Here is a 51,166-nt window from a genome sequence, read left to right on the forward strand (position 1 = left end):
GGGGTGCTGCTCTCTGCCCCCGTTTTACCCTCATTCGTCGCAGTTTCCTGCGGGTTTTGGGTGATGCTCTCCGATGCCAGGGCAGCAATTACCTCGCGCACCTTGGCCTCATGCTTTTTCGACACCACCCAGCCGCCTTGCTTGGCGTTCCACAAGGGGATGCCCTTGGCGGGCAGGCCGCGCGCAATGATGGCCTTGCTGGCCTCGCTGTTATCCAGCCCGCGCACGATCACGGACTTATCGGTCAGGGGTTCGACCTTGGCGGCGGGCGCGGCGGCCCCGGTGTTGGGGACGGCGCTGCCGTTGGGCAACTGTTCAGGATTGTTTGACGGTTGGGCAATGACTGTGCGCTTGCCAGTCTGGTCGGGCGCAGAGACAATGCTGTCAGCTTCCATGCGCTCAATGAGTTTGGCGGCATCATTGTAGCCCAAGCCCATCTTGCGCTGGATCATCGAGGTTGAGCCGGTTCCAGCCTCGCGCACAAGGTTGACCGCCTGATTATACTGATCGGCGTTCTGCGGAATTTCGACCGGCTTGGTATCGGTCGATCCATCCGCCGTGGTCGCGCTGGGCATTTCCGGCACAACCTTAAGCAGGTCGGCAATCGGCGCGTCCAGCCGGATCGTGCGAACGTCCTCACCCTTGGAGAGCGCACCCATCCACTGGTGATGACCATCCACCACATAGCCATCGCTGGAAGTGAGGATGGCCCGATTCCCGCCCTTATAGTTGCGGGCCTGCTCGACCTTCTGATTGGAAAACTCAGCCTGCGTCGGCTTGAGCGACGAGGCTGGAACCGTCTCTTCCTGATGCTCGATGCCGCGTGCATTCAGGAAATTGACCAGAGCACCACGGTCCTCGGCCTTAACCTGCGGCATTTCAGCGCGCGGCACGCCAAGCGTTCCCGATGTGTCGGAAAAGCGCGACCATTCCCCATCGATCGGATCGCCCACCATGGCGCCGAACGTCGATGTCTGGGGCGAGGAATCGGGAAGGCCGGAATTAGCCGGCGCAATTTCCGGCCTTGCGGCTGAATTTCCGGCCTCAGGCTCGGCCTTCGCGCCACCCTTGCCGATCACGAAATGCCAGTGATCGCCGGTTGCATGCTTACTGCGCCCTGCGCCCACCTCATTCAGGGCTTCGATCAGGGTATAGCCCTTGGCCTCAATGGCGGCTTTAGCCTGGTCGAACGTCATCCCCGGAATGGGGGCCATGTCCACGGCGGCATGGCTCTTGGTGTGCCAGCTATTCGGATTGGCTTGGGACAGTGGGTGTTCAGCGCTGCGATAGCCCGACGTGATGCGGGCCTTATCGCCAAAGATGGATTGCGCCAGCGCCGCGCCATCATCGACGGGGGCCGCCTGATCCTTCTTGCTGCGCGTGGCGGCCGGGCGCGTGTTGACGTTGGCAGCCAAGGCCGGATCGGCAGGTGCATCGGTATGAGGCGTGATTGAAACGCCCGCATCATTCAGCGTGTCAAAGTGCTCGGTAAAGACCGTGCCATTGTCCAGATCGACAGCAATGCCAGATGCGCGCCCGAGGTCGCCCGCATCGGTGTCAAAGGCATCGCGCACAGTGCCCGTGTGCGTGGTGCCGTCGGGCATGACAATCTGCACGCGCTTGCCGGTGGTGGGCATCCCTGCCGCCGAAAGGATGGCATCAGCGCCGCCCTTGGCCGTCGCGTCAGCCACATCGATTTTACCGCGGGCAATCAGGTCATTCGGGATGGGGCTGGAATGATCGTCAGGCGTGAGGACAGAAGCCTCTGCCGCGCTGGTGGCGCGCACGCCGGGGGCAACGGGGCGGAATTTTCCGGCATAGCGGTCGCTCAGGCGCATTACGGCTTTGCCGCTCTCTCCGGTCGCGCGGATCGCGCCACCCATCCCAGCGCCAGCCACAGCGCCAGCAAGCCCTTGGTCCAGCGCTTCACCGGCTGACCAGCCTTTATCCGTACCGATTGCGCCGCCCGTATATTCGGCAACGCTCTGGGCAAATTCGGTGGCCGCTTCACCAGCCGCCGCCTTGCCGATGCCGCTCAGGGCATTCTTGCCGGGGATGGTCGCCGCGATCCGGGGGCCGATGTGCTCCAGATAAGCCGATGCCACAGCAGCGGGAGCCGATACCAGCAGGTCGGAGAATGATGCGTTCTCCTGCCCATTGGCCTGCGCGCGCTGATCTGCGATGTTACCTGCATTGGTCGCAGCATAGGCGGGGATGCCGACATATGGCACTGCGGCCAGTGCCATGCCCGGTGCCGATTCAAGCGAGGCATCGACCACATAGTTGCCGATGTTGTGAAGCGGGTCCTTCTTTACATCTTCCCACTTCGTCTCACCCGCGATCTTGGCCGTGGCGGTCTTGCCGAGGTTGGCGGCCTCGTCGCGCGCCCGTCGGCTGCCGGTGGCCGCGCCCATGGCGCTGAATCCGCCCTGCACCACATTGGCCGTGCCGCGCTCCAACAGGCTGCCCGCCCGGTCAAGAAACCCGTCATTCTTGGCTGCATCTGACTGGAATGCGCCCTTGGCATTCTCGCGCAATTGGTTGGTGCCTGCGCGCACAGCCTCCAATGCCGCCCCGCCAATATCGCCGGTTACAGCCCTCAGGCCAGCGCGCGCGAGCGATGCGGGCGAGGTGGCCAAATCAACAAGCATGTCGCCGGCTTTGGCAATCGCGCTCTTTTCCCGATCCTTCTGGCTCTGTGCATCGCTGATATGAGCGATGATATCCGCATCATTATAGCCAGATTTGCGGGCCGCTGCGATGTTGAACCCCGACTGCGAGGCGAGATGGTCGGCAATTTCCGCATCCGAATAACCGGCGCGGCGCGCGCCCTGCACGTCAAAGGGCATCGATGTTACTTCCTGTCAAAGGAGGAAAGGGGGGGGCGGTTGGCTGGCGCAGCGCCCCCAGCGCCAGCACCGGGGGCGGGAAAACCGGCCGATCCAAAGCCGCTAAACCCGCTCGAACCATTGGTATGATCGGGAACGAACTGGCCCTTCGCGCCCATCTGGCCGAGAACCTTGCCGGTCTTGGAGAACGCGGTAACGGTGCCATCGGCGGCAACCTTGAACTCGCCAACTTCCTGCCCGGCCGCCGCAAGCTGGTTGGCCAGATCCGAAGCAGACTTGGCTTGCTGCTCGTTGATGCTCAACGTGCTGCGCAGCTTCGCCAAAGCCATGTCGTTCTGCGTCTTGGCCTTGTCGATGGTGATCTGCGATGCGGTGTTGCGCTGGGTCGCGCGCGCAGCGTTGCGGTCTTGGAGGTCCGCTCCTTGTGTGGCCTCATCTTTCTTGAGCCCGGATTGCGCCGCATCGCGCTTCATGGCGTTATCATTGCGCAGGTTTTCCAACACAATTTCCCGCCTCATCGCGGCAGTTTCTTTCGCTGCCTCCGCTTCGCGCGCTGCCGTGGCCTGCCCCTGCGCAACAATCCCGGAGCCAATGCCTTGCAGCGCGCCACCGATGATAAAGCCAGCATCGCTCATTGCCCTTCCCCTGCTGCTGCTTCCTTGTCGATACCCGGCAGTACCTTGCCCATGTCGCCTTGGTCGTTGGCCTGCCGAAGCTGATCGAACTCGCCGGCCAATTCCGGCTGCGCCTGCTGCGCGCGGGGGCTGACCTGGCGGTAGATATCGACAGCGCGATAGAAGGCGTGCTCCTGATCCTTTTCGCTCAGGTCAAACAGGCCGAACTCCTTCCCATCGTCGGCAAGGATTTGGGTGATTTCGAGCCCGGCATGGAACACGACGCCCGCATCAATTTCCTTGCCCGACTGCCCGGCCGAGTTTTCCAGCGTCATCACCAAAAGCGCCGCCGTAGCTGCCAAGGCTTCGATGGGAGCCGATGGATTGACCGGAGGCTGAACCTGCTGAAGAAGGCTCTGCACATCGGGCTCAAACTGGCCAGAAAGATGCGCCTTGATTGCAGGAGACATGCCTTGGGCCTCGCCCTTGGGATAGATTACCTCCAGCGCATTGTTGACGAACTGATCGTATTGCGCCTGCTCTTCCGGGGTCGCCTGCTCGCCATTATTGCTCACCCCCTGCTGATCGGGGGAAGGCTGGCTCTGGCCAGCAGGCCCAACCCGTTGGCTGATTCCTGCGGCAACGCCGCTACCGATGCCCATTTGCGCCATGATTATGCAGTCCTCTGAACGATGCGACCGGTAGTGGGGTCATAGGCAAGCGTCGGCCCGCTCACGACGACGGGCTGCGTGCCAACACCCTGGTATCCCGAATAATTGGCACTGCGCCGGGCGGCGGCCTCAAGCTCAGCCTTTCGGTTTTCAGAAGCGGTCAGGCCCGAGCCGATGCCCTGCACAAGGCTGCCTGCCAGCAAGGGGTTGCGGGTGAGAACTCCAATCAGACCGGGGTTTGCCGCTTGAGCAGCCGTCTGGATTGCCGCCTGATTGGCTGCCTGACTGGCTACAGACTGAATGCCCATGTCAGCGAGGCCAAGGCCGCTTGATGCTGCGTTGGTCGCGCCGCTCGCAATACCCGAGCCAATGCCGCCAGCTTGTGCTGCTGCACCGGCAGCAGTTTGCCCGGCGGCCTGACCTGCCACCTGACCAGATGTGGCTGCCGCCTGACCGGCGTTTGCAACGGTGCTGGCGCCGGCGATGGCTGCATTCACCCCGCCAAGGGCGCCACCTACAAGAAGTCCTGTTGTGGCCCCCTTGAGAATGTCTTTGCCCATGACTGCAGAGCCAAGGGCGCCAATTGTTGCACCTTGAGCCGCTGTGGTCAGAATACCTGCCAGCGCCCCCTTAATGCCGATGCCCGCAAGCAAGCCCGTCGATCCGCCCAGCGCAGGCAAGACGCCCAGCGCCGCGCCGCCTGTAAGTACGACTGCGCCGATGGCAATGACCGGGAGGGCAACCTTGGCAACGGCACTGAACACCTTGCCAACAGCCTTGAAAATACCGCTCATGCGACAACCTTTCGATAGATCCCGCCGCAACGATCAAAGCCGAGGCGTTCGTAAACAGCGCCCATGCGATCGCCTTCCGGCAGCGCGTCGGTGTGCGAGAGCATGATTTCGTGGACAGCCGGGTTGGATGAAGCCCATTCGACATAGGCATTGAGAAGCTGGAGGGATGCGCGGGCAGCGCCCGCACCGGGCTGGGCCACAAGGAACATATCCTGCGCGCAGAGCCGCGATCCGATGTGATAAACGCGATCCAGCACGGCGAGCATAAATGCGACGACATTCCCGTCATCATCTTCAATGACGTTGACCAGTGTCGATCCTGCCGTTGTCCCGCCATTGCGCTGAACTGCTTGCGCCATCAGCTTCCGCGCAAAGAGAGCATCGATTGCGCCGGCATGGAGGTAGCGAGAGCGAGAATGCTGCTCGACCAACAGGTCAACCATGGCAAAGGTATCGGTAGTGCGGGCTTGGCGCAGATGCGTTACCACGACAAGGTAGCCCCATAGACCGTTGCCAAGTTCTGCTGTGCCGCTTTGTAGATTGAGGCCAGATCGCTTTGCGCTGCCGAGCGCGTGGCCGATGGAATATCGCTGTTCTGCAGGGTATTGGCGAGGGCGTTCTGATAGTTAGCGGTGGCAGTCGCCATGTTCTGGGCATAGGAACTACGCTCATTGGAGGCAAGCGTCGCAGCGTTGATGTCGCGCGTCCGCGAGTCCTCCATCGAGGCGACATCTTTGTTCAACTGGTTGCTGGCGTCCGCGCTGGCAATGGGCGTAACAGCAGTCAGGCCAGCCTGCACGCCAGCGCCAATTCCCATCGACGAGTTTGTCAGGCCGCGCCGTGCCGCAGCCTTTGTGCCGGATGCAATTGCCCCGCGCATGAGCGCGGAGTCCTGCGACTGCAGTTGGGCGACACGCGATGCAACCGTATCATTGCCGCCATCAGTCCACGTTCCATCGGCATTGTAAGGCATGGCGCTCCACCTGGCTTGCTGTGCTGGGTGGGTTTATCAAAAGTATCGTAATCGGACAATAGAAGGGCGAAAAATCGGATTTGGTATCCGTAACGGATTACGCCTCCTGGACATGCCCACTGAGGGTTCCCGAGGTGGCATATAGCTGGATATGACCTCTCCCGCGCATCCGGTAGATTTTGCCCACGTCGGCACTGGAAATTGATGCAACCGACGCGCCGGAGCTATCCGTCACCGGCCAATCCTGCCAAGTGCCTGGGCTTGTGAGGCGGCGCTGTGGTGTCCATGGCCCGCCCGTCATCGTGTCGAACTCAAATTCGACCTCTTCGAAATCTGAAACGTTGAGGTCTGCGCCATCCCAAGTAACAGGGTTTGGTGCAGGCTTGCGTACGCGGAAAATGCCCGCCAATGCAGCCAACACATTGGCGAGCGTTGCTTCCGTTGCCAAATACTCAAATGCATTGCGAAGCATTATGATCCGTCCTCAATCCATATGGTTAGATCGCCACCGCTGGTATCGAACCACACATACTTACCGTCAGATACAGGAGGCGTATCCTGAATGAAAAGCGGCGCTCTTTTCGACAGGGCTTCCTCAACAGTATCTCCATTTAACGTGGAAACCTGCGATGCACCTTTGTTTGACTTCAGGAGTTTCGTGAAGTCGGTTAGGTCTTTTCTGTTCTTGCCATCATAGCCCATGCGTCAATCCTGATTGAGCTTCTTCCCCCATTCATGCGCCGCCTGCGCATAGGCCCAATCCGCATCGCAGGTCAGCCAGTCGGATCGGGTGATCCAGACACGCTCGATTTCCGCCATGATGGCGTCAGGGGCGGGGTTTTCAGGAATTGCGGGATTGTTGTCCGGGGCACCGGGGCCGCGATTGGCGGGGGCGTTTGGTTGCACCCGGTGGCCAGCAGCATAATCGGCAAAGCGGCCAGTGCCGCCAGAGGCCAGCGTCGTGTGGTTCGCATCTGCATTTTGCGCGTCCTTTCGGGATTGGGCCTCATAGGCCAGTTTGGTGGCCTGCGCGGCCGCGCGTTCGCGGCGAAGCTGGGCCACGACATTGATCGTGCGCTGGCGCCATGTCGCCGCGCTGCGATGCTCGGCATAGGCTACTGCCGCCATCGCCACGGCAAGGATCAGGCAAAGGCGAACGGGGCTGGCAAGCAGCCATTTCAGCCCGGCGCCGATGCGCTGCCAGCCCTGCCAGAGCTTGATGGCGGTCCAGATCCCTGCAAGGGGCATCAGCTTTCCTCCTTTTCAAGGGGGAGCAGCGCCCAATAACCCTCAATCTCTTTCAGCCCTGTTCCGCCGGGAAACGGGTCGTGCAGCACCTCGCCATTGAAGGCCACGGTCGCATGGGTGATAGGCTTCCCAGCCCACTTATGATCGTCAGGATAGAACCTGTGGCCAACGCCGCGCGCAATCGACCATCCTTTGGGTGGAGTAGCGGCCAAGACGTAATCAAGCTCAAGGCCGCGCTCTTCCAGCCATTTTTCCCATGATTCCCAGTAGTGCGGCGTTTTGGGGTGAATGGGCGCGACATCGCGCAGAGGAAGTTCAAGGATCGAGGCGATGCAGGCGTTGAAGCAATTGCCTTCGCCGTCATTGGCGACTGTCATGGTTTGGAAAACAGGGATCATGCCGCATCCCTCAGGCAAATCGCCTGCTCCCTTTTGCGTCGTGCCACGATGCCGGGCACGACGCGCCCGCCCGCCTTGTTGAACCACCTCAGCGCATCGCAGGCCCCGCGGATATTTCCGGCGTTGATCCGGGCGCGCATGGTGCTGATGCAATAGGTCGGCCACCCCACATTGTGGGCCAGCGACAGGGCGGCATAGCGCACATTATCCCGGTGCGGGATGGTCAGCGCGAGGCCCGGCGTGCAGGCCATCACCCGCGCCGCATCCGCCGTCAGGCGCGTGATCAGCATCGATGCGCATTGCTCCTCGGTAAACTCGCGGCCCACCTTGATGCCTTCGCCTGTCAGCCCGTCGCAGGCCGTCGCCACGCCCACCATGTCGAGGTAGACTCGCAGATATTGCTTGCCGCTGATATGGGTGATCGTGGCGGTCCCGGCTTGAGGCGAGACGGCGACCGCCACCTTGCGGCCGCTTTCCTCTTTGGGCACCTCGGTCAACACCAGTTGCGTGGTGGCCGGTCCGATCAGCGCCAGCAGGGCCACGATCAACACGACAACCCCGCCGCGTTTGGGCTGGGCGGTGTCAGGCTGCGTTGCCATCGCTCTTGCTCCCCTGCTGGATCAGCCGCGCGATCGTGGGCGCGGCAAAGACGGCGACCCCTGCCAATGCCGAGGCCAGCGGACGCCAGCGTTCGGGGACATAGGCGACAAGGCCGGTCAGGATCTGGGGCTGGGCCACCAAGGCGCCGGCCACGACGCCCGCCAGCGCGGCCATGCGTACCGACCACCAGCGCCAAGCCTGTCGCGCATCTTCAACCAATGTCATCGGGAGCCTCCTGTTTGCGGGCGCGGGGGTTTTTGATCCAGCCAAGCTCGATCAGTTTTTGCACGGCGGTCAGGCAGACCACGACAAGGCCGCCCAGTTGGATGAGGTGAGGCAACGCCTCCCAGAATTGCGCCAAAGCCATCACCATCAGGGCAAGAATTGTGTCCCACCAGCCGCGCCAATGCGGCGCGGCCAGCGATGCGGTTGCCAGCGGGGGCAGGGGCGGGAGGTCAGCCATCGCAGGACTCAGTAAATCTGGCCCAGCACGGAAAAATTCACCGGCCCGGTAATCTGGCCATCCTGCCACGGCCCAAGCTGGCCCTGAATGGCAAGGCTGACGGTTTTGTCATCGGGCACCCCGTCAAGCCATTGGGCCACAAATTCGCCCGCGACAGTGGGGAAACCGGGGCTTGTGCCGCTGGCGGCGGTGATTTGGTCGCGGGCCTCGGCGGGCGAACCTGAAACGGAAAAAGCAAAGGGCGTGATCGACACGAGAAGTCTCCTTATTGAAGGCGGATGATGGGCTGGATGTAGAGGCGCAAAGTCACATTGACGGCGGTGGCGTTGGGGATGGCCATGCCGACGCAAGGGCGCACATAGTCCGACCCGGAATTGAAATAGCTGGCGCTGAATGTCCGACCGAACAGGCGGAACGTGGCGTCGGGCGTGAAGGCAATGCCGCGCTGCAACAGCCATGTGTCGGCGGAATTGTAACAGGCGGCCTGAAGCACGAACGGCCCGGTCGATCCGTCATAGCCTGCGCTGGCCGTGACGCCGGTAAAGTCGCCCGCCATCACCCGCACACCGACTTGATAAAGCCATTGCGCGCTGGCCACAAAACCCAGCGCCCGCGCGGCTTCAAGGTAGAGCGTCCAGCCGTTTGCGTTGGTCGTGGTGCCTGCCACAACCAGTTCGGCAAAGGGGGCGTATTGATCTTCGCCCACGCGGTTGATCGTGGTCGTCAGCCCGCCCGCCACCGTGCCCAGCGACCAGCCGGTCGGCAAAGTGCCCGCCGCCCCGCCAATCAAGGCGCGGTTGCGCGGGGCCACCGGCCAGCGCTCAAGCATTTTGGCGCGGCCCAGCTTGCCCCGGCCCTTATAGAGGTAAAGCTCGCCCGAAACGAACGTGTCCGCCGTACCGCTGGCCACGTTGTACCCATAGACGCGGACCTGCCATGTCGAGGGGCTGGCATGGGGCGGAATGAGAATGTGATAGGTGCCTTTGGTTGTGTTGCCCGACGCGGGCAGCAAGACGCGCCGCTGAAAACCCAGCGCCGAATTGGCATAGTTGAACAGGTCAATCACAACATGCGTCAGTGAACGGCTTGCTGCCTGTGCCAGCGAAATTTCCAGCACCGCAGGGCCGCCCGCCCCGCCATAGGGATCAACAAAGCCCGCCGACATGCCGCCGATGATTGAGGCATATTCGGACAGGCCATAAGGATCGGCCACGGCAACAGCGCTCGAACCGGAAAGATAGGTAAACAGGTTTGCGCTGGGCCACGAAACGATGGGGGTAATCATCGGGTCGTCAATGAAGGGATGCACCGGCATCCGGTTAATGTCACCCGGCCAAAAGCCCGCATAATCGCGCAAGGTGCCAATCTGGGCCGTGCAGAAACGATCCGGCACCCCGCCCGCGTTTTGCGCGAATTCAAAGTCGCTGGACGCGGACAACATGCTTGTCGTCTTGCCGTTGGGGAACTGGATGAAGTCGGTGTAGGTGCCGCCGGTAAACTGATTGTCGCGGGCCGACCAGTTGACCAGTTCCGAAACGTAGGACTTGATAAAGGGCGCGTTCGGATTGGCGATGGACACCACCTTGTTGCCCACAAAATTGACCCCGCACAATCGCCCGGTGTCAGCCGTGCCGGGGCGGTAGGTGGCGCGGTCTGTGCCGGTCACGCCATCATAGGTCGCCACCAGAATGCGAGGATTGCCCGCGATCTGGCCTTCGTTCCCGAACTTGTTCCAGCCGACCGTGATAGCATAGCCAGAATTACCCAACGAACCGCCGCTGGTGTCAGGCACAAACCAAATATCAGCTTTGGTTTCGATGGCGCCAAGCTGACCGATAAAATCGTTGCGCAGGACATTGACGCTGCCGCCGATCCGATCACCCAGCACGATGTGATAGGTATTCGGACCAAAGCTGCAATCGCAGATCATCACCTCATCGAGCAGACCGCCCCATGCGATGGCGATGGTACTGTAACCCGTCTTACCGGCGAAGAAGCAGTCCTTGACCTTCAGGAACGGGCTGTCCGACGAGTTGTTGCTGATGGCACACTCGGTATACTGATAGAACAGGCACCGGGTGAACTGGACAAGGTTCTGGACGTTGCTGCCGGTGCGGGTGTTCTTATACGCACCCTTGCCGCCGATAAAGATGATGCCGTCGCAAATGAGCGTGTAGGGCGTACCGCTCTGCGTGCAGAAATACTTGCCATCGGGAATGCGGATGACGACGGTCCAGGGGATGCGCGCGGCGATGCGCAGCGACCCGTCGCCCAAGGCAAAATCACCCGCATCATAGATGCCCGGCTCCAGCACGATGCCGTTTTGATATTCGAGCGGGCCAAAGCTGCCGATGGGGGCGCTGGACCGGCTTGCGATCATGGCGGCAATGGTGGCGCTCAAACCGGCCTGATCGGCCGCCGCGCTGCCCCCATTGCCCACCGCGCCGAAATCGACCGTAGGTTTAAGGATTTTGGGTTTCAGCCGGTCGGTGTAGGCCGTGGTCGGCATGGCGCCCAGATTGGTCGAGGCGGCGGCGCTGTCCTTGCGCCACATGGTCATCGTGCCGGTGTCGTCCGACACATAGACCGCGCCCACCGCCAGCGCGCTATCGGCCTGCGCGGCGGCACGGGTGACGCGGTAGGGGAAAGGCAGGGCGGCTGCTACAGCTTGGGTCGAGGCGAGCGTCTCCGCGGTCGCATCGACATAAGGCTGCGCCAGCGGCTCGATCCAAATTCCCGGATCCATCAGAAGGGGCGAGCCATCACCGTCAAAGGTAAAAACCTTATCGCTCCTCACGTCCGCAGCAGGCAGCGGCGATACGGGACCATCAGGCAGCCGGACTGCAGAGGTCAAATCATAAGCGGCGCCATCAGCCGCATCTGCAATTGCACTTACAACGCGTTCAAATCCAACCTCAACTGAGCTAAGTTCGGCTACAACCTTGCGCGCATCAGCAAGTTTGTAGGGAACAATCGTATCTCCACGAGTGTAAAATGGATTTGTCATCGTTTGAACCTTCTCGGTGTCCTGAAAATCGTGTACGATTGAAGAACGTGAGGGTCCTGTTCTTCTTCCGTTGTGCCAGCAAATAGGAATGAGGCGTTGCGTCCGAGGCCGTCGATAGAGCATTCAGCCAACCCATTAGATGCGGCAGACCAAATGAATTCATTCCAATTCGCAGCATTCCAGAGTGCGCCGCCGCCATAGAGGATGAACGGATTGCCAACCGTCATTTCCTTCTCGCCGTCCTCGTAATCGAACAGCGCCCTAATCCCGATTTTGGTGTAAATGGGGGCAATCATTTCAACGATTATTTTGTGATATCTGTACTCTCTGGAAATATCCCCAAAGTGACAGAACGGGGTCATTACAAAATAATCAAAAGCATCTCCATCATATGTATTTCCGACATCAAGGCGATAAACAAATCCATCTTCCGCCCCGGCAAGAAGATACTCTTGTTGGTTAATGTCGGAAGATGTTGTGCAAAATACGCGCATATCTCCCGTTGAAAACGGGATAGCCTCGACATTTTTCTTTGCCATCAATACAGAAATGCCTTGGCCATCAGGCCAAAACAGTCGGTAGTGCGATTTCCGCTTGCTAACGATCGAAGAAACTGGCGCCAGACCTGATCCGATCCGATTGTTCATATAACGATCGAATGCCGATGAAATGGTACCTGCCTTGAAATCACCATATGCCTGCGATGCACTGAGGTCCCGAAGCCCGCGGTTATCGACGTAGATCGTCTTGCCAATGCGCTGTGCAGTCCAAGGGAATGCGCCAGCATCCTCGGTCAATTCGGATAGCTGGAAAGTGTCCTGATCGGTGCCCGAGAACGTGGCAATGCGCCGTTCACCAAAGATAGCGATGGCTGTGTCATTCGCCTGAATGACGTTGGTGATGTTCGTCCCAAACCCAACTTCACCAGCACCCTGAACGGCGTCATAGAGAAGTGGTTCTCCGGGCGTCGAGAACTGCACTGAGCCATGTTCCCACAGAAGAACAAGGTGGTTGGCAATTTCAGCAACGAATTTGGGCGTGTCGATAGCGGAGCTGGTAGCAATCGGGCAAAAGACCCCTCCGCAATATTCGAATGCCGGTCCAACACCATTGGTCACGTACATCGAATAGCTATCGGGCCGACTGTAGAAGTTGTGGCTGATTGCCATGTAGCGGCCACCCGGAGGCAGCATCATGGCAACATCGCCACCATTCGCGGTCGCCACATTTGAGCCGGAAACCTTGATCGCCTCCCCAGCGGTAAACGAGCCTACCTGTGCCGAAAGGATGATGTATCCCGATGCAGTGCTGCCCCAATCGCCAGCATTTTTGACCAGTCGGGCAATGGTCGCAGTTGCGCCGGATGACGCGCCGACGATGGTGTCGCCCTCACTGAATTCAGCGATCCCCAGCGTGAATGCGATCTTACGGCCCAGATTGACTTGCTGCCAACCGCCAGCGGTAGCCTTCCACATCACCCCGGCGGTTTGGCCGGCATTATCCCGCCATGCGAAAATCTCATCATCATGGATCGCCACGCCGCGCACCGGGCCAGAGCCAGGCACCTTCTGAATCAGCGATCGCCTGATATTTTGGGCCGCGCGTAACCATGCTGCGCGCAGTTCAATGGATGGCGCATAGCGCTCGGATAGGGGGTACTGCACTGTCCCGGCAGCGATGCCGCCTATCAGGAAATTCTCACCGGCAGTGAATGTGCCGGTCACGTCCACAACGGCAAATGTCCCTGCAGCATTGCCGCTTGCAAATGCACCGCTGTCGAGGACGGCTTCTGCCACAGCAGTCGCAGAAGCTCCCGACGTTGCACCTATGACGATGCTTCCACCAGAGATCGCAATCGAACCTGCCGTAAATTGAACGGCATAGAAACTGGCGGCCGACGGCGCAGGACGGCCATCGAGGCGTTCATAACCTTCGATGCGCCCATATCCTTCGACAAGCGGCTCATAGTTCATGCCATTCAGCACGGCTCCCGGCTTCATGGCAAAGGCAGGGCTATTCGTGTCAAGGCCGCCAGCAAAGAAATATGCGGAGGTGGCTTGGTTCACAGCGACACCTCTTCGGTATATTCCGAAAGCATCGCGTGCCGCATGGCGTAATAGGTGTTTGCCGAGGCGCTAACCTCGTTGGCCGATTCATCGTCATCGCCAAGCAGCATCAAGGCGCGCCAGACGATGGCCTGATGGTACTGATCATCGATGTAGGGCGTATCGGCATCAGCGGCCATGCTCTGGATCTTGCGCCGGCAGTTGCCAGTGATGGTATAGGCAAGATCCGGCGGATTGCCGATGCACAGCTTCCGGTCATCATCATAGGCAGCCATGATGGGCCGCGTCTGCGATGCAATGCCAATCCCGAATGACCTATCCCATCGGTCATAGGAGACGACGTTAAGCCGCTGCTGGTCCGCCAGCCCATAGCTGGGGTTATAGATGGTGAAGCGGGCGCGGCAGTCGCCAACGCGGAGCCAGCCTCCAAAATCCGCGATGCCCAGATCGGCAGCGCTATAGCGCATCTGCCCCACAATGAGCGATGCGCTAAAGCTTTTGACCAGAAACTTCCAATCGCCTCGCTCGCGCTGAATTAGTTCCCATGCCTGCCGTGTCCACGCCACGATCTTGAGCCAACGTCCGGTAGCAGCCGAGATGGTGCCAAGGCTTTGGCCGCCCATGGTGCCGCTCTCGCGCGCTACGTCGTTGACCAATTGAAGGAAGGTGGACACCGGCCGCGCTCCTTACGCCAGCGACACGCTGTTCATGCGAGCTTCCCATGCCTTGATTTCGGCATCGGAGGGCATGGACGTGATCTGGAACGGATAGGAGTGCTGATCGACCCATTCCTTGATGGGCAGGCCGGTCTGCGGGTTGATTTCGTCGGTATCGCGCGCGACCTGCTCGATGGCGTCGTTCAGCACGAGATAGTGACGATACGGGATTTGTACCTCGCGATCGCGCTTGAGCATGATAACATCGCCCTGGCACGCGACCTGCACGTCTTTGGCGCGCGTCGTATCGGAGGCGGCAGACATGATCTTGATGCCCACCTTCGGGTCATCCCGGAAATGCGTGGACAGTCGTTTGCCGGTGGCAGGCGCGGCAGGCGCGGCAGGCGCGACATTGGCCGCCGCATCAGCCGGTGCTTTGGGCGCTTCGACCTTGGCGCTGATTTCGGTACAATTGGGCTGCGCCTGCAAGATCTTCGCGCGCAGCGTGGAATTGTTGGAGCCCGCGCCCACATCGATGTTCAGGATCGACGAGGCATAGAAGAAAAGCTGCTTCTGGGTGGCCTCTTCCAGCGGGATTTTGACGAGTTCGGACATTGGGGGTGCCTTTCGGTTGCATTCAGGGGGTGGGATTTACGGCGCCGATGGAGCCACCCCCAGCGGGCTCAACATCGGCGCCCACGCATCAGGGCGAGAGAGGATGCGCCCTACTGCGAAGCTTGTTCCTCATTCGTGGTACCTTCGGTGGCAGCCTTTGCCAGCGCGGCAATTTGTTCGGGATGGGCATCGATGGCCTGCTCGATGACAGCCAGCGCCGTGGTGCGGTTCCGGCTGGTTTCCTCGGCAATCAGGAGGGCGCGCAGTTCCGCCAGCGATAGGCCGGGCAGTGCAGCCGTCAGATCAACGACCGTGAGGGCGGCAATACTGGCCGCCTTGGCTTTGGCCGCATCCGCTTCAATGACCACCTCATTGACCACATCGTCAGCACCATGGTTGACGATCGCCACGCACTTGATGGCCAGAGCATAGCCGCTGTGCATAAGCATCTGCGCCACGCAATCCGGCATTACGGTGTCGGTGTTCGGCTTGAGCGCGCCGCGCAGGCCGTTGAAGTTGATCGGGATAGGTGAATCGGCCAGCCCATCGGTGGACCAGTTCACGAGAACACGCTGCTCGTCGGGATACCAGCCCTCGCCAATGACCTCGGAGCAATCGATCTTGGGGAGGCTTTCGATATCGAGTTCAGCCATATCCCTGTTCCTTTGTTAGGGCATGGCGGGAAGCCAGAGCAACCCGCCATGCAGGTGCATCAGTCGGCGTTGCGGGTGGCCTTGTAGTAGAACGTCTTTCCGTTCTCGCTCAGGGCGCTGCCAATGGTGAAGCCCTTGGCCACCGAGGCGCTGCCGGCATAAGCCGAGACGCCGTTGGTGGTGATACGGGTCATGCCCGCATTGCCGGTGGTGGCGTTATCGGTGACGCTGCGCATGTAAAGCGCGTGGCCATCCGTCATGCCAGCGAACCATTCCCAGCGATCATCGCCATCGGTCGCATTGACGACTTCGACGTGATCCGGGGTGAAGCCAAGCGGGATAATGATGGCAGCGCCGGTGCCGGTGTAGCTGCCAACCTTGATCGAACCCTTCGACATGGAAAATTCCTTTGTTCCTGAGAGGGAGCCAGAGGTGGCGGTTGGGATTAACCAGCCGCCACCAGCCGGATCAGAGGGCGGTCACCGCGCATTCGAGGCGGGCCATCCACGTCTCGTTGAGACGCACGGCGTTGAACCACGCCTTCCAGCCCACATAGCCGCGCTGGCCCAGCGGATCGGACTTGTCGCGGGTATCGGGGTTGATGACGGTCGGTGTGATCGCCTGGTTGTTCTTGCCGTCGGGCCCCTTCGACGACTTGAGCGGCGTCAAGCCATAGGCATCCATGCCCAGATAGATGACCGGATACACGTCGGCATTCGTGCCGCTGGTCGACACCATGCCGTTCAGCGTGTTCGAACCGCTGTCGGCCAGCGAGGGAAGGTCGGGCGAGAGGATATAGCGCACGTCTTCCACCGAGCCGATTTCGAACTCGTTGATGGGCTGACGGGTGCCATAGGCGGCCACCGCAACGAAGCCAGCCATGCCGCGGATATCCGCTTCCAGATCGGTATGGCCCACCGCGATGTATGCGGCTTCGATCGGCCGGGTGGCGATGTTGGTCGAAGGCGCAAGGATCTTGGTGAACTTCTTGGCCTTCATAGCCTTCAGGTAGCGCGTGATAGCGCGCTGCTTGGTCAGGCTGATCGGGGTGTTCACCGAGGCGCGCGCCGCGCCGTTGGAATAGAACACCGACGTGCCGCCCTTGACGACGCCCCAGATGACCTGTTCGAAGGTGCGGCCAGAGTTTTCGCCAGCTTCCTCGGTGGCTTCCTTGAGCACCGGATCTTCGGAAACGTCATTCACCTTGTCGGTGATGACCACGACTTCACCCCACTGGAGCAACGTGACCTGCACGTCCTCGAACCGGATGTTGCGCGCGTTCGGGGTGACACCTTCCTGGAGCGGCACGGTCGCGGGGGTGAAAGGGATGCGGCGGCGGAACTTGACCGTTTCGGCCTTGTTGCGCGGGATCGGCTTGGTTTGGCCAAATGCGGCCAGAATGTTCACCGGGCGGGCGTGATCCAGCATATCCACCATCGCATAGGCGGCGGTACGCTGGCTGATATCACCATAGGTATTGACGGACATGGCAAGGCCCCTGAGTCTCGCTCAAGGGCCTTGCCCGAGAGCGAATTACCGGAACTGACCCTTGGCTGCCTGCCGCTCGCGCTGGGCGATGATGGCGTCGATTGCTCCATCAAAATCGTCGGGAACGCCCGACTGAACTGGAGCAGACGACGGCCCCATATCGCGGCCTGCTGCAAGCTGACGCTGGCGTCGTGGGTCGGCGGATGGCTGGGCGGCGCCGGGAATGGCCGGTTGAGGTTTCGGCTGGGGAGGGCTCGCCTGCACACCAATCGATGCCTTGAACTGGCTCAGCAACCACGCAGCTTCTTGACCATCCTCGACGTTGATCGCGCGCTGGGCCGCATCCCTGATGGCTTTGGGCTGCTGCTCAAGCCACTCGGGGTATCGCGCATCTTTCGCATATTGCTCCCAATCCGGGTGTGCAGTAGCGAACTTGGTGAATTCCGATGCCTGTGCCTCGATGGCCCGATCTTGGGCGACCGCTGCGACCGGGGCTTCAAGCTGGGCTATCTTGTCCGCTTGGACCTTCAAGAGCTTCATGACCGGACCGGCAATCTCGCCGTATTCCTCCTGAAACCGCTTGATGTCCTCGTCGTCTTCCAGCGATTGAGGCTGCTGTTGAGCCTGCCCGCCAGATTGCCCACCTTGCGCAGCCGGTTGGTTACCGGATTCCTTGCGCAATCTTGCCAGTTCACGATCCGCTGCGGACAAGCGACCCTGCGTTGAACTCAGGCGATGGTTCCATTGAGCGCGTTCGCGTTCGAGAGCCTCGCGGAGTTCAGGGGGGGCATTGGCCCAAATGTCAGAGGATTGTGTTTGGGCCGGGGGCTGTTGGCCCGCAACCTGGTCAACTTTGCCAGCTTCCACAGCGGCGGGGCCACCTTCGGAACCGGGCTTGCTATTGTCTGCGCCTGCGGGTTCATCAGCCGGGTCGCCGTTGTTGTCGTCCGTGACGTTGGTCAGGGACTCCCCACGGGACGCAGCGATTTCATCCATAGCCGCATCAAAGTCGTCGGTGGCGCCAGCATCGGAGTTGCCAGCGCCACCATTGGTCAGGTTTGTATCGGAATCGGAAACTTGGGTCAAGCTACCCATATGATGGTCCTTTCAGGCTGGGGGTCAGTATTCGCCAACGGCGGAAGTGGGTTTTTCGACGGGCGGCGCCAGTTGGGCGGGCAGGCTGAGAACCTGACGCCAAACGCGGATTTCAGCTTGCAGGAGCGCGATCCTGTCGGGGGTGGCGACCTCAAGCGCATCACGCAGCGCATCGATACGCTCCTTGGCGTGGCGCTCGATGCGCGGCCATGTGACGTTCACGCTCATTGCTGAGGCAGGCTCCCGCCGCTGATGTAGCCGCCAGAGCCTTTGGGCTGCTGGCCGCTGGCATAGGCGGCTTCGGCGTTCTGCTGCTCCAGCGCGGCCTCTGCGGCAAAGATGCGCTCCTTGCTGTCGGTCTTCATCTTTTCGAGGCCGAGGCTTGCCTTGATGCTCTCCATATCCACGCCATCCTTTTGGATGAGCTTGAGGATTTCCGTCTTCTGATTGACCTCTGCGATCTTCATCTGCACTTCCGCATCCTTGGCGCGGCTCTCGGCATTGATCTTGGCAACGGCCAAGGCCGCATCGGCGCGGATCTTCTCAGGCGTCTCCTGATTTTGCTGCGATTCCGCCATGCTCTTGAGGCGGCGCTCGAATTCATCCTCTTCACACAGCACCGTGTTCGGATTGATCGAGAGCGCCTGCAGCGTCATGCGCAGGATATCATAGACCTTGATGGCCGGGCCGATGACCGGGTGCGTGGTCCAGCCCTGCGCGATCATCATGAGTTGCTGGCTCTGCACCTCGCGAACCAGCAGCACCGACGTTCCGCGCGCCACGGCCTGCATGTCACCCTTGATTTCCTCGTTCGGGTTGAACTGCATGTTCCAGTCAAACGCGCGGCGGATCGTCGGCGTCGTCAGGTCATCGTCCCAATTCTTGACCACCTCGCGGAACACGACGTTGGCCGAGTTGAACAGCATGCTCATGCCGTTGGCGGTCTGGGTGACGTGCGCGCCCTGCTCGCCCTGCGCGATGGTGGGCATGGCGATCACATCATCGATGAATTTCAGGGATAGCTCGATGATGCCCGCAAGCTGGGCTTGGTTCATCGGGATGTTGTATGTGGCAAACGGAGGGCTTTCGCGCGATAGATCCTGCGCCTTCTTGTGCCAGATTTTGCGGGGTTTGAGCTTCCAGCTTCCGTCTACCGGCTCAATTTGCGTCTTGTCGATGACGACTTGTGGCCCGACGGACAAGCCCGCATTGTCCATCATCATGCGGACGGATGAGTTGAGCATGGATTGCTCGTGGCGCATGAGCCACGGCACGCCCACCGCGCCCAAGATTGTCGCCTCCGACTTCTCAAAAGGAACAACGGAGTAAAGCGTTTCACCACTGTCGAGAGGGAAATACTCTTCCAGTTTCAACAGCCTGCCTTGGCAGAAATGGCAAATAACCATCTGAGTTTCGAGAGGGTCTGCGTTATCCATGAACATCTTGGCGTCTTCTGCGCGCCCGAGACAGACCAACAGATTGACAATATCGTCAATCTCCATCGGCCCATGATATTCCCAGATTACATAGCGGTTAAGGAAGCCATTCTCTGCCTTGTCATCCAGAAGCCGAAGCTGGGACAGCCATTGGAAATCCGACGACGATGTGGTGACGGGGCCGTCGGCCAAAATCTCTTTCACCGTGCCCGGGTCCCAGCCCATCGTCTTGGCCATGCGGCGCACGCCAGATTTGCTCAGGAGAATGCGCTCGAACGTGCTTTCGCTCTCGCTGATCTCGGTGGCATCGGGATCGGGGAAGAAATGCCAGGGATTCACGCGGCGATACATCGGGCGCGGGTCGCTCTCGGTGATGAGCTTATAGACCTCGGCGCTTCCCTCGGAGCCCTGCTCCTGCGCCACCTTCTGCCAGCGGCGGCGAGGCTTCGATGAGGTGAGGGGGCCTTTCAGCACGCCGACGCCCAGCTTGCACATGTCCTCGATGACGTCGCGCGAGATGCTGGGATACCGGCTCTCGGCAAGCTGATCCTCGATTTCGGTCTGCATCCGCTGCGCGCGCCGGTCGGCCTCGGCGGTCTGCATCCGGTACTCCTTGTCGAAGTTCCGATGCTCCTGCGCGCGGTCGGCGTGCTGCTGAGCCACACCCTGTTGGGCCGCCAGTTGCTCAGGGGGCGCCCCGGCGGCAGCCATGTCGTTATGCTCATCGACGGCTTGCTGCGCCTGTGCCTCGGCCTCCTCTGCTTCGCGCACGGCCTTCTTGGCCTTGTCGGTCAGTTCGGGGACTGGTGTGCGCTCGATGCCCCAATTGCGGTCATCATTGGGGAACAGCATATCACCGAGGCGCGCGCGCCATGCGCGGGTCTTGGGCCGGGTGATGTTGATGAAAATCTTCGACCGGTCAGGATCTTCCTGCAATGCCTTGGCCGTCTCCACGTCATACTGGCCATGATACTGGCGAAGGTCCTGAACCCAGCGCTGCTCGATATGGGAGCGGCGGCGCACGCGGTTGTTTGCCTCGTCCTGCAATTCCGAAATGAAGCCAGCGGCTGCGCCCTGAATTTTCTCCCATTCGGCGCGGCGGCGATCCTCCTGATCGTCAAGCTCGGTTTCACCATTGCCATAGGAGCCGTGGACAGCAGTTTCGTATGCCATGGATCAGTAACCACCCAGCTTATCGGCAACCACGGTCGCCTGGTTTTCAAAAATGACTTTGGGACGGATGATCGCGCGCCTCAGACCGGACATGACCAGGTATCGGGTCGCATCCATGAGGTGGTCCTTCTTCTTGACCACCGCGCCTTTCTCGTCGCGCGAATAGAGCCGGTGCTCGGCAAACCAGTGGAACAGGGTCGAGAACACGCGCAGGCGCCCACTTTCCATGCGGGCCAGCACTTCCTGAATGCCCGTCTCCACGGCATTGTCGGCCAGCGAGATATCAAGCTCTTCCGCGCGGTATTGCTGGATAGTCCTGATGCCGTCGCGCTGGTTCTGGTTGTTTGCAGCCGGATCGCTCACGCCGGGAATCCACGCGCCGCGCGCCTTGATCGATGAGGCGTGGACCGGAACAGTCACCTCGCCGCGATAGTGCTCGGAATAGAGGTAGAGCGTGTCGGTCTGGTCATCGATCGCGCCCCATATGGCGGCGGTGCAGGTCCAGCCAACGTCGAGGCCAAAGCAGCGCCGCCAGTGTGCGGGGATTGCGAAGGGCTCGATCCTGATGAGGTCGGGGTCAACAGGATAGATTGCCCCGGCGCCCATGCTGGCCTCACCCTTGGATCTAGCCTTGCGCAAGTGCGGTGGGGTTGCCGCCAGCATCTTCTCGCGCGTGTCGGCGGGGATGTGAGGAACGTCCTCCCATCCTGCACTGACCACGTATTTTGATGCACTGACCGATGGCATTACTCGCCCCTGCGTTGACAGGTATCCTAATACGACACAAACCGCCTTGCGGGCAAGGATGTGTATCCGTATAGGAAATCATGCTGCGGCGAGAGCGTGGGCTTCCCAGTGGAGTTGACACGGAAGCATCTGGCCAGGGAACAAAGCGCCTGATGATTGCCTGCGATGGCATGAAACCCTCAATGGGTCGCGCGGAGTCCTCCCACCCTGGGAATAACTGAGGACCTAGACTCCACACACGCTCTCGCCGCAGCAACCATCACACCTCGGCAATAGGCTTCGTCGGCGCGATATCCATGTCGGGCATGAAGGATAGCACCACCTCGGAAAGACCAGAGAGCGGAGTGAAGGTGATGAGCATGATCCCGCGCGTGGTCATAAGGCGGATCAGCGCTTCGCCGTAAACGTCGGCGGGCGGCTCTTCGTCAAACCAGATCCAGTGCTTGGCCGTGCCCTGAAATATCTTCCGGCCCTGCTCATAGCTCTTGAGGCCGATGGTGCTCCATCGCCCGGAGATGTGCTTGACCTTCACCACGTCAGCCAGGTTATCGACGCCGCGCTTCCACGAGGCCGGGCCGATGCAATCCTTCGGGATCATCCCGGTGCCGTCGAACGTCTTCTTGCCGTCCTCGCCCCACATTACCTCACCGAACAGTTCCTTCTGGATGATGTCACGTGTCGTTTCGTTGGTGTCGCCCGCCGCCCAGCCATGGGTGGGATGGTTGAACCGCTTGCCCTCCCACCAGTCCTTGTATTGCCCGGTGGTGTGGGCTGTGACCTCGAACGCCCCGGTGACGGTCTTGCCAATGCGGTTGCCTGCCTGAAACAGGCGCTCAAGGAACTCCTTGCCCGCGCGGAAAAACTCCATGTGCTTGGGATAGAGGTGCCGCGCATAGAAGACCGGCACGTCCTTGGCGTCGGGGAAGATCGTCTCATCGGGGAAGTAGAGGTTGTAGCGGCCCACCTTCCAGCGCGCCTCATCCTCGACCTGTTGACGGAAAAGCTCGTCGACCGTCTCTGCATCGAGGCTGGCGGCAAGGAGGTCATAGTCGAGCGTGGCCGGGTCAAAACCGGGCCTTGCAATCAGTTCGGCGGCGATGGCGGCATAGTCGCCCACGGTTCAGATCAGCCTCGCGTGTTATCGGGAATGACGCGCGCCTTCCCTTCGATCACAGCAGGCGCGGCGGTGGCGCTCGCGGCCAGCGCGGCGGCGATGGCCTCGCGCAGCTTCTCCGTCACCATCGACCGCTTGATTTCCGGGGGAACATCACCGTCCACGGTCGCCACAGCCACCGCGCCGGCAAGCTCGCGCTTGTTGGTGAACAGCCCGCCTGTTTCCTTGGCGGCCTGCTCCAGCAGCTTCGACGCCAGCATGAAGTTGCGGCGCGCGAATGCCTGCTCGAACATCGTGTTCAACTGCTGAACCCGAAAGGTGGGCGAGGCGATGGGGATATCGCGCACGCTTTCCTCGAACGCGGCGCGGGCGCGGCGGTGCGTGTCAATCCAGATCGTCTTGCGGCGGGCAGCAATCTCTTCCTCGGTCAAGCCATTGAGGTTGTACTTGATCGCGACGCCCGGTTCCGGTCGAAAGCCAAACTCATCCCTGAACCCGTCAAGCACGCGCTCGGTCTGCCAGAAGCAGGCGTAATGGCACACCAGCCATTCCTTCTGCTCGTTGGTCAGCAGGCGCACGGAGGGGCGCTTGGCGACAGCCTTTGTGCTGCCGCCGCGCTTCTTCTTCGGGGTTTTGTCAGTTTTGTCGGTCACTGGTCAATCAACGCCCGCTCAAGCCGAAGCTGGAGAATGTCAGAATAGGCATCCATCGCGCTAAGCTGCGCCCGCAAAAGCGTCTTATCGACCTCGGGCAACTGTTCGAAAATGGGCGTACCGCCATGGACAAACAGGTGCAGTTTCTGGCGACGATCCACCAGTTCGGCGGATTCACCGGCCATGCGCTGCACATGCGGAGGAATTTCTTTCAGTTCGGTCATGCCACTTTCTTTCGGCGCTTGGGGGCTTTGGTGGAGAGCCGTTTGCGAAGCGCGGCGCGCTCGGCCTCCAAATCGTGCTCGATGATGCCGACGGCGAGGCGCAGCGACACCAGATCGCCGCGGGCCTTTTGCTCGCGGGCGAGGGCATTGTGGCGGGCCAGCGCGGCGCGCGCCTCTTCTCGGGTGGCGTGACGATAGGCGTGGATCTCAACGCCACTGTCGAGAAGGAGTCCGAAGCGCATCAGGCTTTTCCCCTCTCAGCTTTCCAGCGCGCCCATTCCTCGGCGTGTTTGGGGCAAAGGTCTTTGTCTGGGGCCGGTGACGTGGTGCAATGCGAGCAGATCGGCGCATCGCATGTCCCGCTCCTGCGCTTCGGCACCTTCCAGTCGCATTCCAGTGTGGCGGCGCGCCCGCAGGAGCAGCGCTTGCGCCGCCCCGATGTGCAGACAATGGCATAGCCGCCGCCTTCAAGGGGAATGTGGTGGCAGGCCATCAGCCGCGCGCCTCGGGCTTGTCGAACGGATTGACCACACGCCAACCGCATTCAGGCAAATCGTATTCAAGGCCGCAGACATAGACCGCTACACCCATGAATGTCGTGGGCCATGGGCGGCCTAGATCGTGAACGCTGCAGATCGCCGCCCGAATCTCGTGCCGCATTTCGATGCGGAGCATCTGCTCAATCTGCCAAGGAGCAAATCGGGGCGGGATAGGAAGGGGAGCGCCACCGGCAGTATCACGCAATGCCACAGCCATATGCAATTCACGCTTGGCCATCCCGACGGCGCAGGCAATCTCATTGACAACGCTCATGCCTTCCTCCTGACGCAATTCCCGCAGGCCGCATCAATCTGCGCCTGCCCAAAGATCGGCCCCGCGTTGGCAAGCTGCACCATGCGATCGACACTGGACGCGGCGGCGCCGTAGCGCTGCACCACATCGTGGAACTGCTCCACGTCATGCCCGACCAGCCGGAACATGGGCCGTCCATCACGGTCGAAGCGCGGGGCGCCGAAAGTGTCGATGTCCTGCGCGGCGTGGCAAAGCTCATGCTCGATCAGCGCGCAGAAGGCCCAATCATCGGCATAGGCCGCATAGGTCGCGCTGATCGTGATGATGAAATCGAACTCGTCGGTGCCGAACCAATGGCGCAGCAGCCAGCGGGATTGCGCGTTGTTCCACTTCTTCGACGGCGGGCCGGGCTGGCGGCACTCGCCCGCAACAATGCGGTCGCGGGAGGTTTGCTCTGCCGTGGTCCACAGCCATCCGATGCTGGCGTCGGTCAGATGCTCGTGGCGCGGGTTACAGAGCGGGCCGTTGCGCTCGATGAACATGCGCTGCACCCAAGCGCCGAGGCCATCCTGATCCGGGGCAAAGTCGTCTTCCTCGCCCAGCGTGGGCGGCGGGGCCGGGCGCGTGTTGCGGATCAGGCGGGCGAGGGGGATGACCTTACCCACAGTGCGAAACGGCTGCGCGCCGCTCCTCTGCTCGGCTACCAATGACTCGGCCAAGACCATGCGCGCCGACGGACAGCGCAAACGCGCGCGCCACCTCCGCATCGGCAAAGGCCCATGTCGCATCAGCAGACGGGACATAGACCAGCGCTGCCTCGGTGGGCGCGGCCTCGGCGCCGCTGGTGAGGAAGAAGCGGGTATCCCTCATCAGATGTTACGAACCCGCTCGATCTGCGCATTCAAGGCATTCACCGACCTTTGAATGATATCGAGCAGATCCTCCAATGCGCCAATGGTGCCTGCACGCGCAGGGTAATTGGCCTGCACCTCATCGGATGGGGGGACATTGCCATTCACGCGATCAGCAATGCCAGACAGCGTGATGGTCGCGCAGGAAAGATCGCCATTGATGTGCTTCGCGTAGTTGACCAGTTCTTCAAGCCGCGATTCCGTGAGCAGTGTGGGCGGCGTGCCCTTAGCCTTATCCGCGCCAGCCAAAGCGCCGTGGATCACAGCAGCAACAGGAACAGTCTGATAGGTCATAAATCGTCCTTTCGTTTGCATTGGTTCACTTCACTTCGATCAAACTCTCGTGCTCCCGCCGCGCCGCCTCGGCCATGGCCTCCTGCGCGACCTGGCTCTGCTCGATCATGGTCCAGAGCCATGGCGGGCAATCGTGGTCCGTCTTGCCGATGCGGATCAGCACGTCCTGAAGCTCGATGTGCTCGGGCACTTCGGGATCGGTCTGGGTGGCGCGTTGGCGGGGGACGGTATCGAACCATAGCCCGAGGTTAAATTCGCGCTCCTGACCGGCGAGGCGCACGGTGAAGGTGAAGGGGAGGCGGTGGGTCACTGGCCGCCTCCGTCGTGTTTGGCGAGGCAGGCCAGCACTTGCTTGCCCGAATCCTTGTCTTCCGCGCTCCAATTCCCAGCATCGCCGCTGTCTGCGATTTGCTTGAAATCGAACCAGACGCTGCGCAGGGCAGTCAGCGCCTCGGCCAGTTTTTCCTCCAGATCATCGGCGCGGCTCTCTTCGCGGCGGAACGCCTCGACATAGGGCGTCAGCCGCTCAATCTCAGCATGCATGTCACCAACGACCGTGGCCTGCATCGCGTCCAGCGCACAACCGGCATTCAGCAGCCATACTTCACCTTCATCGAGCCATGCCTGGTCGAAGTCGCGCTTGCGCCTCGTAACCTCCAATTCGCCGCGCAGCATGGCTTTGGCGATGTGTGCAATCTGCTGTTCGCGATCACCCATGGCCGCCTCCCGCCATCTTGGCCAAGGCATCAGCCGCAGCCTTTGCTGCCACGGCTTCGATCTCGTCGGCCATCTGGACCAGTTCCTTGCCGATGATGCGCGCCTCTTCCGAGTTGAGGGTGCGGGTAAGCTGGACCGGGCCAGACTTCAGGATCACAATGGCGCTGGCAGGCGTCTCATTGTCGCTCTCGGTTCCGCTGATAATCCACATCCCATCGGCGGGTACGGACACGCCCCGCGCCGAAAAGAACGGCGCGGGCTGAGCAGTATCGGAGTTGATGTTGGGAGTGGGATCGCTCATCGCTCAACCCTCTCCGTGCGTGCAGCCGTCGGGGCAGGAGCCCTTGGGGCGGCGGTTGACCGGGCAGGGCTCTTCGGCCTCACCCTCGACGGCGCTCTCGTCGAACTCGGTTTCCTCCATCGGACCGGACCAATCGCAGGAAGTGCATTCCACACCGCCCTCTGCCCATTCGGCAATGATCCACGCCTTGGCCGCGCGATCCCATTTCGCGTCAGCCTTGGCATAGAGGTGGTCGGCATCGCCGCACTCGGGGCAACGGCGCTCAACGTCGTGATGCGGAGCCTCGCCGCGCCGGAAACCGGTAAAGGTCAGGGTCGCGCCGTTCTCGGTATCCACGGTGGAGTCATTGGGATCTTCGATGGCCGCCTTGATATCGCGGCCCACGGTATTCCAGCACTCGGCTTCAAGATCGCCCTCGATCTTGGCAGTTGCATGGATGATGATGGGGAAGGTATGAATGGTCATGTCTCTCTCCGATTGAGACACCGACGGGTGCCGGATGACCAATCAGTATCCGATTCGGATACCATTTGCAAGTTGACGCAAGTTGATGCGCGTCATTCCTTGTCGCCACTCTCCCCGCAATCCGCCACAATCGCGCGCAGAGCAGCGAATTCCTCTGCCGTGATGCGCTGATCGTCCGGTATCGGTTTCTGATACTCTTGCCTGTGCTTCCACACCAGATGACGCGCGCGGCTCTTGCGCCAGTCGCGCATTGCCTTGTGGGCTTGGGCAGCAGCAAAGACCTCGGCAGGCGTCGGCATGAAGGTCATGGTGCGCAGCAGATCGTCAAACGCCTTGGCCAGATCGCCAATGGTGCAGTCGCGCAGGACGCGCCAGTACAGGTCGAGACGCTCCTTGGCCTCTGCGGGGCTTGCAGCGCGCTCCTTCGTGGCGAGGGAGAGGCGAGACACCATGACATCGATGCGATCCATCGTCGGGTGCTCAGGCTCAGGCCATGGGCCGTCGAGATAGGCTTGCAGGGCCTCAGCCGTCTTCAGGCCAATGATCGGACTGTCTCCCGAGGCCAGCAGCGCGCTCAGCTTGTCGCTCAAGGGTGGCTCGCACGAACGGATTGGTCGGTTCATCGGAGTGACGTTGGTGGTTTGGCTGAGGGCGTTCATTGGTCTTTGCTCCATGGGCATGGGCGAGTTGTTGGGAGATCCAGCTTACGGGCTCGATGGGGGGGCGCTCTCTGCACCGGGCGATGGCATCGATGATCGCGCCGGGGGAATAGGACTTGCACCACTTGCCGATGATGGACCTGGCACTGGCTTCGGTGCGGCCGGAAGCGAGCAGGATGGGCAGGGCGCCATCAAACACGAGCTTCTTCGGGTCGAATGCGGGCGGATTGCTGGCGGCGGGGCGTGCAGTATCCTCGTTAGAGGATACTGAATCTATGGTTCCATGGTTTATTGGTTCTTTAGTTGTCCGGTGGCTGTCCGCTCCTTGTTCGGCTGCCTGTCCGGGTGATGATTTTTCGGCGCGTTTTTTCTCGTTAATTCCGTTATTTACGCTGTCCAATACCTGTCCGGTTGCTTGTCCGGTTTTTGATCGGGTCGCGTTCGGGGGGTAATCATCACCTTCACCCTGTCCGGTGTCGCTCGAAACGTCCTGATATTTGGAATAATTACAGATGGTTATGATGGAGCGACCCTGTCCGGTTTCCCGCTCGATCATCTCTTCAGCCTGCAATCGGGCCATGAAGCGCTCTGCCGCGCTAGGGCTCATCCCCCATGCCTTGGCAAGCTGCGCGCGCGATGCGCAAAGCTGCCCTCGGTCCAGCGTGATGGTCGCGCCGCCGACACTGAATTTGGTCGGCCTCCAGCAGGCCCGCGCGATCAACCACACCCATGCGCCAAATCTTTGCGCATCGTCGCAAAACAGGTGATGCTCAATCGCCTCACGGTGCAGGGTAATGAACCCGCTCATTTCGCCTCAATCCATTCTACGATATCGAAGTCGCTGCCGATCAGCGTCCAGCGGGTGGTGGGCTGGCGCCCGGTATCGACCGGCCAGCTTTGGGCGGGCGCGCGGCCATTGCGCAGGCGCACGAAAACACGGTCGATGCGGTACGCGGCGGAATTGGCCTGCACAGCATCAAGCTCCGCGCATTCCTCGCGCGTTCTCTCGGGCTTTGAACCGATGTTGGGACGCCAGCGGGCGGTCATGGCGCTTGGGCCTCCGCGTAGGCTTGCTGGATACGCTCCACGGCGGTCTGGAAGTGCTTTGGGTTATGCTCGATGCCGGTGAACGTCTTGCCCGCGCGGATGGCGGCCACGCCAGTGGATCCGGTGCCCATGAACGGGTCGCATACCGTCTGCCCAGCCATGTTGCGCATGATCTTGTCCATGACGGGCAGCGGCTTGACCGTGGGGTGGCCGAACGTCTTGCTGGGCATCGAGGGCGCGCTGATATGCCGGTGCATATCGTGATGCTCGCCCACCGGGTGATAGCCCCGGTTCCATGCGTGGATATAGGGCTCGGTATCGGCCAGATAATGCTTGTTGCGGTGGGGCGGCGGGCTGGGCTTGATCCAGACGCACAGGGCAGCCCGGTGGAACTTCGGGCGCAGGCGCACGAACAGATCGGCCACGAGCATCGCGTCATGGTCGGCGCGCTCATCCTCGGCCAGCGCCGGGATAAGCTCGCCAAGCTGATCGTTATGGCAAAACACGACGACTGCCCCGCATTGCGCCGGGTCGATGATGGCCGGGTCAAAGCCCTTATCCAGCCCTTCGGCCACGATCTGATCGCTGGCGCCGCGCGCGGCCCGGTAGGCCCCGCCGCCGCTGTTGTCGAACAGATAGGGCGGGTCCATGCACAGGCCATCGAACCAGCCGAGGCCGGGCAGCGTGGCATAGGCATCGCCAAGGATCAGGCGGTGCGGTCCGATGTGGGTGATCTGCGGCATCACTCGCACACCGCATACTGGCTGGTGCAACGGGCGGGATCGGCGGAAAGTTCGCTATCCTCAATCGCGGCGAACAGATCGAAGTTGCGGCCGCCTCGGCTGGTACGGCTCCACTCAACCGCGCGCCGAATCGATGCGCGGATCATGCCGTGTTTATCGGGGGGCACTTTGTCGGTTGGCAGAAAGCTCGAAATGAGTTCGACCCGCTCCTGCCGCAGCAATGCCGAATAGGCGTGACGCGCAACCCCGCCGACAATGCTTTCCCATTCTTCGATCCGGTCGATCTGATCGGGAAAGCGGCGGGCTATTTCACGCAATTCAGACTTTTTGCACATGATGCAGGGCATGCAGCCCACCCGGCTCATGCCCATGGTGTAGAGAGGATTGGGTTTCAGGCCGTGGCGCCGTGCAATCGCAAAGGTATCTTCGGCGGCCCATGAATGGATGGGGCGATAGAGAATGGACGGCGCACGAACGGCGCAGTAAATCCGCTCGATCTTTGGCTTGGCAGCGCGGGCCGCGCTTTCGGCTGCACGTTCTCCGATCCATTCGACGGTAGGAATGCCATCCATTCTGATGGGATCTTTGATGGCGGCCATCGGCGCCAGTTTGAGTTCGTCCGTACAGAACCGCGTCTTGCTGCCGGGGAAGCGGCCATGCAGCATGGCCATATCCAGAAAGGGATTTCCGGTGGGCTGCATCAAGGCTATCGCGTGCGCCACCATGCTTTCCGGCAGTGCCGGAGTAATCTTGACAGGACAATCGCAGTCATCGCGCACAAGCGCCTTTTCCGCGTAAGCCAAATCCTTGCAGGCGGACAGGCAGGCCGCACTATGCTGTTTGCGGCGCAACTCCTGCACCCAATCGCGCGCCATGGCCTCGCGCCGCGCCGCGAATTTCTCGGTGAAATCCGCACGCACGGTTTCAATGGTAATGCCCAGCGCTTGACCGAGATAATCGACATGCTCGATGGTCAACGGGTGTTCGTTGCCAGTGTCTGCGAAGAGAAATCGCGGCGGATGATTGCCGCTTGAACGCTTTGAAAAGCGCTCAATGGCGAGGCACGCGGTAGCTGTGGAATCCTTGCCGCCGCTGATGCTGATGAAATGCTGTGGCTTCATCATGCCGCCGCCCTTTCCAACCGTTCACACGGTTGATTGGCTGCCACCAGCGCACGCGCCACGGGCGGGCACACGCTGTTGCCAATCGCTGAAATTTGCATGGCCTTGGGCAGCCTGCCGAACAGGCGTTGACCTTGCGGAAACCTCTTGCTGGGCTTCGTGGTGTACCAGCACTCTGGGTCCAGCACGTAATCAGGTGGGAAGCCCTGCGCATTGGCCAATTCGCGTGGCGTGAGCATGCGCAGGCCAATATCGACGATCACATAGGTGGTGGCGTCGATAGTGACGGTGACGACTGCAAACCTGGCCTTGGTTGTGATCGTGTCCAGTTCGCGGTCAACGGCCTGGATCTGCGATGCTTCGTTCTCGCCGCCAGTCCCATAGTATTTAACAAGGAAAGCGGCCGCCATCGTGGCGCGATCCATCATTTCAGGAGGCAGGGCATCGGCCTCGACCATCGTGGTTTGAACGATGCGCTGTTGGCCCCCGGTTGTGGTGACGGTTGACAACGGCTTGCCGGCGGATCGACCGGCAGAGCGCTTGTTGCGAGGGCCGCCATTGGCCTGTTCCATGTGGGCCGCCACGACAGCATGGTGCAGACCCCCAGCACGCACAGTGCCCAATGGTTCGCCTGGCTTACCGCCCCCGCCGATCTTGTCGCTGCCATAGAAGTGCGAGAGGAAAGCCGTCACGGCGGCATGCTTCCCACCACCTGCCGTGATAGTGGTCAAAGGCTTCCCTAGGGAGGGCACCCTAGGCTCTTCGCCGGGCCGCCGCTCTCCATGCCCCAGCATAGCAAGCGATGCAGCTACGATCCCATTGGTGTCTTTCCTCGATGCCGCAATGGTGTGATGCGGCTCTTGGACGGAGCGATTGCGGCCGCCATGCTGGCCATAGGTGATGAATGGAACGATCTTGCCATCACGGCTGACGATGAACGGCTGTGCGGCATTAACGACATAGCGCATCACGCCATGCGCAATGCGGCGGTTTGTCGCCTCGGCCAATTCATTGCTACGGTCAAAGATGGAAGGACAGGGAATCGACCAATCGATGCATTCAGCGGCCGTTCGATACGGTTGCAGCTTCCCCGAACGAACGCCCGCGGAATCGGGTGTGCCATGCGTCGGCTTGGGCTTCACGATGGGCAGGCCATCATTGCGCATGACCATGTACAGGCGCTTACGGCTGGTGGGCGCGCCATAATCGCAGGCCTTCAGCACCCACCACTGGACGCGATAGCCAAGCCCACGAATGGCACGGACAAAGCGTTTGAACTCGCGCCCCTCCTGCCCCTTGATCGGCTTGCCATCCTTATCCAGCGGCGCGGCATATTCAAATTCCTCTACGTTCTCCAAATAGCCGCATGTGGGGCGCACCTCTTTCAGCCAATGGACAACCTCCCAGCAAAGCGCGCGAATGCTGCGATCTTTGACCGGCGCCCCTTTTGCCTTACTGAATTCTTTGCAGTCGGGGCTGAACCATGCGCCGGATACCGGCTGCATCTTGGTAGCAGCCAGCGGCCACAGCGCCTTGATATCTTGGCAATAGTGTGTGGAGGCTGGATGATTTGCCTTGTGGATCGCAATAGCGGTCGGGCTGTGATTGACCGCGATATCCACGGATCGGCCAATGGCCTGCTCAATGCCGGTGCTGGCCCCGCCGCCCCCGGCGAAGCCATCAATAAAGAGGCCATCAACATGGATAGGGGTAAAGGCGAGGGCGCCTCCGATCATGAAATGCTGGGGCTTCATGCCTGCGCCCCTTCGCTGCAGGCAGCCTGCGCATTCTTACGCCGCCGCCCGACGGGATGCGAAACACCGTGATCGCGGGCAACCTTGCGCGCCCAATCGACCGTGACGCCAAAATATGCTGCAACCTGCTCAACCGGGCGGCCTGTGCGCATCATGGCTGCCATCCGGCGCTGACGTTCCGCGCGATCATTGCGCGTCAGAAAAGGAACAGTGGTCATTGAAGAACACCTTTCTCGCGCAGGATGGCCATGCCTTCCGCGCTGGATCGAATGATGTAGAAGGGGACATGGTGAAGCTCGCACCACGCGCGAAAGTCGCGCTGGGCATCGGTCAGGCGACCGACCTTGCTCTTGAATTCCATGACGCAGCAGCCACCGTCCCACTGGAACAGGTAATCGCTGGCGCCCTTGATGAGGCCCAGCGCGCGCGCGATGGCGATAGGCAGCGGGACGCTGACGCGGCCACGGCTATCCTTCTTCACCAGCCCGCCAAGTTCGTTCGGGACGTGGCACCACACAGCGCGCAGCCGCCCCTCAAGCGTTGCAACGCGCAAGTCCTGGGCAAATTCATAGGCGGCGGTATCTTCGGGGCCCAGCTTCACAGAGCGCGAAAGCGAGGCGTGATTCATCAGCCGCACAAGGAAGACGTGGGCGCCGGTCATTTCGCGCCGATCAGGGGGAGGCCGATACCATCAATGATGCGAGCGGGTCGCTCGCGCCAGATCGCGACATAATGGGTTTTGTGGCGATGGGAGCGATCCTGAACCAGATCGATCATGCCCGCGTTGTAAAGCTGGCGCACGCGGTTGATGATATAGATCATCTGGCGTGAAGCGGTTTTCAGCGCAACATCCAAGCCTTGATAGTCCATGGCGTTATTGGCTGAATAATAAACGATCTGCGATCCGACGCAGGCGTTGGCAATAAAGGCTTCCAGCGCTTCTCTTGAGCAAAGGGCCATGGCGCATCATCCGATTAAGAGGATGCAGCGGTGGGGTGCGGTATTCGGTGGCAATGAGTGGCCTGCGCCCTCGTCGGGACCTGCCGTTTACGCGGAGGTCTTACGGCGGCATCTCACCACCAGCCTCACGCGCATACCCTTCCCCTTTTTTAACCTACCCCCGCTGCTTGTGGACAGGCCGGAAACGTCCGACGAGGTTATTCAGGAGTGCCGAAGAAAAGGGGCAAATCGGTTTCGTTGGTGGCGCGCTCACAGGCTTCGGTGAAGGCCAGTTCGAACACGCGGTCGAGGCCCCAGAGTTCGTACCAGAATACCAGGGTGCCATCTTTGGATCGGAAGCGCAGGCGGGCGGCCACGCGATAGATATCGCCGCGCGCGAACACCGGGATATTCAGGATAAACACGGTCGGAATGTCGAGCGGCGCGCCGTCGGGCCCGGTCTGCTCGGTCTTGAAGCGGATTTCGCCGGTCCCGTTCGACAGGTTGCGGGTGTCCACAACAACGCTCTTTTCGTGAACCTGCAGGCCACGAGACAGTTCGATCAGCTTGGACGGGCTGCCCAGCGCGCCGCCGCCGATGCTGGTCAGCAGCTTGCGGATATCGTCATTGAGCGCCGAAGCATCGTCGACATGCTCAACGTCGATGAAGCGATCTTCAAGGAACTGCGCAAAATCGTCGCGCGTCATCTTGGCCTTGTCGAACTTGGTCCAGACCTTCCATTCTTCCGAGAGCGGAAACTTGAACACCGCTCGGTGCTCACCGAATCCCGCCTGCGGGCGGCCGCCCAGCGCGGACTGTTCAGTTTCGACATGATAGTCGAGCACAGCAGTCAGCGAGGGCCCCTGCATGTTGTCCACGGCGAACAGCGCCGAGGGAGCGCTCTTGAATTTGTTGACGTGCCAAATGAAGCTGTCGAGGCGCGTGTGCAGGGCGGTGCCCTTCAGGCGCTTCGGCCCGGTCCGATATTCGTCGAAATAGCTGGCGGGCAGCGGCTTGAGGTTGCCGTTGGTGTCCAGAATGAACACACCTTGCGTTTGGGTGTCAGGCTCGACGGCATTGACGGCCTTGGCCGTGCCAAATTCGCGGGCCACCTCGACGGCGGCGCGCATTAGATCCGCGGTGCTCTCGCCGACGGTCAAAACCTTGGTATCGCTCATGGATTTTACCTTTTTCAGAGGATCAGGAGGGCGGGTCGCGCGTCAGTTGCGCGGGGCCTGCCGGGGCGTCACATCGCGTACCGTGCCGAACAGGCTTTGCTGCCTGGGCTGGTTCGGGGTGAACAGGTTGTTTTCGGTGAGCCACGCGATCGAGCGCTTGCGCTTGACCTTGGGCATGGCGATCTTGTGCTCGCCCTCGATCAGGTAATAGCCATCGACCTCGCGGATCAGCGTGATCTTGAGGTTGATGGTCGCCTTGAGCTTGCCGCCCTGCGCCTGGAACAAATCTTCCAGATCCTCAGCCATCTTGCGCATGTCATACATGACATCGGCGTCGAACTGGCCGTCCTCGACCATGCGCATGAAGTCGGCCAGGCTATTCGCGGTAGGATGGAGCCTGCCGCCATCGGCAGCGATAAGGCTCTCGACCGCTTCTCTTTCTTGAGGTTCAGACATTGGGTTTCCTTTCACTCAGCAGCTAGGGAAACCGAGGCGCGGGCCGCGTTATGGACCTCCACCCAATCCTCATATCGAACGGCACCATCGGAAACGCGCTGGTAGGCCGTGACGAATTTGGGGGAGGGAAGAAGGATGCCGCGCTCATGCTTGGAAACGACGGATTGATTGGACGCGCCAACAAGTTCTGCCATCTGCGCCAGCGTGAGCTTTTTCAGTTTGCGAAAGCGTCTCGGGTTCATAGCGCGCTATTGGTATCCGATTAGGATACTTTGGCCAAGCCCTGAAAATGTCCGATAGAGAAATTTATTTGCACAGCCCAATCGTGTAGGAAAGGGCTATGGCTCGTATCTACGCCCCCAATCGCATCGCTGAACTTCGCATCGCGAAACAGTTGACCCAGCAGGAACTGGCAGATCGCATGGGTGGAACCATCACTAAGGGAACCGTCTCCAAACTGGAGAAGGGGACCATGGGCTGCACCGTCGATCACATTCTTGACCTTGCCCGCGCGCTGGAGGTTGATCCGGCAGAGGTTATCGCAAAGGTCGAGCCCAGCGCGCGCGAGGTGCCGCTGCTTGGTCGTGTGGCTGCGGGTAACTGGCGGGATGCCGTTGCCGAAGCTGATGAATTTGTAGCTCTCCCCGAGCAGATTCAGGGGAAAAATCTGTTTGCTTTGCGCGTTGCAGGCGATTCCATGAATACCATCGTGCCTGATGGCGCGGTGATTTTCGTCAATCCCGATGATTTAGACCTAATTGATGGCAAGGTTTACGTGGTTGCCAATGGGAACCATGAAACGACATTCAAGCAATTCTCATCCAATCCTCCGCGCCTTGTTCCGTGTTCTACCAACCCGGTTCACCAGCCTATCGAGATTGGACGCGAGCCCTTCATCACCGTTGGCAGGGTTTCCTACGCATCATTCCGGCTCTAGCGGTGGTTGCCCTCCAAATGTTCGGCCTGACGCTGATCGCCATCATGGCGGTCGGCGCAGTGGCCTCGTGGGCTGATCAGGACGAGCGGCGGCTACTGAAGCTCGCCGCCGGTTTCGCCATGTCTGTTATCCTGGCATTGGCATGGGGATTATCCACCGGATCGCTTTACCGAATCGCTCACGCGAACGTGCCTGATTCAGATCAGGAGGACGCGCGTCCGCTACCATAAATTTCCGAATCGGAAATTTCCTGTTGCAGGTAGTATCGGTATAGGATACCTCTCCGTTAGTTCTTACGGAGAGTTCCATGGCGCACAGCGTTATTCGGGCTTTACAGCCGTCGCATTTACTGCCCCCCAATACCCCGGCTTCTACTACCGCGTCCGCTGAAAATGCGGGCGGGCGCGGCAACCGCTTGCGCCTTGTTCCCCAATACATGGCGGCGGCCCCTGTCGTCTGGATTGAGCCCTATGAAGGCTGGTCGATGTGGGAGCTTGTCAGCCGTGATACGGACGGCTTCTTCTACAGCGAATACATCGCGCGTTGCGCGCACGGCGATTACTTTCTCGACGTTTCGCGCTTTAATTTCACGCCGACGCAAGAGCGCTTCGACTGGCTCGTGCGCAATGAGTTTCCAGCGCGCCGGGGAACCGGGCCCTGGGATGATGCGGACATTGATTGGGGCATCGCTCACGAAATGCGGACGGACGTGTTCACGGTGCCTTCGCGTGCTGAGCGCGAGGAAGCCGCCTGTGCTGCCGGTCTGATGGCGCTGGGTGTGCTGTGCCTGATCGGCACGGCTGCCGCGCAGTTGTGGGCGTGATGGCCACCCGCTCAACCTATCAGCCCTATGCTGAAATGGGCCGCGCCGCGGCGCCCGTAATCGTCGCTGGCGCGCTTGATGCATCGATCCCTGTCGAGGGCTTCTATCTCATGCGCCTTCGCTCTGGCGCGGTCGCTAGCGGCATCCACATCTGGTTTGGGCCACCGCTCGATCCTGTGACCGGCGAAGAGCTTGACCGCTCGTGGCGCTGGCAGGCGCAGGGCGATGATGGCCAGCTTATCGATCTGGATCACGTCTGGCCCATGTGCGGCAAGACACCGATCAGCGAGGCTGATTTCAACGCCCGCAGGAACCGCCGCGCATGGGCGCAAAAGGCCGCTCCCGAAAGCTCCTACGCCAACAGCCGCAGGAAATATGACCCCCTTTCCATGTCCGAGGCCTTGCCGTTCTGATGGTTGCAACACTCTCATCGCGAGCCATTATTTGCGCTCACTGTCAGAACGAAGTGGCCGTTCCGCGCTACCGCGTGTCCGCAAGGTTTTGCAGTTCATCTTGCTATTCCAAGTGGAAAGCCAATCCCATGCGTTTTGTGGATCAGAGCGCAGGTGAAGGTGGATGTTGGCTGTGGACCGGACCTGACGATGGCCGGGGCATTTATGGTCGGAAACGTGTGAATGGGAAAATGCGCGGTGCGCATGTTGCTGTTTACGAGCACCTTGTCGGGAAGATTCCAGCGGGAATGGAAATTGACCATACCTGCCGCGTCACCAAATGCGTCAATCCCGCGCATCTTGAGCCAGTGACGCGGCGCGAGAATGTTCTTCGGCAGCCAAAAGTAATCGTGGCACAAACATCAAGCCGATGCGTCAATGGCCACGAGTGGACGCCAGAAAATACTTACATCCATCCCACTCAAGGTTCGAGAATTTGTCGGTCATGCACACGAGAAGCTGTGCGCCGACATAGCAGAAAACTTCCCTGACAACCCATTTTCTAAGGAGAACCGCCATGTCGGTTGCGCAACAGAATTCCATATTTGGCGATGTGAAGCCGTGGCCCAGCCAGCCCGCCGCCGCTGTCGCCAGCCTTGGCCATAATAGGCCCCCGCTGGAAGAACTGATCCCCGAAGAATTTATGGCTGAACTCCTGCGCGAGAGGCCGGAATTCCTGACAAAGCTGGATCAACTTGTCGGCGCGGCTGACCGGGCAAAAGCCACCAATGACGATGAACTTGGCCGGTGCGGCGATCTGGTGGATGGCTATCGCAAGCTGGCGAACCACATCAACGCCACGCACAAGACGGTGAAGGAGCCGTATTTGCAGGGCGGGCGGCTGGTTGATGCTGAGAAAAATGCGCTGATGGAGCGCATCACCAGCGCCAAAGCCAGCGTTGAGGCTATCGGCAATGCCTATGTGGCTGACCGCGATGCCCGGCGGCGCGCAGATGAGGCCCGGATCGCGGCTGAACAGCGCGCCGCTGCCGAAGCTGCTGCGCGGGCCGAGCGTGAGCGTGCTGCCGCCGAGGAAGAGGCGATGCGCGCCCAGCGTGAAGCCGCCAGCGCCGAGGAGCGCGAAGCCGCCGCCCAGCGCGCAGCCGAGGCTGCGCGCGTGGCTGAGGAAACCATGGCCGCCGCCGCGCTGGCGCCCGCTGCCCCGGCGAAAGTTGAGCCTGTCCGTTCCGATGCTGGCTCGACCGTCTCGGGCAAGCAGGAGTGGAAGTCGGACGTTACCGATTACACCGTCGCCTTCATGGCAGTCGAAGACAACCCCAAGGTCCGTGAAGCGATCGACAAGGCGGTGGCAGGCCTCGTGCGTGCTGGCAAGCGCCAGATCGAGGGCGTCCGCATCTATCCGGTCGCCAAGGCCAACTTCCGCTGATCTCAGCCGACAAGGAGTTTCACACGATGAACGCCCCTGCGCCCCAGCAGACCTTCGACCAGGCGCTTGCCCTCTTCAATGGGCAGGTATCCAAGGTTGCCCAGCAGATCGCTATGGTTCTTCCGAGCCATATCCCCATTGAGTTTTTCCAGCGCGTGCTGATGGCGGCTGTGAAGGCCGATCCTGACCTTCTTCGCGCTGACCGTCGCTCGCTGCTCAATGCCTGCGAAAAATGTGCCATGGACGGGCTGATCCCCGACAAGCGCGAGGCCGCGCTCGTCGTGTTCAAGCGCAATTACAAGGATGCACAAGGCGCATGGCAGCAGGCGCTTGAAGTCCAGTATATGCCGATGGCTTATGGTCTTCGGAAGAAGATCCTCCAATCTGGCGAAATCACGGACATCACCGCAAAGGTGGTCTATCGCTGCGAGGTTGAATCCGGCGCTTTCATCTATGAAGAAGGCACTGAGGCGATGCTTCGGCATAGGCCAATGCTGGAAATGACCGAAGATCAGGCCAAAGACGAGAACATTGTCGCAGCTTATTCCATGGCAACCTACAAGGACGGCAGCAAGTCCTATGAGGTGATGCGCCGCTTCGAAATCGATAAGGTGCGCGAATGCAGCCAGACCGGTGCCACGAAGGATAAACGCGGGCAAGCGCGCAAGCCATCGGGGCCATGGGTCGATTGGTATCCTGAGCAGTGCAAGAAGACCGCCATGCGCCGTCACAGCAAGACGCTGCCCATGTCGAGCGATCTGGTGGACGTGGAAGGCGCAGACCTTGATGCCGTTGCGCGCTCAACGCAAGCCATGCTCTCCGTCGAGGCTGATGCCCCCACCGCAATTGCTCAGGGGCCCAAAACGGTTTCCCTGTCGGACCAGAGCAGCGAGGGTAACGGCACGCCGATCGACCTTTCAACCGGCGAAGTCCTCCAAATGGATCCGGCCACCGGCATGACGGTGGTGGACGAAGATACTGCCCGCCAGCTTGACGCGCAGATGCTGGAAGGTGGCCGCGCCGATCACGATCATGGCGACCAGCATGACGGCACCGAAGGCAAAGATGCCGCCGACGATACCCCGGCCTATGCCGGTTGGTTGCAGGGCATGAACGAGCGGATCGCCAACGCGACCACGCCCGCCTTCCTGCGCGGCATCGAGGATGATTTGAAGGCCGCAAAGGACAGCCTGCCCGATGACGTGGTGGCCGATCTGGAAAAGGCCATCAGCGCGCGCCGCGCCGCCATCCTGAAGAAGGGCTAAACTCATGGCTGCCGACGCCTTTTACATCATCTGGAACCCGGAGGGGAAATCCTCTCCGCGCTTCCGCCACGAATGGTTTGGGTCGGCAGCCAACGAGGCCGCGCGCCTCGCCCGCGAGAACCCCGGCCAAGAATTTATCGTCATGCAGGCGGTGCGCAGCGTGAAGGTCATTGACCTGACCGTGACTGAATTCGCCCGCTCCGAACATGATGACGGAATCCCGTTCTAAACCCAGAAAGGAGGGCGAGGGGGATAACCTCTCGCCACATACCACCATGAGCAATGTTCAGCAGTCGATCGATCACAATCACATCTTGGGCCTGACGGCAGGTATCGTCACCTCGCGCATTGCCGCTATGCCTGGCAAGGAAGACGTGCCGGCCCTTATCAGAAGCGTCTATGAAACCCTGACCAGCCTCGGCCAGCCCGATACCCCCGCTCCCGCGCCGCTGGTCCCTGCCGTGCCGATCAGCAAATCCATCAGGCCCGATCACATCGTGTGCCTTGAGGACGGCAAGAAGCTCAAGATGCTCAAGCGGCATATCGCCACGCATTACAACCTCACACCCGACGAATACCGGGCCAAGTGGGGCCTGCCCGCCGACTATCCGATGACCGCGCCTGATTATGCCGCAAAGCGGCGCGAACTGGCCAAGGCTATCGGGCTGGGCACGAAGGCGAGCTATGTAGGCAACAAGCCGAAGGGCTAAAGCATGCACCCGAATTGGCCACATGCTTTAGCCGATCGGATCGGCGTGCGCGGCATCATTTCTTTTACGCCCGCCCGCGTCGGCCTGACCCTGCATGTCCCATGCGAAAAGGGAGGGCATGTGGTCGATGTTCCGGTTCGATCCGGCCTGCCGCCCGACGTGATTGCCAAGCAGATGCTCAACAAGGGGTGGTCATTTGGCTCCCGCCTTTCATGTCCCGAGTGCGGAAGAAGACGGACCAAATCCAACCCAGACAGCAAGAAGATTGCCATGTCCACCACCGATAAACCCCAGGCGTCCGATGCAGCGAGAAAGGCGAAGCGCCTTGTCTATCAAGCATTGGAAGATGCCTATGACGATGTGGCGAAGCGATATCGCAATGGCTGGTCAGATGACCGCGTTGCGAAGGAAACCGGCGCTGCGCCCGCGTTCGTGAAGCAAATTCGGGAGCAGGATTTCGGCCCTCTTGGTGAGCCGGTCGAACTGGCCTCGCTGCGCCTCGAGGTTGACGCCCTGCGCGCGGAGGCCAGCGCGTCCAATGCGGACCTGATCCGAAAGGTCGATGCCATAGCCCAGAAGCTGACCAACATCTGCCGCCAGAACGGGTGGCAGATCACTTAACGAAAGGATATCCCAGTGCCCACCTATCTCGTAACCGATAAGCAGACCAAGAGCCGTATCATGGTCGAGGCCCAGCGCCCCCAGACGGCCCTGTCCCTGCTGATCGAAAACCGCTTCACCGTCTCGGCCGCGCTGGAAGCTGGCGATGCGATCCGCCTGACGCGCGATGGCGTTGATTTCCTCGATGCCAATCCCGCCGAGGCTTTGCCGGAAGCCGAGCGTGTGCCGCTCTCGGCGTTTGATGATGCTCCTGCCGAGGACCCGGAATTTGTCGAGGTGGAGACGTTCCCGGCTCATGATGCCGAGCCGATCCCCTTCGCCGCCGATGACCCCGGCAAAACCCTTGAGGCGCTTCGGTGACGGCGGCCCGCTTTAATGGCAGCGGGAGAGCCACCACGGCTTTCCCGCCCGTCTATGGGCAGCCGTCCATGAAGGAATGGCAGAACCGCAAGCGTATGCCTGCATGGCGCAGGTTGCTTGCCGGGTGGTGGAAGGAAGAGGGCAATGAAGGTTGAACATCTGAAAGAGGCCCAGCAGATCGTTGACAGCATCGCCAGCATCGACGCAGCGCTGACCTACAAGCTGATGGATACCGGATCGATGCCGCAGCTTCCAGTTCGGACCGGCCCGGGCAGTTCCACCTATCAGCCTATCACCCGTGACATTGCTGAAAAGGCGCTGGCGCTCCAGCACGAGGCCATGCGCCAGCGCCGCGCGGCTTTGGTGCGCAGGGCCAACCAGATAGGGCTGGTGATTGGGGGCGGCAATGGCTGACCAGAACACACCTGCGCCTGCTGTCATGGAGTTAATCTCCATGCTTGATGTTGATCCTGAACCGGATGGGAAGGTCATCTTTGATCATTCCCCGGAAGAGATAGGGCTGCACGTCATGGAAAACCATGACATTATTCTTGCCTGCATCACTTCCCAACGCCGCGCCGCTGCGATCAGCAATTTGCAGAAAGCGCAAATTGCCCATCCCGACGACCTGTGTCCCCGCTGCGAAGGGGCGACGATCTACATCAGCCGTGATGTGCTCACTGGGCAGGAGGTTGAGATTTCGTGCCTGTATTGCAATGAAACGGGCCGTATTTCTTCCGCGCAGACCGCACCCCAGCCCGACCCGCGCGATGCGGAGATTGTGCGGTTGCGTCTTGATGTTGAGAAAGAGCAGGCTTTGCAGGACAGCGCATATAGGGCTGGCTTAAAAGCTGGCTGGAATATGTGCGTTAACGACGATCACGATGGATACGCCAAAGCTACCGAAAGCACGGAACATATCGCAGAATTGAGGCGCATCCGAGAAGCCCGCGCCGCCCTCGCCAAATCGGAGGGCCGCACCAATGGCTGACCGCCCCATCCTTTTCAGCGCGCCGATGGTGCCCGCCCTGCTCGACGGAGCCAAGACCCAGACGCGGCGCGCTTTGAACCCTCAGCCGCCCTCGTGGGTCTATCCGAACGATAAGCCCGGATATTCATGTCTCACACCGAAAGGCTCCATTGAATTTCGTGGCAGGTATATCGATGAAGCCGGGGAGGATCACGGCCCCGCAAGTAAGTTTGTGAAGCTCCCATATCTCAAAGGCGACCGCCTGTGGGTGCGCGAGAGCTATTACCAGCGCGGCCATTGGGAGCCGGTCGAGGGCGCAAAGACCAAGGGCGGGCGGCAAAAGTGGGCATTCGTCCCGGCGGACTACTTTTACACATTCGATGAACCCGCCGAATACCGCAAGGGCCGCCACCACAAAGACCCCGCCACGGTTGCATGGCACAAGCGCCTTGGGCGGTTCATGCCCCGCTCTTTCTCCCGCCTCACGCTTACCGTCACCGATGTCCGCGTGGAGCGCTTGCGGGAAATCAGCGAGAAAGACGCGATGGCCGAGGGCTTGGGTACTTGCCCCGACGACTTCCACGGAATGGACCCGCGCGGCTGGTATCGCGACCTGTGGGACAACCTCAACGGCCCCGGCGCGTGGGAGGCTAACCCTTGGGTGGTCGCCGTAACCTTCACCGTGGCCCGCCACAACATCGATGCCCCCGATCTGCCCGAAGGTGTCTGGGATAAGTGCGGTAAGCTGTTTTACACCTGCCTTTCCTGCGGACAGGCCACGGAGCTTGACGGCGAACTGGAAGGGTTTGACCCCGCCGTGGCATATTGCGGCGGAAGCCCGAGGTGCATCCCATGAGCAACCGCAAACTGCGCCCAGCCAGCGAATGGCACGAAGATCATGGCACCGTCCTTTGGTGGCGCTTCCCGATCTGCGAGCCGCCTTATGTGGGCACGCCGCTGGATCTGGGCTTCACCGTTTCCGCCCATCTACGCAATCAGTTTGGCGATGAAATCGGCATGACTCACGCCGAGGTCGGAGGATGGCCTTATGGCGATGACCTCGACAAGCAGCCTGAACTATTCTGGGAGCGCATCGAGATACCGGAAACGCCGGAATATGATGCTCACGATGGAGATGAGGCATGAACGAAAATGCCTGCACCGCTCTTGTCCGTCTTGATCGCAAGCTTTCGCGGGCGCTGGATACTGGCAAGGGCATTCGACTTGAGGCCGGTGATTTGGAATTGCTGGCCAGCATCGGCATGATTGAACAACTCGCCGAATCGAAGGCGAAGGCATTGAAGGAGCAGGCCCTGTGTCGGCAATTAAGGGTGGTGTCTATCAGCGAGGCGAGTTCTGGCTCGATCTCGTCCGCGGCGCCGACGGCAAGCCCGCCAGCGATCGGTGGTACATCTGGTGGTATGATGCCGCCGCAGGGCGCCAGCAGCGCAAAAGCACGCGCACGTCAGATGTTCGCATAGCCTGCGATAGGCTTGATGAGCATTACCTCGCCACGCATGTCCCCACGCCTGAGGATCAGGCCATCTATACGGTGCAGGACGCTATGACCGACTACATGGTCGAGCATGGCCAGCATCAGGCAAGTGCGGACGCGATTAAGGCAAGGCTCAAGCTGTTCCAGCGCTTTCTCAACGCCGAGGAAGATGCAGGCAGGCTGCCTGATCCGTTCCTACCCGAGGCTATCACCGATCGCATGATAGAGCGGTTCCGTGCCTTTGGCCTGTCCACGCCTATCGTCGCCCGCAAAAAGGATGAGCGTGGCAATTGGGTTGATGGCAAGAGTCGCCCGCGCAGCGCCGCAACCGTTGAAGAGTCGGTCATCCAGATCAAGGCCGCGCTCAATCACGCCTACAACGAACGGCGAACGAAATACGTTCCGCCTATCCAGCACAAGACCCGCGATCAGGTCACAGCCAAGCGTACCTATCGCCTATCGGTCGAGGCCATTGGTGAACTGCTGGATTACAGCCTGCGCGGGGCAGGGAACTATGCCGGGCATAGCGAACTGCTGCTGCCCCTGCGCCGCTACCTGATCGCTTCCATCTGCACGCTGGCCCGGCCCGATGCCATTTTCGATATGAGCGTCAAACCTGAGCGCGAACAGTGGATGCAGAACGCATCGCTTTTCAACCTCAATCAGGCTGGCCGCATTCAAACCAAGAAGGTCCGACCGGTCCTGCCGGTTGTCGGCCTGTTCGATTCGTGGCTCCAAGCTACCGACGATTGGTTCATCTGCCGCGAGGTGACGGAATACGACGCCAAGCAGAAGGTCGATGTGGTCCACCAGTATGGGGTCAACGCGATTCGCTCTGCCTGGACCAGCGCGCGCCAGCACCTCGGCATTCCGGCTGGGTGGGGTCCGAAGCTGTTGCGCCACTCCATGGCCACGATCTTGGCGAATCGCCGCGTCAATCTGATCGAACTGGAGATGGCGCTTGGCCATCGTGTGCTGGGCAAAACCAGCAGCACCTATGCCATCTTCGACCCGGACTATCTGGGCACCATCAAGGAGGGAATTGAGGACGTGATCGCGGACCTGACAAAGGTGGCCGGGCCAGCGCTTCACGCAAAACTCACGCAAAATTCGGAAAATGTGACCGTTTTGAGGGCATGAAAAAAGCCCGCCTAAGTCGATGACCTAGCGGGCTTTTTTGAATGGTGGGCGTAGGAAGGATTGAACTTCCGACCCCTGCGATGTCAACACAGTGCTCTACCACTGAGCTATACGCCCACACTTTTCAAACCATCCCGGTTGGCGTTGTTGGCGTCCGCCGGGTGTGACGCGGCCTCTAACGGTGGTCCGCGATTATGGCAAGAGGCTAATGCGAAAAAATGTAATATTTTTCTCTAAGGCCCTGTTTACACGCTGATTTGCGAGGGTTGGCCGAATACGCGCTGCACCTCGGCCACCAGATCGCGCAGGTGGAAGGGCTTGGAAAGCACCTTGGCCTGGGGCGCTTCACGGCTTGCCTTGAGCGTGACGGCGGCAAAGCCGGTGATGAAGATCACCTTGGTATCGGGGCTGACCTCGGCGCAACGTTGGGCCAATTCGATGCCGTCCATTTCGGGCATGACGATGTCCGACAGCAGCAAGTCGAAATGTTCGCGCTCCAGATAGGGCAGGGCCGCCGTGCCGCGATCCACCGCCACCACGTCATAACCAGCATTTTCCAAGGCGCGGGCCAGATAGGTGCGCATGGCGGCTTCGTCTTCGGCAAGCAGGATTCGGATCATGGCGTTATCTCTCTTTTCGTTGCCCTGCTTATAACGCGCCATGCGGGCGATTTCTTGCGCCATTTTCGGCATGACCTGATTTGAAACACCCTTGGGGCAGGGTCCTAACTTTGACACGCGCGGGCGAAGGTTTCACTGTGGGCGGATGGATGGAAAACGGCCCTATATTTGCGATTCGCACACGGTGATGCACCGTGATGGCGGTGTTATTCCGGGGCTGGATGAAGCGTCCTATTCGGTGATAGCGCCTGTGGTTTCGCGCATTCCGGTGGTGATTGCGGTGCCCCATGGTGGGCGGCGCTATCCTCCCGATATTCTGGCGCGGATGCGTCATCCCGAAATGGCGTCGCTGCGGCTTGAAGATCGTATGGTCGACAGGTTGGGCGAAGCGATTGCGCGTGAGACTGGGGCGGCCTTGCTGCTGGCCCATGCGCCCCGCGCGATGCTGGATCTCAACCGGGCCGATGATGATGTCGATTGGGATATGCTGGGCATGGCGGCGCAAAGCGCACCGCCGCCCAATGGCCGCGCGCGCAGCGGGTTGGGACTGGTGCCGCGACGATTGCCGGGCTTGGGGGATATATGGCGTGGCCGCCTGTCATCGGCGGAGGTGGCCGAACGAATCGAAGGCATCCACGCGCCCTATCACACCGAATTGGCGAACATTTTGTCGCAAGAGCGCGAGCGTTGGGGCGCGGTGTTGTTGATCGACCTGCATTCCATGCCGCCTTTGCCGCGAATCAATGGGCAGAACGCCGCCTCCATCGTGGTGGGCGATCGTTTCGGGGCCAGTTGCAACGGTGCCTTGGTGGCGCAGTGCTTTTCGCATTTCGCGGCTTGCGCGGTGCTGGCGGCGCATAACCGGCCCTATGCGGGGGGATTCGCGCTGGACCATCATGGTGCGCCCCGCCACGGGTTTCATGCGATGCAGTTAGAGATCGACCGGGCAACCTATCTTGACCCAAACCTTGTCGAATTGGGTGACGGATTTGATGCGATGGTTCGCTTACTTACATCGCTGATTCTTTCGCTGGGCGCGCAAGTGGCGGCGATGGGGGGACGCACATTGCCCATGTCGGACGCCGCAGAGTGAGGCGATACCGCCGTTAAAAGCCTGAAGATAATAAAAAACCACCCCGCGCAATGCGCGAGGTGGCCAAGGTTCAGGGAGGAAGTGCAACCGAAGTTGCACTAGACCGGCCGGGCCATGAGGGAAGCACCAACCGGATAAGTGTGTATTACGCTGACATTTTCCTGCTGGCAAGGGTGGAAGTGACAAAATACATCACTTTGGTGGAAAAATGCGGCGAGTTGAATTTTATCCTTTTTGGTTCGTGAAATTTGACTTGCGCAAACAAAACCCCGCCGGGCGCAATGCCGGGCGGGGTTTGTATCGATCACGACCTGAATTCAGGCCATGTCGGCGTGGATCAGGCGACCGGAGCCACCTGCGGCACCACCACCGGGCCAAGACCCAGCTGAACCTGACGGGCGAAGATTTCGCGCAGCAGGTCGAGGCTGAACAGGTGGGCGAACAGCAGCGGCAGCAGGCCCGACTGGTTCCAGCCGCGCAGAACATCACCGCGCACTTCGCGCAGCTTAGCCTGATCGACCATCTGGAAACCGCGGTAAACGAAGGGCTGGTCATTGCCTTCCTGCTGGATGGCGACTTCGCCTTCCATCAACAGGTTGTGCTTCTTCAGCTCTTCAACGAAAGCGGCCGAACGCATGCCGGCTTCTTCGAAGTTTTCGCAGAATTGCAGCATGTTCTTGGTGGCTTCGCTGGCGGTTTCGCCGTCGAACAGCGGTGCGCCATCGACTTCTTCGCCCAGCAGGTTGGTGGTGGGGTCAAAGCACAGCGACAGTTCCTGTGCGTCGGGCGTCAGGCGGGCCAGCATGAAGGGATAGCGACGGACATAGGCCGGCACATAAACTTCCGAGGTCAGCTTGCCTTCGGCATCGACGAAAACGTTCACGCCTTCGTTCAGACCCATCAGCGCCAGCGGAACGGGCTGATCGCCGCTCGAAAACACGATGGGGAAATGGCGTGCGGCCTGCGGGAATTCTTCCACGGTCAGCGGAACAGCGTGCTGGCCAATCAACCAGGTCGCCTTGTCGGTGCTCTGGCTCTTGTAATTGGCGTGGTCCCGGCTGTTGAGCGGAACGAGGTCGTTGTAGAACAGCGGCAGGTTGGCGTTCTGCGGCGCGCTGGCCATGGGGTCTCTCCGAAAACTGGGGCGCGAAGGCCCCTAGGCTAAAAAATCAGGTTGCAGGCCATAAGCCCCGGTTTTGCCCAGCGCAAGGGCCGAGCAGGGCCATCTGTGCGCTGTTTCACGCAGAGGGCAACAGCTTTCCGGGGTTAAGTATGCCTTTGGGATCCAAAGCCGCCTTGACCGCGCGCATCAGGCCCAAGGATGTCGGATCGCCCAGACGTTGCAATTCGGCCACTTTCATCTGACCGATGCCATGTTCCGCGCTTAATGATCCGCCCCATTGCGTGACCAGATCGTGGACGAAGCGGCTGATCGCCTTGCCGTCGCCGGCCTCCCATGCGGCGCGTTCGCTGCCCTGTGGAGAGATCACGTGGAAATGCACATTGCCATCGCCCAGATGTCCGAAGGCCACCGCATGGGTGCCGGGCCATGCCGCTTCGACCTTTGCAATGGCATCGGTGATAAAGTCGGGCATTTTTTCCACCGGAACGGAGATATCATGCTGTTTGGCCGGACCTTTGCTGCGCTCGGCCATCGGCACGGTTTCGCGCAGGCCCCAAAATGCCTCGGCCTGCGATTCGCTGTTGGCGATGGCGGCGTCCTGCAACAGGCCCGCCTCGAACGCATCGGCCAACATCGCTTCCACCCGGTCGCCCAAAGTTGGCGCCGCCGCCGCATCGGCCACCACTTCGATCAGGGCGTACCACTGATGCGCGCCTTCCAGCGGCGAACGCATGTCCGGGGCATAATCGAACACCGCCAACAGGCTGGGGTGAGGGATGACCTCAAAGCCTTCCAGCGCTTCGCCCACCGCCTTTTCGGCGTGGAGCAAAAGCGCGCGGGCGGCCTGAATGCTCTCCACCCCGGCCCAAATCACGCGGCGATCGGCAAGGGCGGGCTCCAGTTTTAATGTGGCGGCCGTGACGATGCCCAGCGTTCCTTCGCTGCCGATAAAGAGCTGTTTGAGGTCAAACCCGCGATTGTCCTTTTTCAAAGGCGTCAGCGCGGAATAGATCGACCCATCGGCCAGAACCGCCTCCAGCCCCAAAACCTGTGAACGCATATTGCCGTGCCGCAACACTTGCGTTCCGCCTGCATTGGTCGAGATCAACCCGCCCACCGTCGCCGAACCCTTGCCCCCCAGAGTCAGGGGGAAGCGCAGGCCGACGGCCTCGGCGGCTTCATGCAGATTTTGCAGAACCACGCCTGCGCCGCATGTGACGCGGCGATTTTCAAGATCGATTGGACCAATCGTGTTCATCCGGCGCAAGGATACCAGCAGGGATGTCCCGCTGGCGTCCGGCGTTGCCCCGCCGCTCATTCCCGAATTGCCGCCCTGCGGCACCAGCGCCACGCCATGTTCATGGGCCAGAGCCATCAACTGTGCCAATTGCGCGCTGTCCGCAGGCGAGGCCAGGCCCATCGCGGCCCCCGTATAGCGCCCCCGCCAATCGGTCAGCCATGGCGCAAGAAGGTCAGGATCACAGGTCAATCCACGCGGGCCAAGAAGCTGGGCGGCGGCGGCGAGAAAAGTGTCGGTTTGGGTCATGGCGCGCCCTATGCCACAGCCGCGGATCAGCATCCAGCCATCGCCTTTGCCATCATGGTTTGGGTGCAGGGTTAAGCGGCTGTTCAAACAAATGTGATTATGCCAAACAACCGACAAACAAGCATGAGGGTTACATGTTCGCCCGCCGACAGGACGGGTGGAACCAAGCAAATATATGGTGAAGCATCCCTTTCCCATTCCATGGTTGCGCAAGATCGGCGCTGGCTCTGGCCTGCGCCGGGGTGGTGGCCGTTGGGCGTTGGGGGGAATCGCTGCCTCGCTTGGGCTTTTATGCTGGATGAATGGCGGCGCGCCAGCTGTGGCGGCCCCCCTGGTCGAAACGGGTGAGAAAGTATGGCATGCCATGCAAATGCATGGTGTCGTGCTGGACGATGACTATCAACAGGTCCGCATTCAACAGCAATTCTCGATCCGCATTTCGCCCGGCCCCCCGGTGCCGCCGCCGGTTTTTGTGATGGAGAATGATCGGGATGATCGCCCGGTCAAACTCGAAGAACGCAATATGGGCAAATGCCTGCCTGCGTCGGCGATTGTCAGTGTGCAAAGTGCGCCGAAAAACCGGTTGCTGTTTTTTTTGCGCGATTCGCGGGTGGTGACGGCCGGGCTGGACAAATCGTGCCATGCGCATGATTTCTATTCCGGTTTTTACGTCGAACGGAATGCCGACGGACAGATCTGCATCGAACGGGACAAGATCCATTCTCGTTCCGGCGCCAATTGCGTGATTCACGATTTGCACGCACTGGTCGAAGTTCCGGCGCGTCGTTAAGGCGTTATACGGCGATTTTCTTGACTTTCGCCCAGAATTGGCGCTAATCCGCCGATACCCGCGCCGCCTTGTCCGCCAAGGCGGCGGTTTTGCACATCCGGCCACGGGTAGGACGGATGCCCCTTATTGCGGAAACACCCAAAACCCATGAGTTTCGCCGATCTCGGCCTTTCCGATGAATTGCTGCAAAGCGTAATCGCTGCTGGCTATGACACGCCCACGCCGATTCAGGCGCAGGCCATCCCCTCCGTGCTGATGATGCGCGACCTTATCGGCATCGCCCAGACGGGTACGGGTAAAACCGCCAGTTTCGTGCTGCCGATGATCGACATTCTTGCGCATGGCCGCCGCCGCGCGCTGATGCCGCGTTCCCTTATTCTTGAACCCACGCGCGAATTGGCCGCGCAGGTGGCCGAGAATTTCGAGAAATATGGCAAGAACCATGATCTCAAGATGGCGCTGCTGATTGGTGGCGTCCAGATGGGCGATCAGGTCAAGGCGCTGTCGGACGGGGTGGACGTGTTGATCGCGACACCGGGCCGTTTGATGGACCTGTTTGAGCGGGGCAAGATCCTGCTGACGGGTTGCGACCTGTTGGTCATCGACGAAGCGGACCGGATGCTCGACATGGGATTCATTCCCGATATCGAGACGATCTGTTCCAAGCTGCCGACCCAGCGTCAGACTTTGTTGTTCAGCGCGACCATGCCGCCGCCGATCAAGAAACTGGCCGACAAGTTCCTGAGCAATCCGAAGTATATCGAGGTTGCGCGCCCCGCTTCGAACAATTCGAGCATCGCCCAGCACAAGGTCAAGTGTGGCCCCAAGCAGAAGCGCGAAGTTTTGCGCCACCTGTTGCGCCACGACAATGTGTCGACCGCGATCATTTTCGCCAACAAGAAGACCACCGTGCGCGAACT

Annotated in this window: 74 protein-coding genes and 1 tRNA gene (2 of these 75 only partly in view); 21 read left to right on the forward strand and 54 right to left on the reverse strand. The window is 60.6% G+C overall.

Annotation, left to right across the window (positions count from 1 at the left end; genetic code table 11):
- From ACZ9HU_RS05880 to ACZ9HU_RS06120, 49 genes are all read right to left on the reverse strand, one after another.
- On the reverse strand, positions 1 to 2,849 hold the 5' end (the start) of the coding sequence (locus tag ACZ9HU_RS05880; RefSeq protein WP_476103376.1) for a DNA translocase FtsK. It extends 10,396 nt beyond the left edge of the window; 2,849 of the gene's 13,245 nt are visible here — the first part of the coding sequence; the start codon lies at positions 2,847 to 2,849; the stop codon falls past the left edge of the window.
- A gap of 5 nt (positions 2,850 to 2,854) precedes the next feature.
- Positions 2,855 to 3,484 carry a hypothetical protein gene (locus ACZ9HU_RS05885; RefSeq protein ID WP_476103378.1) on the reverse strand — a complete coding sequence of 210 codons (630 nt, stop codon included), beginning with the start codon at positions 3,482 to 3,484 and terminating at the stop codon, positions 2,855 to 2,857.
- Entirely contained in the window at positions 3,481 to 4,134 is a 654-nt protein-coding gene (locus ACZ9HU_RS05890; protein ID WP_476103380.1) for a hypothetical protein, read from the reverse strand. Before ACZ9HU_RS05890 ends, ACZ9HU_RS05885 begins: the two co-directional genes overlap by 4 nt.
- Positions 4,135 to 4,136: 2 nt before the next feature.
- Positions 4,137 to 4,928, reverse strand: a complete 792-nt coding sequence (locus tag ACZ9HU_RS05895; RefSeq protein ID WP_476103382.1) for a hypothetical protein — start codon at positions 4,926 to 4,928, stop codon at positions 4,137 to 4,139.
- Positions 4,925 to 5,416, reverse strand: a complete 492-nt coding sequence (locus ACZ9HU_RS05900; RefSeq protein WP_476103384.1) for a GNAT family N-acetyltransferase — start codon at positions 5,414 to 5,416, stop codon at positions 4,925 to 4,927. Before ACZ9HU_RS05900 ends, ACZ9HU_RS05895 begins: the two co-directional genes overlap by 4 nt.
- Positions 5,410 to 5,901, reverse strand: coding sequence for a hypothetical protein (locus ACZ9HU_RS05905; RefSeq protein ID WP_476103386.1), 492 nt, complete (start codon positions 5,899 to 5,901; stop codon positions 5,410 to 5,412). Before ACZ9HU_RS05905 ends, ACZ9HU_RS05900 begins: the two co-directional genes overlap by 7 nt.
- Before the next feature lie 97 nt (positions 5,902 to 5,998).
- The gene (locus ACZ9HU_RS05910; RefSeq protein ID WP_476103388.1) at positions 5,999 to 6,373 is read right to left on the reverse strand and encodes a hypothetical protein; all 375 of its coding nucleotides are present in this window, start codon (positions 6,371 to 6,373) and stop codon (positions 5,999 to 6,001) included.
- A complete protein-coding gene (locus ACZ9HU_RS05915; RefSeq protein ID WP_476103390.1) occupies positions 6,373 to 6,603 on the reverse strand; it encodes a hypothetical protein in 231 nt (76 codons plus the stop codon). Before ACZ9HU_RS05915 ends, ACZ9HU_RS05910 begins: the two co-directional genes overlap by 1 nt.
- Before the next feature lie 3 nt (positions 6,604 to 6,606).
- Complete coding sequence (locus ACZ9HU_RS05920; RefSeq protein WP_476103392.1) at positions 6,607 to 7,149, reverse strand: hypothetical protein; 543 nt, start codon at positions 7,147 to 7,149, stop codon at positions 6,607 to 6,609.
- Positions 7,149 to 7,526, reverse strand: a complete 378-nt coding sequence (locus ACZ9HU_RS05925; RefSeq protein WP_476103394.1) for a hypothetical protein — start codon at positions 7,524 to 7,526, stop codon at positions 7,149 to 7,151. The genes ACZ9HU_RS05920 and ACZ9HU_RS05925 overlap by 1 nt, the downstream gene beginning before the upstream one ends.
- A 17-nt stretch (positions 7,527 to 7,543) precedes the next feature.
- Positions 7,544 to 8,146, reverse strand: coding sequence for a lysozyme (locus tag ACZ9HU_RS05930; RefSeq protein WP_476103396.1), 603 nt, complete (start codon positions 8,144 to 8,146; stop codon positions 7,544 to 7,546).
- Complete coding sequence (locus tag ACZ9HU_RS05935; RefSeq protein ID WP_476103398.1) at positions 8,130 to 8,372, reverse strand: DUF7940 domain-containing protein; 243 nt, start codon at positions 8,370 to 8,372, stop codon at positions 8,130 to 8,132. The genes ACZ9HU_RS05930 and ACZ9HU_RS05935 overlap by 17 nt, the downstream gene beginning before the upstream one ends.
- Positions 8,359 to 8,610 (reverse strand): hypothetical protein, encoded by a 252-nt coding sequence (locus tag ACZ9HU_RS05940; protein ID WP_476103400.1) that lies wholly within the window; start codon positions 8,608 to 8,610, stop codon positions 8,359 to 8,361. Before ACZ9HU_RS05940 ends, ACZ9HU_RS05935 begins: the two co-directional genes overlap by 14 nt.
- A gap of 8 nt (positions 8,611 to 8,618) precedes the next feature.
- Complete coding sequence (locus tag ACZ9HU_RS05945; RefSeq protein ID WP_476103402.1) at positions 8,619 to 8,864, reverse strand: hypothetical protein; 246 nt, start codon at positions 8,862 to 8,864, stop codon at positions 8,619 to 8,621.
- 11 nt (positions 8,865 to 8,875) lie between these two features.
- On the reverse strand, positions 8,876 to 11,356 hold the full coding sequence (locus tag ACZ9HU_RS05950; protein WP_476103404.1) for a hypothetical protein: 2,481 nt from the start codon (positions 11,354 to 11,356) through the stop codon (positions 8,876 to 8,878).
- Between the two features lie 257 nt (positions 11,357 to 11,613).
- On the reverse strand, positions 11,614 to 13,683 hold the full coding sequence (locus ACZ9HU_RS05955; RefSeq protein ID WP_476103406.1) for a hypothetical protein: 2,070 nt from the start codon (positions 13,681 to 13,683) through the stop codon (positions 11,614 to 11,616).
- The gene (locus ACZ9HU_RS05960) at positions 13,680 to 14,357 is read right to left on the reverse strand and encodes a phage adaptor protein (RefSeq protein WP_476103408.1); all 678 of its coding nucleotides are present in this window, start codon (positions 14,355 to 14,357) and stop codon (positions 13,680 to 13,682) included. The genes ACZ9HU_RS05955 and ACZ9HU_RS05960 overlap by 4 nt, the downstream gene beginning before the upstream one ends.
- Before the next feature lie 12 nt (positions 14,358 to 14,369).
- Positions 14,370 to 14,954 carry a hypothetical protein gene (locus ACZ9HU_RS05965; RefSeq protein WP_476103410.1) on the reverse strand — a complete coding sequence of 195 codons (585 nt, stop codon included), beginning with the start codon at positions 14,952 to 14,954 and terminating at the stop codon, positions 14,370 to 14,372.
- Between the two features lie 110 nt (positions 14,955 to 15,064).
- Entirely contained in the window at positions 15,065 to 15,607 is a 543-nt protein-coding gene (locus tag ACZ9HU_RS05970) for a hypothetical protein (protein ID WP_476103413.1), read from the reverse strand.
- Positions 15,608 to 15,666: 59 nt separating this feature from the next.
- Positions 15,667 to 16,005, reverse strand: coding sequence for a hypothetical protein (locus ACZ9HU_RS05975; protein WP_476103415.1), 339 nt, complete (start codon positions 16,003 to 16,005; stop codon positions 15,667 to 15,669).
- A 70-nt stretch (positions 16,006 to 16,075) separates the two neighbouring features.
- Positions 16,076 to 17,095, reverse strand: a complete 1,020-nt coding sequence (locus ACZ9HU_RS05980; protein ID WP_476103417.1) for a N4-gp56 family major capsid protein — start codon at positions 17,093 to 17,095, stop codon at positions 16,076 to 16,078.
- 45 nt (positions 17,096 to 17,140) lie between these two features.
- The gene (locus ACZ9HU_RS05985) at positions 17,141 to 18,190 is read right to left on the reverse strand and encodes a hypothetical protein (protein ID WP_476103419.1); all 1,050 of its coding nucleotides are present in this window, start codon (positions 18,188 to 18,190) and stop codon (positions 17,141 to 17,143) included.
- A gap of 24 nt (positions 18,191 to 18,214) precedes the next feature.
- On the reverse strand, positions 18,215 to 18,418 hold the full coding sequence (locus tag ACZ9HU_RS05990; RefSeq protein ID WP_476103421.1) for a hypothetical protein: 204 nt from the start codon (positions 18,416 to 18,418) through the stop codon (positions 18,215 to 18,217).
- A complete protein-coding gene (locus ACZ9HU_RS05995) occupies positions 18,415 to 20,799 on the reverse strand; it encodes a hypothetical protein (RefSeq protein ID WP_476103423.1) in 2,385 nt (794 codons plus the stop codon). Before ACZ9HU_RS05995 ends, ACZ9HU_RS05990 begins: the two co-directional genes overlap by 4 nt.
- A gap of 3 nt (positions 20,800 to 20,802) precedes the next feature.
- On the reverse strand, positions 20,803 to 21,546 hold the full coding sequence (locus tag ACZ9HU_RS06000; protein WP_476103425.1) for a phage terminase large subunit family protein: 744 nt from the start codon (positions 21,544 to 21,546) through the stop codon (positions 20,803 to 20,805).
- A 259-nt stretch (positions 21,547 to 21,805) separates the two neighbouring features.
- Positions 21,806 to 22,663 carry a terminase large subunit domain-containing protein gene (locus ACZ9HU_RS06005; protein ID WP_476103427.1) on the reverse strand — a complete coding sequence of 286 codons (858 nt, stop codon included), beginning with the start codon at positions 22,661 to 22,663 and terminating at the stop codon, positions 21,806 to 21,808.
- Between the two features lie 8 nt (positions 22,664 to 22,671).
- A complete protein-coding gene (locus ACZ9HU_RS06010) occupies positions 22,672 to 23,313 on the reverse strand; it encodes a DUF2280 domain-containing protein (protein ID WP_476103429.1) in 642 nt (213 codons plus the stop codon).
- Complete coding sequence (locus ACZ9HU_RS06015; protein WP_476103431.1) at positions 23,310 to 23,537, reverse strand: crAss001_48 related protein; 228 nt, start codon at positions 23,535 to 23,537, stop codon at positions 23,310 to 23,312. Before ACZ9HU_RS06015 ends, ACZ9HU_RS06010 begins: the two co-directional genes overlap by 4 nt.
- Positions 23,534 to 23,779 carry a hypothetical protein gene (locus tag ACZ9HU_RS06020; RefSeq protein WP_476103433.1) on the reverse strand — a complete coding sequence of 82 codons (246 nt, stop codon included), beginning with the start codon at positions 23,777 to 23,779 and terminating at the stop codon, positions 23,534 to 23,536. Before ACZ9HU_RS06020 ends, ACZ9HU_RS06015 begins: the two co-directional genes overlap by 4 nt.
- Positions 23,780 to 24,029: 250 nt before the next feature.
- Positions 24,030 to 24,350, reverse strand: coding sequence for a hypothetical protein (locus ACZ9HU_RS06025; RefSeq protein ID WP_476103434.1), 321 nt, complete (start codon positions 24,348 to 24,350; stop codon positions 24,030 to 24,032).
- Positions 24,347 to 24,994, reverse strand: a complete 648-nt coding sequence (locus ACZ9HU_RS06030; RefSeq protein ID WP_476103437.1) for a putative metallopeptidase — start codon at positions 24,992 to 24,994, stop codon at positions 24,347 to 24,349. The genes ACZ9HU_RS06025 and ACZ9HU_RS06030 overlap by 4 nt, the downstream gene beginning before the upstream one ends.
- Positions 24,987 to 25,199: a hypothetical protein gene (locus ACZ9HU_RS06035; protein ID WP_476103438.1), complete on the reverse strand. Its 213-nt coding sequence runs from the start codon at positions 25,197 to 25,199 to the stop codon at positions 24,987 to 24,989. Before ACZ9HU_RS06035 ends, ACZ9HU_RS06030 begins: the two co-directional genes overlap by 8 nt.
- Positions 25,199 to 25,534, reverse strand: a complete 336-nt coding sequence (locus ACZ9HU_RS06040) for a hypothetical protein (RefSeq protein WP_476103440.1) — start codon at positions 25,532 to 25,534, stop codon at positions 25,199 to 25,201. The genes ACZ9HU_RS06035 and ACZ9HU_RS06040 overlap by 1 nt, the downstream gene beginning before the upstream one ends.
- A 25-nt stretch (positions 25,535 to 25,559) precedes the next feature.
- A complete protein-coding gene (locus ACZ9HU_RS06045; RefSeq protein ID WP_476103441.1) occupies positions 25,560 to 25,844 on the reverse strand; it encodes a hypothetical protein in 285 nt (94 codons plus the stop codon).
- Positions 25,841 to 26,251: a hypothetical protein gene (locus ACZ9HU_RS06050; protein WP_476103443.1), complete on the reverse strand. Its 411-nt coding sequence runs from the start codon at positions 26,249 to 26,251 to the stop codon at positions 25,841 to 25,843. The genes ACZ9HU_RS06045 and ACZ9HU_RS06050 overlap by 4 nt, the downstream gene beginning before the upstream one ends.
- Positions 26,244 to 26,552 (reverse strand): hypothetical protein, encoded by a 309-nt coding sequence (locus tag ACZ9HU_RS06055; protein ID WP_476103445.1) that lies wholly within the window; start codon positions 26,550 to 26,552, stop codon positions 26,244 to 26,246. Before ACZ9HU_RS06055 ends, ACZ9HU_RS06050 begins: the two co-directional genes overlap by 8 nt.
- Before the next feature lie 3 nt (positions 26,553 to 26,555).
- Positions 26,556 to 27,017: a hypothetical protein gene (locus ACZ9HU_RS06060; protein ID WP_476103447.1), complete on the reverse strand. Its 462-nt coding sequence runs from the start codon at positions 27,015 to 27,017 to the stop codon at positions 26,556 to 26,558.
- A 92-nt stretch (positions 27,018 to 27,109) separates the two neighbouring features.
- Complete coding sequence (locus ACZ9HU_RS06065; protein ID WP_476103449.1) at positions 27,110 to 27,487, reverse strand: hypothetical protein; 378 nt, start codon at positions 27,485 to 27,487, stop codon at positions 27,110 to 27,112.
- Positions 27,488 to 27,539: 52 nt separating this feature from the next.
- Positions 27,540 to 28,484, reverse strand: a complete 945-nt coding sequence (locus tag ACZ9HU_RS06070) for a hypothetical protein (RefSeq protein ID WP_476103451.1) — start codon at positions 28,482 to 28,484, stop codon at positions 27,540 to 27,542.
- On the reverse strand, positions 28,481 to 28,723 hold the full coding sequence (locus tag ACZ9HU_RS06075; RefSeq protein ID WP_476103453.1) for a hypothetical protein: 243 nt from the start codon (positions 28,721 to 28,723) through the stop codon (positions 28,481 to 28,483). Before ACZ9HU_RS06075 ends, ACZ9HU_RS06070 begins: the two co-directional genes overlap by 4 nt.
- Positions 28,720 to 29,466: a DNA methyltransferase gene (locus ACZ9HU_RS06080; RefSeq protein WP_476103455.1), complete on the reverse strand. Its 747-nt coding sequence runs from the start codon at positions 29,464 to 29,466 to the stop codon at positions 28,720 to 28,722. Before ACZ9HU_RS06080 ends, ACZ9HU_RS06075 begins: the two co-directional genes overlap by 4 nt.
- Positions 29,466 to 30,590: a phosphoadenosine phosphosulfate reductase domain-containing protein gene (locus ACZ9HU_RS06085; protein ID WP_476103457.1), complete on the reverse strand. Its 1,125-nt coding sequence runs from the start codon at positions 30,588 to 30,590 to the stop codon at positions 29,466 to 29,468. Before ACZ9HU_RS06085 ends, ACZ9HU_RS06080 begins: the two co-directional genes overlap by 1 nt.
- Positions 30,587 to 32,341, reverse strand: coding sequence for a DNA cytosine methyltransferase (locus ACZ9HU_RS06090; protein WP_476103460.1), 1,755 nt, complete (start codon positions 32,339 to 32,341; stop codon positions 30,587 to 30,589). The genes ACZ9HU_RS06085 and ACZ9HU_RS06090 overlap by 4 nt, the downstream gene beginning before the upstream one ends.
- Positions 32,338 to 32,559: a hypothetical protein gene (locus ACZ9HU_RS06095; protein WP_476103461.1), complete on the reverse strand. Its 222-nt coding sequence runs from the start codon at positions 32,557 to 32,559 to the stop codon at positions 32,338 to 32,340. The genes ACZ9HU_RS06090 and ACZ9HU_RS06095 overlap by 4 nt, the downstream gene beginning before the upstream one ends.
- Complete coding sequence (locus ACZ9HU_RS06100; protein ID WP_476103463.1) at positions 32,556 to 33,002, reverse strand: hypothetical protein; 447 nt, start codon at positions 33,000 to 33,002, stop codon at positions 32,556 to 32,558. The genes ACZ9HU_RS06095 and ACZ9HU_RS06100 overlap by 4 nt, the downstream gene beginning before the upstream one ends.
- A complete protein-coding gene (locus ACZ9HU_RS06105) occupies positions 32,999 to 33,301 on the reverse strand; it encodes a hypothetical protein (protein WP_476103466.1) in 303 nt (100 codons plus the stop codon). Before ACZ9HU_RS06105 ends, ACZ9HU_RS06100 begins: the two co-directional genes overlap by 4 nt.
- A 197-nt stretch (positions 33,302 to 33,498) precedes the next feature.
- Complete coding sequence (locus tag ACZ9HU_RS06110; protein ID WP_476103468.1) at positions 33,499 to 34,458, reverse strand: DUF2303 family protein; 960 nt, start codon at positions 34,456 to 34,458, stop codon at positions 33,499 to 33,501.
- A 42-nt stretch (positions 34,459 to 34,500) separates the two neighbouring features.
- On the reverse strand, positions 34,501 to 34,914 hold the full coding sequence (locus ACZ9HU_RS06115; RefSeq protein WP_476103470.1) for a hypothetical protein: 414 nt from the start codon (positions 34,912 to 34,914) through the stop codon (positions 34,501 to 34,503).
- Positions 34,915 to 34,925: 11 nt separating this feature from the next.
- Entirely contained in the window at positions 34,926 to 35,156 is a 231-nt protein-coding gene (locus ACZ9HU_RS06120; protein ID WP_476103472.1) for a helix-turn-helix domain-containing protein, read from the reverse strand.
- 98 nt (positions 35,157 to 35,254) lie between these two features.
- Between ACZ9HU_RS06120 and ACZ9HU_RS06125 the strand changes: the two genes are divergently transcribed.
- The 4 genes from ACZ9HU_RS06125 (at position 35,255) to ACZ9HU_RS06140 (ending at position 37,087) form a co-directional block, all read left to right on the forward strand.
- On the forward strand, positions 35,255 to 35,851 hold the full coding sequence (locus ACZ9HU_RS06125) for a LexA family protein (protein WP_476103474.1): 597 nt from the start codon (positions 35,255 to 35,257) through the stop codon (positions 35,849 to 35,851).
- Between the two features lie 17 nt (positions 35,852 to 35,868).
- The gene (locus tag ACZ9HU_RS06130; protein ID WP_476103476.1) at positions 35,869 to 36,081 is read left to right on the forward strand and encodes a hypothetical protein; all 213 of its coding nucleotides are present in this window, start codon (positions 35,869 to 35,871) and stop codon (positions 36,079 to 36,081) included.
- Positions 36,082 to 36,158: 77 nt separating this feature from the next.
- Positions 36,159 to 36,674 (forward strand): hypothetical protein, encoded by a 516-nt coding sequence (locus ACZ9HU_RS06135; RefSeq protein WP_476103478.1) that lies wholly within the window; start codon positions 36,159 to 36,161, stop codon positions 36,672 to 36,674.
- Positions 36,674 to 37,087, forward strand: a complete 414-nt coding sequence (locus ACZ9HU_RS06140) for a hypothetical protein (protein ID WP_476103479.1) — start codon at positions 36,674 to 36,676, stop codon at positions 37,085 to 37,087. The genes ACZ9HU_RS06135 and ACZ9HU_RS06140 overlap by 1 nt, the downstream gene beginning before the upstream one ends.
- A gap of 95 nt (positions 37,088 to 37,182) precedes the next feature.
- Here ACZ9HU_RS06140 and ACZ9HU_RS06145 read toward each other — a convergent pair whose 3' ends face one another.
- Positions 37,183 to 37,485: a hypothetical protein gene (locus tag ACZ9HU_RS06145; protein ID WP_476103699.1), complete on the reverse strand. Its 303-nt coding sequence runs from the start codon at positions 37,483 to 37,485 to the stop codon at positions 37,183 to 37,185.
- On the opposite strand from ACZ9HU_RS06145, the gene ACZ9HU_RS06150 reads away from it, so the two are divergent.
- The 13 genes from ACZ9HU_RS06150 (at position 37,375) to ACZ9HU_RS06210 (ending at position 45,074) form a co-directional block, all read left to right on the forward strand.
- Positions 37,375 to 37,617, forward strand: a complete 243-nt coding sequence (locus ACZ9HU_RS06150) for an HNH endonuclease (RefSeq protein WP_476103688.1) — start codon at positions 37,375 to 37,377, stop codon at positions 37,615 to 37,617. The two genes, ACZ9HU_RS06145 and ACZ9HU_RS06150, sit on opposite strands and share 111 nt — an antisense overlap.
- A 26-nt stretch (positions 37,618 to 37,643) precedes the next feature.
- Entirely contained in the window at positions 37,644 to 38,513 is an 870-nt protein-coding gene (locus ACZ9HU_RS06155; RefSeq protein ID WP_476103481.1) for a hypothetical protein, read from the forward strand.
- Between the two features lie 26 nt (positions 38,514 to 38,539).
- A complete protein-coding gene (locus ACZ9HU_RS06160; protein ID WP_476103483.1) occupies positions 38,540 to 39,778 on the forward strand; it encodes a recombinase RecT in 1,239 nt (412 codons plus the stop codon).
- 4 nt (positions 39,779 to 39,782) lie between these two features.
- Complete coding sequence (locus ACZ9HU_RS06165; RefSeq protein ID WP_476103485.1) at positions 39,783 to 40,007, forward strand: hypothetical protein; 225 nt, start codon at positions 39,783 to 39,785, stop codon at positions 40,005 to 40,007.
- Positions 39,985 to 40,488: a Ros/MucR family transcriptional regulator gene (locus ACZ9HU_RS06170; protein WP_476103487.1), complete on the forward strand. Its 504-nt coding sequence runs from the start codon at positions 39,985 to 39,987 to the stop codon at positions 40,486 to 40,488. The genes ACZ9HU_RS06165 and ACZ9HU_RS06170 overlap by 23 nt, the downstream gene beginning before the upstream one ends.
- 45 nt (positions 40,489 to 40,533) lie before the next feature.
- A complete protein-coding gene (locus ACZ9HU_RS06175) occupies positions 40,534 to 41,109 on the forward strand; it encodes a hypothetical protein (RefSeq protein WP_476103489.1) in 576 nt (191 codons plus the stop codon).
- A 15-nt stretch (positions 41,110 to 41,124) separates the two neighbouring features.
- Positions 41,125 to 41,469 carry a hypothetical protein gene (locus ACZ9HU_RS06180; RefSeq protein ID WP_476103491.1) on the forward strand — a complete coding sequence of 115 codons (345 nt, stop codon included), beginning with the start codon at positions 41,125 to 41,127 and terminating at the stop codon, positions 41,467 to 41,469.
- Between the two features lie 144 nt (positions 41,470 to 41,613).
- Positions 41,614 to 41,883, forward strand: a complete 270-nt coding sequence (locus ACZ9HU_RS06185) for a hypothetical protein (RefSeq protein WP_476103493.1) — start codon at positions 41,614 to 41,616, stop codon at positions 41,881 to 41,883.
- The gene (locus tag ACZ9HU_RS06190) at positions 41,876 to 42,460 is read left to right on the forward strand and encodes a hypothetical protein (RefSeq protein ID WP_476103495.1); all 585 of its coding nucleotides are present in this window, start codon (positions 41,876 to 41,878) and stop codon (positions 42,458 to 42,460) included. The genes ACZ9HU_RS06185 and ACZ9HU_RS06190 overlap by 8 nt, the downstream gene beginning before the upstream one ends.
- Positions 42,453 to 43,295 (forward strand): hypothetical protein, encoded by an 843-nt coding sequence (locus ACZ9HU_RS06195; protein ID WP_476103496.1) that lies wholly within the window; start codon positions 42,453 to 42,455, stop codon positions 43,293 to 43,295. The genes ACZ9HU_RS06190 and ACZ9HU_RS06195 overlap by 8 nt, the downstream gene beginning before the upstream one ends.
- The gene (locus ACZ9HU_RS06200) at positions 43,292 to 43,585 is read left to right on the forward strand and encodes a hypothetical protein (protein ID WP_476103497.1); all 294 of its coding nucleotides are present in this window, start codon (positions 43,292 to 43,294) and stop codon (positions 43,583 to 43,585) included. The genes ACZ9HU_RS06195 and ACZ9HU_RS06200 overlap by 4 nt, the downstream gene beginning before the upstream one ends.
- On the forward strand, positions 43,582 to 43,920 hold the full coding sequence (locus tag ACZ9HU_RS06205) for a hypothetical protein (protein WP_476103499.1): 339 nt from the start codon (positions 43,582 to 43,584) through the stop codon (positions 43,918 to 43,920). The genes ACZ9HU_RS06200 and ACZ9HU_RS06205 overlap by 4 nt, the downstream gene beginning before the upstream one ends.
- Before the next feature lie 83 nt (positions 43,921 to 44,003).
- Positions 44,004 to 45,074: a tyrosine-type recombinase/integrase gene (locus tag ACZ9HU_RS06210; protein WP_476103501.1), complete on the forward strand. Its 1,071-nt coding sequence runs from the start codon at positions 44,004 to 44,006 to the stop codon at positions 45,072 to 45,074.
- A 42-nt stretch (positions 45,075 to 45,116) separates the two neighbouring features.
- Here ACZ9HU_RS06210 and ACZ9HU_RS06215 read toward each other — a convergent pair.
- Both ACZ9HU_RS06215 and cpdR read right to left on the reverse strand, forming a co-directional pair.
- Positions 45,117 to 45,191: transfer RNA gene (locus ACZ9HU_RS06215), tRNA-Val, on the reverse strand.
- Positions 45,192 to 45,319: 128 nt separating this feature from the next.
- Positions 45,320 to 45,694, reverse strand: a complete 375-nt coding sequence (gene cpdR / locus ACZ9HU_RS06220) for a cell cycle two-component system response regulator CpdR (protein WP_168604570.1) — start codon at positions 45,692 to 45,694, stop codon at positions 45,320 to 45,322.
- Positions 45,695 to 45,839: 145 nt separating this feature from the next.
- Between cpdR and ACZ9HU_RS06225 the strand changes: the two genes are divergently transcribed.
- Entirely contained in the window at positions 45,840 to 46,787 is a 948-nt protein-coding gene (locus ACZ9HU_RS06225) for an N-formylglutamate amidohydrolase (RefSeq protein ID WP_476103503.1), read from the forward strand.
- A 50-nt stretch (positions 46,788 to 46,837) separates the two neighbouring features.
- Complete coding sequence (locus ACZ9HU_RS06230) at positions 46,838 to 47,032, forward strand: hypothetical protein (protein WP_476103505.1); 195 nt, start codon at positions 46,838 to 46,840, stop codon at positions 47,030 to 47,032.
- Positions 47,033 to 47,124: 92 nt separating this feature from the next.
- Here the strand turns inward: ACZ9HU_RS06230 and ACZ9HU_RS06235 are convergent, their stop codons facing one another.
- Both ACZ9HU_RS06235 and ACZ9HU_RS06240 read right to left on the reverse strand, forming a co-directional pair.
- Positions 47,125 to 47,910 carry a SapC family protein gene (locus ACZ9HU_RS06235; RefSeq protein ID WP_476103507.1) on the reverse strand — a complete coding sequence of 262 codons (786 nt, stop codon included), beginning with the start codon at positions 47,908 to 47,910 and terminating at the stop codon, positions 47,125 to 47,127.
- Positions 47,911 to 48,025: 115 nt separating this feature from the next.
- A complete protein-coding gene (locus ACZ9HU_RS06240; RefSeq protein WP_476103509.1) occupies positions 48,026 to 49,456 on the reverse strand; it encodes an FAD-binding oxidoreductase in 1,431 nt (476 codons plus the stop codon).
- A 175-nt stretch (positions 49,457 to 49,631) separates the two neighbouring features.
- Between ACZ9HU_RS06240 and ACZ9HU_RS06245 the strand changes: the two genes are divergently transcribed.
- Together ACZ9HU_RS06245 and ACZ9HU_RS06250 are read left to right on the forward strand one after the other, a co-directional pair.
- Positions 49,632 to 50,246 carry a hypothetical protein gene (locus ACZ9HU_RS06245; RefSeq protein WP_476103512.1) on the forward strand — a complete coding sequence of 205 codons (615 nt, stop codon included), beginning with the start codon at positions 49,632 to 49,634 and terminating at the stop codon, positions 50,244 to 50,246.
- 147 nt (positions 50,247 to 50,393) lie between these two features.
- Positions 50,394 to 51,166 carry the 5' portion of a DEAD/DEAH box helicase gene (locus ACZ9HU_RS06250; protein ID WP_476103514.1) on the forward strand. The gene runs 664 nt beyond the window's last position, so 773 of the gene's 1,437 nt are visible here — the first part of the coding sequence; its start codon is at positions 50,394 to 50,396; its stop codon lies off the right edge, out of view.

This window comes from Novosphingobium sp. Sphag1I (genome assembly GCF_056279125.1).

Bases quoted from the DNA above. Each gene is read 5' to 3' on its own strand.
- ACZ9HU_RS06040 (WP_476103440.1), bottom strand. From the start codon at position 25,534: ATGACCTATCAGACTGTTCCTGTTGCTGCTGTGATCCACGGCGCTTTG.
- ACZ9HU_RS05940 (WP_476103400.1), bottom strand. From the start codon at position 8,610: ATGGCTGACCTCCCGCCCCTGCCCCCGCTGGCAACCGCATCGCTGGCC.
- ACZ9HU_RS06085 (WP_476103457.1), bottom strand. From the start codon at position 30,590: ATGATGAAGCCACAGCATTTCATCAGCATCAGCGGCGGCAAGGATTCC.
- ACZ9HU_RS05990 (WP_476103421.1), bottom strand. From the start codon at position 18,418: ATGAGCGTGAACGTCACATGGCCGCGCATCGAGCGCCACGCCAAGGAG.
- ACZ9HU_RS06185 (WP_476103493.1), top strand. From the start codon at position 41,614: ATGAAGGTTGAACATCTGAAAGAGGCCCAGCAGATCGTTGACAGCATC.
- ACZ9HU_RS06170 (WP_476103487.1), top strand. From the start codon at position 39,985: ATGATGACGGAATCCCGTTCTAAACCCAGAAAGGAGGGCGAGGGGGAT.
- ACZ9HU_RS06100 (WP_476103463.1), bottom strand. From the start codon at position 33,002: ATGACCGGCGCCCACGTCTTCCTTGTGCGGCTGATGAATCACGCCTCG.
- ACZ9HU_RS06235 (WP_476103507.1), bottom strand. From the start codon at position 47,910: ATGGCCAGCGCGCCGCAGAACGCCAACCTGCCGCTGTTCTACAACGAC.
- ACZ9HU_RS05920 (WP_476103392.1), bottom strand. From the start codon at position 7,149: ATGCCCCTTGCAGGGATCTGGACCGCCATCAAGCTCTGGCAGGGCTGG.
- ACZ9HU_RS06115 (WP_476103470.1), bottom strand. From the start codon at position 34,914: ATGTCTGAACCTCAAGAAAGAGAAGCGGTCGAGAGCCTTATCGCTGCC.
- ACZ9HU_RS06050 (WP_476103443.1), bottom strand. From the start codon at position 26,251: ATGGGTGATCGCGAACAGCAGATTGCACACATCGCCAAAGCCATGCTG.
- ACZ9HU_RS06025 (WP_476103434.1), bottom strand. From the start codon at position 24,350: ATGAGCGTTGTCAATGAGATTGCCTGCGCCGTCGGGATGGCCAAGCGT.
- ACZ9HU_RS06070 (WP_476103451.1), bottom strand. From the start codon at position 28,484: ATGAGCGGGTTCATTACCCTGCACCGTGAGGCGATTGAGCATCACCTG.
- ACZ9HU_RS05980 (WP_476103417.1), bottom strand. From the start codon at position 17,095: ATGTCCGTCAATACCTATGGTGATATCAGCCAGCGTACCGCCGCCTAT.
- ACZ9HU_RS06105 (WP_476103466.1), bottom strand. From the start codon at position 33,301: ATGGCCCTTTGCTCAAGAGAAGCGCTGGAAGCCTTTATTGCCAACGCC.
- cpdR (WP_168604570.1), bottom strand. From the start codon at position 45,694: ATGATCCGAATCCTGCTTGCCGAAGACGAAGCCGCCATGCGCACCTAT.
- ACZ9HU_RS06110 (WP_476103468.1), bottom strand. From the start codon at position 34,458: ATGAGCGATACCAAGGTTTTGACCGTCGGCGAGAGCACCGCGGATCTA.
- ACZ9HU_RS05910 (WP_476103388.1), bottom strand. From the start codon at position 6,373: ATGCTTCGCAATGCATTTGAGTATTTGGCAACGGAAGCAACGCTCGCC.
- ACZ9HU_RS05965 (WP_476103410.1), bottom strand. From the start codon at position 14,954: ATGTCCGAACTCGTCAAAATCCCGCTGGAAGAGGCCACCCAGAAGCAG.
- ACZ9HU_RS05985 (WP_476103419.1), bottom strand. From the start codon at position 18,190: ATGGGTAGCTTGACCCAAGTTTCCGATTCCGATACAAACCTGACCAAT.
- ACZ9HU_RS06090 (WP_476103460.1), bottom strand. From the start codon at position 32,341: ATGAAGCCCCAGCATTTCATGATCGGAGGCGCCCTCGCCTTTACCCCT.
- ACZ9HU_RS06035 (WP_476103438.1), bottom strand. From the start codon at position 25,199: ATGAGGGATACCCGCTTCTTCCTCACCAGCGGCGCCGAGGCCGCGCCC.
- ACZ9HU_RS06120 (WP_476103472.1), bottom strand. From the start codon at position 35,156: ATGAACCCGAGACGCTTTCGCAAACTGAAAAAGCTCACGCTGGCGCAG.
- ACZ9HU_RS06225 (WP_476103503.1), top strand. From the start codon at position 45,840: ATGGATGGAAAACGGCCCTATATTTGCGATTCGCACACGGTGATGCAC.
- ACZ9HU_RS06240 (WP_476103509.1), bottom strand. From the start codon at position 49,456: ATGACCCAAACCGACACTTTTCTCGCCGCCGCCGCCCAGCTTCTTGGC.
- ACZ9HU_RS05935 (WP_476103398.1), bottom strand. From the start codon at position 8,372: ATGACATTGGTTGAAGATGCGCGACAGGCTTGGCGCTGGTGGTCGGTA.
- ACZ9HU_RS05925 (WP_476103394.1), bottom strand. From the start codon at position 7,526: ATGACAGTCGCCAATGACGGCGAAGGCAATTGCTTCAACGCCTGCATC.
- ACZ9HU_RS05970 (WP_476103413.1), bottom strand. From the start codon at position 15,607: ATGGCTGAACTCGATATCGAAAGCCTCCCCAAGATCGATTGCTCCGAG.
- ACZ9HU_RS05930 (WP_476103396.1), bottom strand. From the start codon at position 8,146: ATGGCAACGCAGCCTGACACCGCCCAGCCCAAACGCGGCGGGGTTGTC.
- ACZ9HU_RS05885 (WP_476103378.1), bottom strand. From the start codon at position 3,484: ATGAGCGATGCTGGCTTTATCATCGGTGGCGCGCTGCAAGGCATTGGC.
- ACZ9HU_RS06065 (WP_476103449.1), bottom strand. From the start codon at position 27,487: ATGGATCGCATCGATGTCATGGTGTCTCGCCTCTCCCTCGCCACGAAG.
- ACZ9HU_RS06075 (WP_476103453.1), bottom strand. From the start codon at position 28,723: ATGACCGCCCGCTGGCGTCCCAACATCGGTTCAAAGCCCGAGAGAACG.
- ACZ9HU_RS06165 (WP_476103485.1), top strand. From the start codon at position 39,783: ATGGCTGCCGACGCCTTTTACATCATCTGGAACCCGGAGGGGAAATCC.
- ACZ9HU_RS06135 (WP_476103478.1), top strand. From the start codon at position 36,159: ATGGCGCACAGCGTTATTCGGGCTTTACAGCCGTCGCATTTACTGCCC.
- ACZ9HU_RS06160 (WP_476103483.1), top strand. From the start codon at position 38,540: ATGAACGCCCCTGCGCCCCAGCAGACCTTCGACCAGGCGCTTGCCCTC.
- ACZ9HU_RS06155 (WP_476103481.1), top strand. From the start codon at position 37,644: ATGTCGGTTGCGCAACAGAATTCCATATTTGGCGATGTGAAGCCGTGG.
- ACZ9HU_RS06000 (WP_476103425.1), bottom strand. From the start codon at position 21,546: ATGCCATCGGTCAGTGCATCAAAATACGTGGTCAGTGCAGGATGGGAG.
- ACZ9HU_RS06230 (WP_476103505.1), top strand. From the start codon at position 46,838: ATGCGCGAGGTGGCCAAGGTTCAGGGAGGAAGTGCAACCGAAGTTGCA.
- ACZ9HU_RS06095 (WP_476103461.1), bottom strand. From the start codon at position 32,559: ATGACCACTGTTCCTTTTCTGACGCGCAATGATCGCGCGGAACGTCAG.
- ACZ9HU_RS06150 (WP_476103688.1), top strand. From the start codon at position 37,375: ATGGAAATTGACCATACCTGCCGCGTCACCAAATGCGTCAATCCCGCG.
- ACZ9HU_RS05890 (WP_476103380.1), bottom strand. From the start codon at position 4,134: ATGGCGCAAATGGGCATCGGTAGCGGCGTTGCCGCAGGAATCAGCCAA.
- ACZ9HU_RS06140 (WP_476103479.1), top strand. From the start codon at position 36,674: ATGGCCACCCGCTCAACCTATCAGCCCTATGCTGAAATGGGCCGCGCC.
- ACZ9HU_RS06190 (WP_476103495.1), top strand. From the start codon at position 41,876: ATGGCTGACCAGAACACACCTGCGCCTGCTGTCATGGAGTTAATCTCC.
- ACZ9HU_RS06080 (WP_476103455.1), bottom strand. From the start codon at position 29,466: ATGCCGCAGATCACCCACATCGGACCGCACCGCCTGATCCTTGGCGAT.
- ACZ9HU_RS06125 (WP_476103474.1), top strand. From the start codon at position 35,255: ATGGCTCGTATCTACGCCCCCAATCGCATCGCTGAACTTCGCATCGCG.
- ACZ9HU_RS06200 (WP_476103497.1), top strand. From the start codon at position 43,292: ATGAGCAACCGCAAACTGCGCCCAGCCAGCGAATGGCACGAAGATCAT.
- ACZ9HU_RS05995 (WP_476103423.1), bottom strand. From the start codon at position 20,799: ATGGCATACGAAACTGCTGTCCACGGCTCCTATGGCAATGGTGAAACC.
- ACZ9HU_RS06205 (WP_476103499.1), top strand. From the start codon at position 43,582: ATGAACGAAAATGCCTGCACCGCTCTTGTCCGTCTTGATCGCAAGCTT.
- ACZ9HU_RS05975 (WP_476103415.1), bottom strand. From the start codon at position 16,005: ATGTCGAAGGGTTCGATCAAGGTTGGCAGCTACACCGGCACCGGCGCT.
- ACZ9HU_RS06020 (WP_476103433.1), bottom strand. From the start codon at position 23,779: ATGCGCTTCGGACTCCTTCTCGACAGTGGCGTTGAGATCCACGCCTAT.
- ACZ9HU_RS06195 (WP_476103496.1), top strand. From the start codon at position 42,453: ATGGCTGACCGCCCCATCCTTTTCAGCGCGCCGATGGTGCCCGCCCTG.
- ACZ9HU_RS05905 (WP_476103386.1), bottom strand. From the start codon at position 5,901: ATGCCTTACAATGCCGATGGAACGTGGACTGATGGCGGCAATGATACG.
- ACZ9HU_RS06055 (WP_476103445.1), bottom strand. From the start codon at position 26,552: ATGAGCGATCCCACTCCCAACATCAACTCCGATACTGCTCAGCCCGCG.
- ACZ9HU_RS06245 (WP_476103512.1), top strand. From the start codon at position 49,632: ATGGTGAAGCATCCCTTTCCCATTCCATGGTTGCGCAAGATCGGCGCT.
- ACZ9HU_RS06210 (WP_476103501.1), top strand. From the start codon at position 44,004: ATGACCGACTACATGGTCGAGCATGGCCAGCATCAGGCAAGTGCGGAC.
- ACZ9HU_RS06015 (WP_476103431.1), bottom strand. From the start codon at position 23,537: ATGACCGAACTGAAAGAAATTCCTCCGCATGTGCAGCGCATGGCCGGT.
- ACZ9HU_RS05950 (WP_476103404.1), bottom strand. From the start codon at position 11,356: ATGGATCCGGGAATTTGGATCGAGCCGCTGGCGCAGCCTTATGTCGAT.
- ACZ9HU_RS05895 (WP_476103382.1), bottom strand. From the start codon at position 4,928: ATGAGCGGTATTTTCAAGGCTGTTGGCAAGGTGTTCAGTGCCGTTGCC.
- ACZ9HU_RS06130 (WP_476103476.1), top strand. From the start codon at position 35,869: ATGTTCGGCCTGACGCTGATCGCCATCATGGCGGTCGGCGCAGTGGCC.
- ACZ9HU_RS05915 (WP_476103390.1), bottom strand. From the start codon at position 6,603: ATGGGCTATGATGGCAAGAACAGAAAAGACCTAACCGACTTCACGAAA.
- ACZ9HU_RS06060 (WP_476103447.1), bottom strand. From the start codon at position 27,017: ATGACCATTCATACCTTCCCCATCATCATCCATGCAACTGCCAAGATC.